Below are 57,671 nucleotides of genomic sequence, written 5' to 3' on the forward strand. Positions count from 1 at the left end.
CCCGACCCCGCGGTGCGCGAGGCCGCCCACGCCATCGAGCAGGCGCACCGGGCGTTGACCGCCGCCGCCGAACCGCCCACCTGGACGGCCGATGCCGAGCGCACCGGTCCGGTGACCGTCACCGAGGCCGGGACCGGGCCGATCCCCCGGGTCGGCTGGACACCGCCCGAGGCCGATCCGGCGTCGACGACCGCCCCGCACCGGGTGCCGCGCCCGGCACCGCCGCAGGCCGCCCCGCCGGTGCGGTCCGGTCCGCTGCCCCGGCAACCGGGGCCCGGCCCGCACCACGCCGCACCGCACCGGCCCGCCGCACCGCACCGCCCTGGCGCGCCGGACCGCTCTGGCGCGCCGCACCGGGCCGTGCCGCCGCGCGCACCGCTGCGCCCGCTGGCCATCCCGAGCTCACCGCAGGCCGGTGGTCGGCGCCCGCTGCGCAAGGGCGACCGCGACGCCGACGTCGTCGCGTTCGTGCTGCACCAGTTCCCGATCGGGTTCATGCCGGTCGCGGCGGGCAAGGCGAGCAGGCAGTTCGCCCCGCCCGCCGACGACCGCCCACCGCAGCACCACCCGAGCGCGGACCTGGTCCGCGACGGCGACGCGGTGGCCCGGACCCGCTCCGGCGAGGTCTACGCGGCGCGGCTGCGGCAGCGGGCCGAACCGGCCGAGACCGAGGAGCTGCCCGAGGAACTGGTCGCCGACCACACCCCGCTCGGCGGGCTCGACGAGCAGGAGTGGGAACTCCGGTACCGCCGGGACGAGGGGTGGTCGTGGCCGTCCGGGGAGGAAGCCGAACCGGTGGTGCTGGAACCCGACGAGGTCGTCGACCACCTCGGTGACGGAGCGGGCCGGATGCTGTTCGCCCCGGCGACGCCGTTCGCCCGCCGCGCGCTGCCCCCGGAGCACCGGCGGCTGCCGTACCGGCGGTACCGGGTGATGCGCCCGCTGCCGGTGTGGCGGGGAGAGGCCGAGCCCTGGTTCGGCCAACCCGGCGGCGGGGTGCGCTACCGCACCACCTACCCGCTGGTCGAGCTGGTCGCCATGGGATACCTGGTGGAGTTGACCGCGCAGCGCCGCAACGCCGAGGAGCGGACGCAGCGGATCGAGTCGGCACGAGCGCAGGAGGCAGGGACGTGAACACCGAGTCGGTGATCGGCTGGCTGGAGTCGATGGGCGTGCCCGCCGGACTCGTCTCGGTCGGCGCCGAGGTGGACGACGCCTGGTGCCTGCTGCGCGGCGAGGCCGACGGCGTGGCGGCCTGGGAGGTCTTCTGGCGCGAGCAGGGCAACCGCTACGACTGGGCGCGCTTCGACAGCGAGCAGGTCGCCTGCTTCTACCTGTTCGGACGGCTCACCTGGACGCAGGTGCTGCGGGGGGTGGTGGGGACAGTAGACGCAACAAACACCCCACCTCAGGGGAATCCTCGGGTGTGATCTTTCGGTGTCGGTCTTCTTTTGCGTGGCGGTGCGGGTGGCGGAACCTCAGCGGCCTTCTCGCTCCGGGCGCCCTTCCTCATGTACCAACCACGTACACAGCGTCAGGGCGTCCTCGCGAGAAGACCGCTGAGAACCCGCGGCGGTGCCAGTTGATCAGGTGGGGTAAGGCGGAAGCGGCTTTCGCCGCTTGCCTGACGGGGGTTGGGTGAGCGGGCGGGTTCGGCTGGAAGCGGCTTCGCCGCTTCAGGTGAGGTGGTGGAGGGCTTCGGCGTGGAGGTGGCCGTTGGAGGTGAGGGCGCTGCCGCCGTCGTAGCGGGGTGCGCCGGTGAGGTCGGTGAAGGTGCCGCCCGCTTCCTCGACGATGACCTGCACCGCCGCCACGTCCCAGGGGTTGACGACGGCTTCGGCGGCCAGGTCGATCGCTCCTTCGGCGACCAGGCAGTGCTGCCAGAAGTCGCCGAACGCCCGGTTCTCCCAGCAGGCGTCGACCAGCCGCAGGTAGGACTCCCGCGAGTGGTGCTCCACCCAGCTCCCCAGGTGCGTGGTCGACAGGTACGCGTCGCCCAGGTCGCGCACCCCGGACACCGAGATCCGCTCCGGCTCGCCCGCGCCGGTCCGGCACCACGCCCCGGCACCTGCCCCGGCCCACCACCGCTTGCCCAGCGCCGGTGCGCTGATCATCCCGAGGACCGGGCGCCCGCCGTCGACGAGCGCGAGCAGCGTCGCCCACGCGGGCACGCCGCGCAGGAAGTTCTTGGTGCCGTCGATCGGGTCGAGCACCCACGCCCGCCCGGTGCCGACCTCGCCGCCGCGCTCCTCGCCCGCCACCACGTCGTCCGGGCGGTGCTCGGCGAGCTCGGCGCGCACCGCGTCCTCGACCGCGAGGTCGGCGTCGGTCACCGGCGTCCGGTCCGGCTTGCGGTCGACGTGCAGGTCGCGGGCGCGGAACCGGGCGGTGGTGATCCGGTCGGCGACGTCGGCGAGCCGCTGGGCGAGTTCGAGATCGGTCGTCACGGCAGAGCACCTTAGTCGGCCTCGGGGACACCGCACCCGGCCGCCGCGCCCGCACCCCGGGCGGACCTGGGGTCGGGGACGGGGGCCGCTTCTCTAGGCTGGTGACGTGAGCGTGGTGCTGCTTGCCGAAGACGATCCGGCCATCGCCGTACCGCTGTCCCGCGCGCTGCAACGAGAGGGGTACTCGGTCCAGGTGATCGAGGACGGCCCGGCGACGTTGGCGGCCGCCGCGTCGGGCGGTGTCGACCTGCTGGTCCTCGACCTCGGGTTGCCGGAGATGGACGGCTTGGAGGTGTGCCGCAGACTGCGCGCCCAGGGCCGGGGCCTGCCGGTGCTGATGCTCACCGCCCGCACCGACGAGGTGGACTTCGTGGTCGGCCTCGACGCGGGCGCCGACGACTACGTGGCCAAACCGTTCCGGCTGGCCGAGCTGATGGCCCGCATCCGGGCGCTGCTGCGGCGCGGCGCCCCGGAGACGCTGGAGGCCAGCGGGGTGCGGCTGGACCTCACCGCGCGCCGGGTCCTCGTCGACCAGCACGAGGTGCAGCTGGCGAACAAGGAGTTCGAGCTGCTGCGGGTGCTGATGCAGCACACCGGGCAGGTGGTGACCCGCGAGGAGATCCTGGAGGAGGTCTGGCCGGAGTCCGACCGCAAGGGCAGCAAGACGCTGGACATGCACATCTCGTGGTTGCGCCGCAAGCTCGGCGACACCGGGGGCCGGCTCGACGAGACCCGGATCGCGACGGTGCGCGGCGTCGGCTTCCGGTTCAACGCGGACTGAGAGGTGCTCCCGATGGACGTGCCGGTGGAGCCCTGACGCGATGCGCCGACGGATCCTGCAGGCGACGCTGCTCGCGGTGGCGGTGACCGCGGTCGCGCTCGGGCTGCCGCTGGGCTTCAGCGCGCTCAAGCTGGTCGCGGACCTCACCACGGCCGACCTGTCCACCCGCGCGCAGCAGATCGCCACGCTGCTCGACGAGCAGGTCGCCGCCCAGCAGCCGATCGACCTCACCGCCGCCCGGATCGCGGTGCCCGACGGGGCCCGGCTGATCGTGCGCACCCGGCAGCACGACTACATCTACGGGCCCGACCCGGGGGAGAACCCGCTGGTGGAGAGCGTGCCGATGGTGCAGAGCGGCACGGTGACCATCGCCGCGCCCAGCGGCCCGGTGCGCACCCAGCAGGTGCAGGTGGGCTCGCTGGTGGTGCTGCTGGTGGTGCTGTCGGCGGGCACCGGGATGATCGTGGCGTCGGTCACCGCCCGGCGGCTGGCCGATCCGCTGCGGCACGTCGCGGCCCGGGCGGCCCGCCTCGGCGCCGGCGACTTCCGCCCCGACCCGCAGCGCCACGAGGTGCCCGAGCTGGACCGGGTGTCCGATGCGCTGGACGCCTCCGGGGCTGCGCTGGCCCAGCTCGTGCAGCGCGAGCGGGACCTCGTCGGGGACGTCTCGCACCAGCTGCGCAGCAGGCTCACCGCGATGCACCTGCGGCTCGACGCGCTGGCCGCGACCGACGATCCGGCGGTCGCCGAGGAGGCCACCGCCGCGCTGGAGCAGGCCGAACGGCTCTCCGCGGTGCTCGACGACCTGCTCGCCGCGGCGAGCGCGGCGCGCACCCGGGACGCCGAACCGCTGGACGTCTCCACCCTGCTCACCGAGGTCTCCGCGGAGTGGCGCGAGCCGCTGCGCGCCGAAGGGCGGACGTTGCGGCTGCGGGTGGAGGACGGCCTGCTGGCCCGGGCCACCACGGCGCGGCTGCGGGAGGTGCTGGGCGTGCTGCTGGACAACGCGCTGCGGCACGGCACCGGCACGGTGACCCTCACCGCCCGGCACGGCAGCGGCACCGCGGTCATCGAGGTCGGCGACGCCGGTCCGGGCGTGCCCGACGAACTGGTGCCCTACGTCTTCGAGCGCGGCTTCTCCGGGCGCGGCTCCACCGGGGTGGGGCTGGCGCTGGCCCGCGCGCTGGTGGAGGCCGACAGCGGTCGGCTGGAGCTGAGCAAGGCGCGCCCGGCGATGTTCGAGGTGTTCCTGCCGCTGGCCCGCGCCGACGACATCCTCGGCGTGCCGTGGAACATCGAGTCCACCCCGCGCTAGCGCCGGGACAGGACGGGGCTGGGCGCCGGGCCGGGGTCGGGCTGCGCCGGGAACACCCAGCGCCGGAACGCCCACCAGCGGAACGCCATCCCCAGCAGCACGCCGACGACCTGCCCGGCGGTGAAGTCCGCGATCTCCTCCACCAGCCTGGTGGTGTACGGGGTCTGCAGGTGCAGCAGGTAGCGGGAGACCCACAGCGGCGCCGAGTACAGGGCCACCCCGATGCCGCTGATCAGGAAGTACAGCGTCGCCTCGGAGCGCCGACCGCGCCCGCCCCGGCTCCGGAACGACCACTCCCGGTTGAGCACGTAGGACACCACCGTGGCGACCAGCACCGCGATGACCTTCGACGTGACCGGCTTGTGCTCCAGGACGGTGAGCTTGAGCGCGTAGAACAGCGCCGTGTCGATGACGAAGGTGGCCCCGCCGACGAGGCCGAACTTGAGCAGTTCGCGATACCGGACCGCGAGGCCGCGGCATCGCCGGGGCAGCAGCGCGAGAACCGACACGGCGGCGATTCTACGGAGTCGACCCAACCGGGTGGCCCGTACCGGGGTCGCCGCAGGTCAGCCGCCGGGTCGGCAGGCCGGCGCGCAGTCCGGGAGCAGGTCGATCACCGCCTCGTCGGTCGCCGACCCCAGCGTCGCCGTCACCGGCAGCAGGAGCCGCTCCGGCACCTGCGACCACCCCCCGTCGGAGTGGACCAGCAGCGCGCCGGTGAACGACTCGCCGGGGTCCAGCTCGGCGGCGCACCGGATCTCGTCGTCGGCGGGCAGCACCTGGCAGGCGGGGGAGACGCCGATCGCCTCGACGCCCTCGGGCAGCCGGGCGACCGCCTCGGCGAGGCCGCCGCCGGTCCCGGTGTTGGTGACCTCGACACCGACCCAGCCAGCGCCCCAGCCGTCCCAGTCGTCGTCGTGCCGGTGGTTCGGGTGCGGGTCGTCGAGGTCCCAGTCGTCGGGGTCCCAGCTCCATCGGGCCAGCTCGACCCGCACCCCGTCGACCGGTTCGACGACCACCGGCATCGCGGGCAGCCGCAGGTCGATCGCCGAGCCCGCGCTGACCCGGGCGGTGATCTCGCCGCCGGTCGCCGTCGGCGCGGCCCGGAGCGGGAACGCGAACTCCCGCGCCTCGCCGGGGCCGATGCCGCCGGTGGTGGTGCAGCTCACCTCGCCGGTGCCGCCGCGGCAGGTCATCCCGGCCGCGGACTGCGGGGTGGTCGCGGCCGGTCCGCCGCTGCGGGCCGACGGCAGCGCGGCCGACACGCCGTCCGGGAGCGCGAGCGAGGTGGTGACCGGGGCCGACGGCCCGGTCCCGGTGTTGCGCACGGTGATGGTCAGCTCGGCGGGCGGGCCGCCCGCGGGCAGCACGACCGGCTCGGCCGGTCCGGTGGCGCCCAGGTCGGGGATCCGCGGCGGTGGCGGTGCCGGTGGCGGCGGCGGTTCGGTCGGCGGTGCCGGTGCCGGGGTCGACGGCGCCGGTGGCGGTGGTGGCGCCGGCGGGTTCGGCGCGGGCGGGGGGACCTGGGTGACCGGCGGCGGCGGGGGCGGCACGGCGGCGACCGGGACGGGCTGCTCGGTGCCCGCGCCGATGCCCAGCGCGATGGCGGTGAGCAGCGCGGCCCCGGACGTCGTCGCGGTCAGCGTCTGCCGCGGTCCGGCGCTCAGCGCGCCGCCCGCCGACCCGGCCGCGGCGGCACCGCCGACCGCTCCGGCGCCCGAGGTGCTGAGGTAGCCGGTCGCGGCGGTGCCCAGCAGCAGCGGCGCCACGATGAGCCGCAGCCCGCTGTTGACCTCGGCGAGCTCCCCGGCCAGCGCCCGGCACCGGTCGCACCCGTCGAGGTGGGTGTTGACCTGCGCCGTCTCCCGCTTCGACAAACCGTCCCGGGTCCAGGCCCCGAGCCGGTCCACCACCGCGCGGCAGCGGTCCACGTCCGGGCCGAGCCGGGCCAGGTGGACCTGGAGGTAGGCCTGCCGCAGCCCTTCGCGGGCCCGGTAGGCCAGCGCGGACACCCCGTTGGGCGTCAGCCCGAGCAGCGGGGCCACCTCGGCGGGGCTCTGGCCCTCGACCTCCAGGTGCCACAGCGCGGTCTGCCACCGCTCCGGCAGCCGGGCGAACGCCTGCGCGGCCAGCGAGCGCTCCAGCCCGGCCACCGCCGTGTCGGTGAACGGCACCCCGACGTCGGCCACCTCGCCCACGTCGTCGGCCAGCCGCACCTTGCGGTCCCGGCGACCGCGGTCGTAGGCGGTGCGGCGCAGCGCGGTGAGCAGGTAGGCGCGGAACGCGGTGGTGGGGCCGCTGCCCGCGCGCAGCAGGTCGAGGACCTTGGCGAAGGACTCCGACACGAGGTCGTCGGCCTCCGCCGCCGAGCCGGCGACCTGCCGCGCCATCCGGTAGGCGGCGGCGACGTGCCGCTCGTAGAGCTGCGCGTAGGCCTCGGTGGAGCCGTCGCGGACCGCGTCGAGCAGTTCCGCGTCGCTGGGTTCCTGCGGTTCCGGCGGAGCTGTCGACACTGCACGCCCTTCCCTGGTCGCCTGTCCCGCGTTCGGTGCGCGGGCACTCCGTCGTGGGGCGCTCGGTGATCAGTCGCGCACCGAGCGTCACTCGGGGAGATCATATTGTCTGCGAGATCGACCCCACGACGCCACGGTCGGCACCGTCATGGGCGACCGGTCCGCACGTCTCCCAGGTGGACGGAGCAGTTCTCCCCGAGCGGGGAGGATCCCTCCCGCTCGGGCACGCGGGAGGGCGTGGAGGAGGCGACGGTGAGCGGTCGGGAATGGAGCGGCGCGGCGTTGCCCGCGGGGAGCGGAGCGCTGCGGTCCCGGTGGCGCGCCGCGAGCCTGGCCGCCGGGTGGCCCTTCCCCGGCGACTGGCCCGGGGGCGCGGTGGACGCGGTGTGCGCGGCGGTGGTGACGGGGGCCGACGGGCTGGTGCCGCTGCTGGCCGACCTGGGCGCGGCGCGGGCCGAGGCGGGCGTCGGGCTCGCCGGTGCGCTGGACGACCTCGCGGCCCTCCACGCCGCGTCGGCGCCGGGCGCTGCGGCGGGCCTCGACCCGGACGCGGTGCCGAACTGGATGGTGCGGGCGGTGGCGCTGGGCTGGGCGGAGGTCACCGCCCGGCACGCGATCGGCCGCGAGGTGCGCGACCCGCTGACCGGCCTGACCACCCCCGGCTACCTGCGCACCCGGCTGCACGAGGTGTACCGGTGGGCGCGGGCCGCGGGGCGCACCCCGGCCGACGAGCACGCCTTGATCACCGTCTCGCTGCGGGTGCCCGACCACGGCCACGGCTACCCGCGCTCGATGGGCATGGTGCTGGTCGCCGAGGTGCTGCGCGCGGTGTTCGACGCGGGCGAGACGGTGGCGCTGCTGCGGGCCTCGACGGCGGCCGTGCTGGCACCCCGGGACCGGACCCTGGGCGTGCGCTGCGCGCGCGTCCGCCACCTCGCCGAGCGCAAGCTGGCCGCCGACCCGGCGCTGCGCGTCCCGCGCCCCGACCCGGTCTCGGTGTCCCTGGAGGTCCTGCCCGCGGAACCGGACCAGGCCTGCGCCCTGCTCGCCGCCTTGACCTGAGGCCCGAGCGTGAGCTGGGTCGCGTTCGGAGGAGTCCCGGGGCGGTGGTCGGCGGCGCCCGAACTAGGCTGGTCGTGTGGACCAGCGCACCGGAACTCCCGTCGTCGGCATGGTCGGTGGTGGCCAGTTGGCCCGGATGACCCACCAGGCCGCGATCCCGCTCGGGCAGTCGCTCAAGGTGCTCGCCACCTCCGAGGACGACAGCGCCGCGCTGGTGGCCTCGGACGTGGAGCTGGGGCACCACACCGACCTGGACGCCCTGACCAAGTTCGCGCAGGGCTGCGACGTCCTCACCTTCGACCACGAGCACGTGCCGGGCGAGCACCTGCGCGCGCTGGCCGCCGCCGGGGTGTCGGTGCAGCCGGGTCCGGACGCGCTGCTGCACGCCCAGGACAAGCTGGTGATGCGCCGCGCGCTCGCCGGGCTGGGGTTGCCGGTCCCGCCGTTCGCCGAGATCGGCTCGGTGGACGACGTGCTCGCCTTCGGCGCCGAGCACGGCTGGCCGTGCGTGCTCAAGACCGCCCGGGGCGGCTACGACGGCCGCGGCGTGTGGCTGCTCGACGGTCCGGAGCAGGCCCGCGAGACCGTCGCCGAGCTGCTCGCCGGGGGCGCGGTCCTGCTCGCCGAGCAGCGGGTGGCGCTGCGCCGCGAGCTCGCCGCGCTGGTCGCCCGGTCGCCGTTCGGGCAGGGCGCGGTGTGGCCGCTGGTGGAGACGGTGCAGCAGGACGGCATCTGCGTGCAGGTGCTGGCGCCGGCGCCGGACGCCTCGCCGGAGCTGGTCGAGCAGGCGCAGGACCTGGCGCTGACCGTCGCCGAGTCGCTCGGCGTCACCGGCGTGCTGGCCGTGGAGCTGTTCGAGACCGACGACGGCCTGGTGGTCAACGAGCTGGCGATGCGCCCGCACAACTCCGGGCACTGGACCATCGAGGGCGCTCGCACCTCCCAGTTCGAGCAGCACCTGCGCGCGGTGCTGGACTACCCGCTGGGCAGCACCGACCTCACCGCGCCCGCCGTGGTGATGGCGAACCTGCTGGGCGCGCCGGAGGAGCCCGCGATGGGCGTCGACGAGCGCCTGCACCACCTGTTCGCCCGCTACCCGCACGCCAAGGTCCACCTCTACGGCAAGAGCGAGCGGCCCGGCCGCAAGCTCGGGCACGTGACGCTGCTCGGCGACGACCTCGACGAGGTCCGCGAGCAGGCCCGGCTGGCCGTCCACTGGTTGTCCCGGGGCGAGTGGGCCGACGGGCACCCGATCCACTGACTGAGGAGCGAGGCGTGGCGGAGGAGCGACCCCTGGTCGGCGTCATCATGGGCAGCGATTCGGACTGGCCGGTGATGCGCGCCGCGGGCGAGGCGCTGGCGGAGTTCGAGGTGCCCTTCGAGGTCGGCGTGCACTCGGCGCACCGGACCCCGCAGCGGATGCTGGACTACGCGCGGGAGGCCGCGGACCGGGGCCTGCGCGTGATCATCGCGGGCGCGGGCGGTGCCGCGCACCTGCCGGGCATGGTCGCCTCGGCGACGGTGCTGCCGGTGATCGGCGTGCCCGTGCCGCTCAAGCACCTGGACGGGATGGATTCGCTGCTGTCCATCGTGCAGATGCCCGCCGGGGTGCCGGTGGCGGCGGTCTCGGTCGGCGGGGCGCGCAACGCGGGCCTGCTCGCGGTGCGGACGCTGGCCGCCGACTCGGGTGAGCTGGGCGCCCGGCTGCGGGCCGCGATGGCCCGGTTCCAGTCCGGCCTGGAGGACATGGTGCTGACCAAGCACGACGCGCTGCGCGCCGAGGTCCACGGCGGCTGACCGCTTCTCGCCGACGACGTGCGCGGCGGAACCCAGCGGTGCTCTCGCCGCGCGATGATGTACCCACCCGCCCTCGCGGGGGACCGCTGAGCGCCCGCGGCGGTGCCGGTCGCGCGCCGCACCGCACCGCGGCGCTGCCCCGTTCGGGCCGGACGCCCGACCGCGCGCGGTACCCGTCGTACCTGCTCCGCCGCAGGTCGGACCGAGGTGCCGGGTGGCTTTCGCGGTTCTGCGGCGGCTTCCGGACGATGCCGGGCGGCAGCGCACGCCGCGTGTGAGCATCTTCGCACCGGCCACCCCGGACTACTTGAAGCTTCATGTATATGCTCGCCGGTGGTCTACCTGATGAGGGGCTCCCGCAGCGTGGCGGCGCCCGAGGTGCCACCCGAGCGCGACATCGCGCACTTCCTGAACCCTCCCGGAAAGGGGTCACCGATGCGGCAGACCTTGTCCGACCTCGCCCTCCTCCTGGCCCGCGTCGTCGTGGGCGTGACGTTCATCGCGCACGGTTACCAGAAGCTCGCGATCAACGGCATGGACGCCACCGCGAGCGGCTTCGCATCGATGGGCATCCCGCTGCCCACCGCGGCGGCGTGGTTCGCCGCGCTGGTCGAGCTGCTGGGCGGGATCGCCCTAGTGCTCGGCGTGCTGCTGCCGGTGGCGGGCGTGCTGCTGGCCGCCGTCATGCTCGGCGCCCTGCTCTTCGCGCACCTGGGCACCACGTTCTTCGTCACCGACGGCGGTTTCGAGTACGTGCTGCTGCTGGCGGCGGTGAGCCTCGCGCTCGGCTTCGGCGGTCGGCGCTACAGCGTCGACGCGGCGCTGCGCCGCCGCCAGCCCCAACAGGAGCCTGCCGGGGTCTGAGCACGCACCACCCGTTCGTGAACTGAGTGAGGGGCACCCTTGTCCCAGTAACTTGGACAAGGGTGCCCCTCACCCCGGGTCGTTACGGAATGCGGCGGAGCCGCATGCGGTGCGGCCGTCAACCGGCACCGCGGCCCGTGCTCGGACGTGACCGCTCAGCGGTCTTCTCGCGAGGACAGCGCCGACGCCGTGTACGTCGTGGGTACATCAGGAGGCGATCCCGCAGCGAGAAGACCGCTGAGGTTCCGCTACCCGCACCGCCACGCAGACCATTCTGAAAGCGGCCCTAACTTGGGCAAGGGTGCCCCTCACTCCGGGTTCGGTCGGGTCAGGCCAGGCGGGCCGTGGTGCGCTCGTCGGCCCGGCGCCGCTCCAGCAGGGCCGGGTCGGCGTGGGCGCAGTGCACCAGGGACGCCCCGGCGGCGAGCACGGCGAGCAGGCCGTCCAGCACCCCGCCGGGCAGCGTCCACTCCACGGTGGACAGCACCCGGTCCCCGGCGCTGAGGCCGAGCCCGGCCGCCCGCTCGCGGGCGGCGGCGACCAGCTCCCCGGCGGAGTGCCCCAGCAGCGCCGGGGTGTCGGCCGGGACCGGCAGCAGCGGGCTGAAGTCGTCGCCGTGCACGCGGATCTCGGTGGCGTAGTCGAGCACCCCGTCCGGCAGGTCGCGCACCGGCGCCCCCAGCGCGTCCAGGCCCACCGCGGCCACCGTCCGCGCACCCGCGCCGCGCGCCGGGTCCGAGGCCGCCACCACGGCGAGCTCCGCGCCGTCCGGATCACCGACGACGTGCGCGCCGCACCACCACGCGCCGAGCAGCACGCCGGCCGTCTGCCAGTGCGCGGGCAGGTCCACCGCGACCGGCGTGCCCGGTTCCACGTCGAGCTCGTCGACCAGCCAGTTCGCCGTCTTCGCGGCCCAGTTCGCCGTCGTGGCCCCGGACAGCTCCACCCGCGCACCGGTCGCGTCGTCGTAGTAGGTGATCAGCGGCTTCGCGGCGTTGCCCGCCAACACCGGGCCGAGCAGTTCCTGGGTGGCGCTCATGGCGACGAGGGTATCCCCCGGCCGCGGTTCCGGCGTGCGCCCGTCAGTTCACGCAGGGCACGCCGTCGGAGGTGATCGGCGGCGGCTGCGCGGTCGCGTCCAGCCGCAGCGGTGCCGCCGGGGCGAGCCCGGGCGGTGGCGGCGCGACCAGTCCCGCGAAGAAGTCCCGCACGGCGGGTGGGTCGACGGTGACGATGCTGCGGTCCCGGTCGTCGCGCAGGCCCACCCCGGTCAGCGGCAGCGTCACGAACGACACCCCGCCCGCGGCGAGCTCGCGCATCCGCTGCGCGAAGGCCATCACGTCCCAGTCCTGGTCGAGCACCACCGAGCGGCGCAGCGCGGCGATCAGCCCGTTCAGCCGCGCCGGATCGGTCAGCGTGCCGGAGGAGAACACCTCGCCGGCCAGCGAGGCCATGAAGACCTGCTGCCGGACGATCCGGTCCAGGTCGCCGCGCGGCAACCCGCCGCGCTGCCGGACGAACGCCAGCGCGTCGCCCCCGGCGATCCGCTGCGGACCGGCGGCGAAGTCGGCGCCGGAGTCGGGATCGCTGGTGGCCTGGCGCAGGCACACCCGCACCCCGCCGACGGCCTCGGTGATCTCGTAGAAGCCGAGCAGGTTGATCTCGGCGTAGCGGTCGATGCGCACCCCGGTCAGCCGCTGCACGGTGCGCACCAGCGCCCGCTGCCCGGCCAGCCGCGACCCGGCCTCGTCGGCGCCCTCCTCCCGGGCGGCCGCGGCCTTCGCGAGCCCGTAGACGGCGTTGATCTTCTCCGGGCGACCGCCGGGCACCTCGGTGTAGGTGTCGCGCGGGATGGACACGGCGGTCGGCGCCGCGCCGTCGTGCGGGACGCGGACCACCACCAGGGTGTCGGTGTTGAGCCCCGGGCTGCTCTCGGTGCGCAGCTCCCGCAGCACGCTCTCCGGCAGCGGGTTGCCGTGGGCGTCGGTGCGGCTGTCGCTGCCGACCAGCAGCAGGTCCAGCGCTCCGTCGTCGCGCGGCGGCGGGGGCTCGGCCTCGTCCGGCGCGGCGGGTTCGGCCAGCACCGTGGAGCTGCTGACGTCGTCGAGCCGGTCCAGCAGGAACCAGCCGGTCGCCGTCGTGCCGAGCACCACGGCGGAGAACAGCGCGATCAAGCCGCGGCCGGTGATCCGGGCGGCCGTGCGCCGCCCGGTGCGCGGCGCCTCCGGCGCGTCGTCCTGCGCTTCCGCCACCTGTGCCTCCCCGATCGAGCAACCGCACGGTGCGCGGTGCGGGCCGCCCAGACCCTAACCGGAGGTCCCCCGGGCGTGTCCGGAGAACCGCGCAACGGCCACCCGGTTGCCGCAGCCGCGCGGTTCTCCGGCGCCGCGGTCAGTTCACGCAGGGAACGCCGTTGGCGGTGATCGGTGGCTCGTCCGCGGTGTCCGGCGCCTGCGCCTGGACCGGGGCCTGGCGGAGACCGTCGAGCCGCACCGACTGCTGCCCGGCGAAGTCCGCGCCCGGACCGGCGTAGTCGTCGCCGAGGTAGACCTCCAGGTTGCCCGCCGACAGGTTCTGGCTCTCGGCGATCTCCACCCCGCCCAGCATCTCCGCGAGCTGCTGCGCGGCGGCCTGGTCGCCCGGCGCGTGGTAGATCAGCGAACTGGCCCGGGAGTCGGCGTTGGCGCTGCCGCCCGTGGTGAACCCGGCGGCGCCGACCTCCTCCAGCACCCGACCGGCCAGGCCGGTCTCGCCGGAGGCGTTGAAGACGCTGACCGTGGTGTCCTCGCGGGCCGCCGCCTGCTGCGCCTGCTGCTGCTCCTTGCGGGCGCGCTCCGCGGGCGGCAGCAGCAGGTTCGCCACGAACTGCCGCACCTCGGGCACCTGGATGGTGACGTCCTCCTCGCCGCTCTCGCCGACGAAGTGCACCGGCGCGGTGTGGAACTCGACGTCGCCCCCGGCGATGCCCTGCAACTGGGAGGCGAACCCGAGGATGTCGTTGGCCAGCTTGTCGTCCAGCACGACGGACCGCTCCACCGCGCCGACCAGATCGGTCAGCCGCGCCGGGTTGGCCAGCGTGCCCGCCGAGAGCACCTTGCCCACCAGGGCGGACATGAACACCTTCTGCCGGGTGACGCGGTCGAGCTCGTTGGTCAGGCCGTGCCGCTGCCGGACGAAGGCCAGCGCGTCAGCGCCCTGGATGGTCTGCGGTCCGGCGGGGAACACCGCGCCGGACCACTCGCTGTCGTCGACGGGCTCCTTCAGGCACACCTCGACGCCGCCGATGGCCTTGGTGACCTCGTAGAAGCCGAGCAGGTTCACCTCGGCGTAGTGGTCGATCCCGGCACCGCTGATGTCCTCGATCGTGCTGATCAAGAAGTTGCGCCCGGCCTCGCGGGCCTTCTTCTCGATCTCCTTGGGATCGGACAGGCCCTGCTCCTGCAGCTTCTCCGCCTCGGCGTTCTTGGCCCGGCTGAAAGCCTCGGTGAGCTTGTGCTTCCCGAACTCGCCCATGTCGACCAGGGTGTCGCGGGGGAAGGACACCGCGCTGGCCCGCTGCCCGCCGTTGGGGATCCGGACCAGGATCATGGTGTCGGTGAGGTCGCCGCTCTCGTAGGTGGTCCGCAGCTCGCGGAGCACCGACTCGGGCAGCGGGTTGCCCTCCTTGTCGTTGCGGCTGTCGTTGCCGATCAGCAGGAGGTCCACCGCGCCGTCCTCGGCGTACGGGCGCTCGGCCAGGTCCACGGCGCCCTCGCCGCCGCCGAACCGGTTCAGGCTCGCCCAGGCCAGGCCGGTGTAGCTGAGCACGATCACCGACAGCAGCGCGATGGCCGTGCGGCCGACCATCCGCCACGTCCGGCGGCCCCGGCGCTTGCCGGGCCGCGACCAGGTGTCGCCGGTCGGGGCTTCCCGGGAGCGCGACGGCGGGCGCCGGTGCTCACCGCTGCCCGCTCGGCCCGGGCCGGTGCCCACGCCCTCGGCGGGACGGGCGCGCCGTTCCGGTCGGCGGGAGCCCGGGAGGTCCCCCGAGCCGTTTCGTGGCCCGCGGGGCGGGACGGGTCGGCCAGGTTCCCCTGGCCACCTCGGCCGGTCCTCCACGCCTGATCCTCCTTGGCACGCCGGGCGTTACACCTTCGCGAGGTGATTTTGCTCGTGTTCGATGTGCAGGCTAGCGGTGATCCTTATGCCTCGGGTGAGGTCCCGGTAAGAGTGGTGAGATCATTCATAGGGTCTCGCACTCCGCGCGCCGGTTCGCGACCCGGGGGTGCGCGCGGACCGCACCCGGCCGTGTCAGACTTCGCACGCGGTCGCCCGGATGCGCGGTCGTGACGAGCTGGAATGGGGCGGAATGCGGATTCTGGTCACCGGCGGCGCCGGCTTCATCGGGTCGCACTACGTGCGGCAGCTCCTCGGCGGGGCGTACCCGGCGTTCGCCGGCGCCGAGGTCGTGGTGCTGGACAAGCTCACCTACGCGGGCAACGAGAAGAACCTGGATCCGGTCGCCGACGACCCGCGGTTGCGCTTCGTGCGCGGCGACATCTGCGACCGCGAGCTCACCCGCGAGCTGATGACCGGCACCGACGTGGTGGTGCACTTCGCGGCGGAGAGCCACGTGGACCGCTCCATCGACGGCGCGGACGCCTTCGTGGTGACCAACGTGCTGGGCACCAACACCCTGCTGAACTCCGCGCTGGAGACCGGCGTCGGCAAGTTCGTCCACGTCTCCACCGACGAGGTCTACGGGTCCATCGACACCGGCTCCTGGCCGGAGGAGCACGCTCTGGAGCCGAACTCGCCGTACTCGGCGGCCAAGGCGGGCTCGGACCTGCTGGCGCGGGCGTACTTCCGGACCCACGGGCTGCCGGTGTGCGTCACCCGCTGCTCCAACAACTACGGGCCGTACCAGTTCCCCGAGAAGATGCTGCCGCTGTTCGTCACCAACCTGATCGACGGGCTCGAGGTGCCGCTCTACGGCGACGGGCTCAACGTGCGCGACTGGCTGCACGTCACCGACCACTGCCGGGGCGTCCAGCTCGTCGCCGAATCCGGTCGTCCCGGTGAGGTCTACAACATCGGCGGCGGGACCGAGCTGACCAACCGGGAGCTGACCGGACGGCTGCTCGCCGCCACCGGCCGGGACTGGTCGCTGGTCCGCGAGGTCCCGGACCGCAAGGGCCACGACCGGCGCTACTCGGTGGACCACGGCAAGATCGCCGAGGAGCTCGGCTACCGGCCCGTCGTCGACTTCGAGACCGGCCTCGCCGAGACCGTCGAGTGGTACGCGACCCACCGCGACTGGTGGGAACCGCTGAAGGCGCAGGCGGTCGCCGGATGACCGGGCGGCTCGCGGTCCTGGTGCCCGGCGGTCGGGGGCAGTTGGGCGGGGAGCTGAAGCGGCTCGTCCAGCAGCGGTCCGGGTGGCTGGCGCACGCCCCGGGCTCGCGCGAGCTCGACGTGACCGACGAGGGCGCCGTGGCCGACGCGGTGGACTCCTTCGCCGAGACCGCCCGGGACGCGCGGCTGCGCCCGGTGGTGATCAACGCCGCCGCCTACACCGCGGTCGACGCGGCCGAGTCCGACGCCGGGGCCGCCGAGCGGATCAACGCGACCGGCCCGCGGTTGCTGGCTGCGGCCTGCGCGGGCAGCGGCGTGCCGCTGCTGCACGTGTCCACCGACTACGTCTTCGACGGGACGGCCACCGAGCCGTACGAGCCGGACGCGCCCACCGCGCCGCGCACCGCCTACGGTCGCACCAAGCTGGCCGGGGAACGCGCCGTGCTCGACTCCGCCGCGCCCGCCTGGGTCGTCCGCACCGCCTGGGTCTACGGCGGCGGCGGGGCCAACTTCGTGCGGAGCATGGTGCGGCTGGCCGCCGAACGCCCGGAGCTGTCCGTGGTGGACGACCAGATCGGTTCCCCGACGTGGGCCGCCGACCTGGCGGCCGGGCTGGTCGAACTCGCCGAGCGGGCGGCGCGGCGCGACGGCCCGCGGCAGCCGGTGCTGCACTGCACCAACACCGGTGCGGCGAGCTGGTGGGAGTTCGCGCGCGCCATCTTCGCCGAACTGGGCACCGACCCGGAGCGGGTCCGCCCGTGCGGCACCGCGGACTTCCCCCGCCCCGCCCCGCGCCCGGCCTACTCGGTGCTGTCCGACCGGGCGTGGCGCGACGCCGGGCTCACCCCGCTGCGCCCCTGGCGCGAAGCCCTCGCCGCGGCCTTCGAGCAGGACCCCAGGCTCACCACCTGACGCTCACCACCCGTTCGGGAACTGAGTGAGGGGCACCCTTGCCCAAGTTACTGGGACAAGGGTGCCCCTCACGCACGTCCCGAACGGGTGAGCGTCGTCCTGGGGCGTTCTGAGTGAGGGGCACCCTGTACCACGTCATGCGGTACAGGGTGCCCCTCACTCAGGTCGGGGGTCAGGTGCGGGCTGCGCGGTGGTAGGCGGCCCGGGTGGCTTCGGCGCAGGCGCGCCAGGTGAACCCGGCGGCGTGCGCGCGCCGCGCCGCGTCGGAGGCGGCGTCGCGGGGCCGGGCCGCGGCGGTGCGCAGGGCTTCGCGCAGCGCCCCGGGATCCCCGGGCGGGACCAGGTCCGCGTGCCCGCCGGTGACCTCGCGCAGCGCCGGGACGTCCGAGCACACCACCGGGACGCCGCAGGCCAGCGCTTCCAGGGCGGGCAGCCCGAACCCCTCGTCGCGGGACGGCAGCACCAGCGCGGCGGCCCCGGCGACCAGCCCGCGCAGCACGTCGTCGTCGAGGTAGCCGGTCCGCGTCACCGCGCCGTCCGGTGCGGTGAGCTGGCCCGCGGCGGCGGGGCCCGCGACGACCAGCGGCGGCAGGTCCGCCGACAGCGCCCGCAGCAGCACCGGCAGGCCCTTGCGCGGTCCCCCGGCCCCGACGAACAGCAGGTACTGGCCGGGAACGCCGAGCCGGGCGCGGGCCTCGGCGTCCAGCGGCGCGGCCGACGACCACGCCGGGTCCACGCCCAGCGGGGTGACCGCGATCCGCTCGGCGGGCACGTCGAGCCGGGTCCGCACCACCTCGGCGACCGCGGCGGTCGGGGTGCACACCACCGCGGCGCGCCGCGCCGAGCGCCGGACCAGCGCGGGCAGGTCCGGTTCGGCCAGCGCCGGATCGTCCAGGAAAGCCAGGTCGTGCACGGTGAGCACGCCGGGGGAGCGGGACGGCGGCAGCACGAAGTTCGTCCCGTGCACCACGTCGCCGACCGCTCCGAGCAGCTCGACCGGCGGGAACGGCAGCCGGCGCCAGCACGCGCGCAACGCCCGCGCCGGCACCGGCGGCCCGACCACCCGGGCGCCCGGCGGGACCAGCCCGGGCAGCGCGGCCCGGCCGCGCGCCGTGAACCCGATCACCCGCAGCGGCACCGCGCCCGCGAGCTCGGCCAGCAGGCACGCGGTGTAGCGGCCGATCCCGGTGCGCCGCCCGAGCAGCGGGGTGCCGTCGACGACGACCGCGGGCTCAGCCACGGCCGGGCAGCCGGTCGGCGGCCAGCCGCCGCAACCGGCCGGTGGCCCGCCGGGCGACCTCCAGCGGCCCGCCCGCGTCGAGGTACTCGCGCACCAGCGACAGGTCCCGCCGCACCCGCTCGCCGGGCAGCAGCGGGGCGCTGCGCACCAGCGGCGCGGTGGCCCGCAGCCGGTCGGCCGCCGGGCGCGGATCGCGGCAGAACGCGGTCAGCGGGGCGAGCACCGACTCCCAGGTGAACCGCTCCCGCACCGCCTCGATGCGGTCCCGGCAGCCCGCCGCGAACTCCTCGTCGTAGAGCACCTTCTCCAGCGCCTCGGCCAGCGCGGCCGGGTCCTCGGCGGGGACCACGACGCCGATCCGCTCCTGGCGCACCAGGTCGGCGAACGAGTCGCCGTCGGTGGTCACCACCGGCAGCCCGGCCCACAGGTAGTCCAGCACCCGGGTGCGGAACGCGAACGTGGTCTCCACGTGCTCGAAGTGCGTGGTGGCGCCGCAATCGGCGTCCAGCAGGAAGTTCTGCCGCTGCGCGTAGGGCACCCAGGTCTCGTTGAAGAACGCCGTCTTGCCCGTCATGCCGAGCTCCCGCGCCAGCGCCCGGGTCCGGTCGGCCATGCCCATCTCCGGCACGTCCGGGTTCGGGTGCTTCATGCCGAGGAAGAACAGCCGGACGTCGTTGTGGTCCTGGGCCAGCCGGTGCACCGCGCGCAGCAGCGTCAGCGGGTCGAACCAGCTGTAGACGCCGCCCGCCCACAGGACCACCTTGTCGTCGGCGTCGATGCCCGGCTGCGCCCCCTTGATCGCCGGACCGGTGCGGCGCGGCGCGACCGAGGGCAGCCCGAACGGCACCACCGACAGCAGCGAGCGCACCGTCGGGTCGTCGTCGTAGAGGCCCGGGGTCAGCCTGCCCAGCGACGCCAGGTGGCCGAGCCAGAAGTGCCGCTGCCGCTCCGAGGCGCACAGGAAGAAGTCCCCGCGCCGCAACTGGGTGTTGAGCACCTTGGTGACCCCGGCGAGGTCGGCCGCGCGCCGCTCGTCGTCGGTGTCCCGGCCCTGCTCCAGCAGTTCCAGGTGCATCGGGTCGTAGACGTCGCAGACCACGACGGTGGTGGAGTCGAGCTTCTTCAGCGCGGGCACCATCTCCAGCACGTGCCCCTGCAGGATCACCACGTCGGCCCACTCCACGTGGCCGGGCAGCTCGCGCTGCGTCGAGGCCACCACCGGGAACGCCGCGTCCGGCGCGTCGACCCTGGAGTTGACGCTGACCAGCCGCACCTCGTGCTCGGCGGCCAGCACCTCGGCCATGTGCCACGCGCGGATCGCCGGACCGGCCATCCGTTCGGTGACCGCGTCCCCGGTGATCACCGCGATCCGGCGCGGGCGGCCGAAGACCTCGTCGAGCTCGAACGCCTCGACCAGCGCGTCGTGCGCCGCGAGGTAGCGGGGCAGCGGGTAGGCCGGCTCCATCGCCTTGCGCATCAGCGGGATGAGGTCGGTGTCGCTGCGGACGCGGTCGCGCTGCTCCTGCTCCCGGGAGCGCTTCAGCGACGGCAGCAGCTCGACGAACTGGTCGATGGCCAGCATCCCGGCCAGCGCGCTGCGGTCCACCGGCACCGGGGAGGCGTCGTCCGGCCCGTCCGGGCGGCGGGTAATCTCCAGCTGCGTCGGGTCGACCTCGCCGCGCGCGGTGGCCCGCCGCACCGCCAGCGCCATCGCCGCGGGCAGCGCCTTGGCCAGCGTCTCGTCGGAGACGTTCTTGTAGAGGGTGGCCAGCGCGTTGCGCTCCAGCAGGTAGTGCTCGCGGGCGTCGCCGACTTCGGCCATCGAGGCGTGGTGCCGGTGGTAGGTCAGCGACCTCGGCTCGTAGCGCACCCGCCAGCCGCGCAGGTTCAGCCGCCAGCCGAGGTCGACGTCCTCGTAGAACATGAAGTAGCGGTCGTCGAAGCCGCCCAGGGCGGTGAACAGCTCCGCGCGCACGAACAGCGCCGAACCGGTGCCGAACAGCACGTCGCGGGCGGCGTCGTGGGAACCGTCGTCGAGCTCGCCCGCGTGCCGCTTGTAGCCCATGCCGAACCAGGTCAGCCCGCCGTCGACGAAGTCGATCCGCTGCCCGTCCCAGTCCAGCACCTTGCTGGCCACCGCGCCCACGGTCGGTTCGCCGCGCAGCACCGCGACCGCGGCGCGCACCCACGCGCGGTCGGGCCTGGCGTCGTTGTTGAGGAAGGCCAGCACCTGCCCGGTGGCCTGCTCCGCCGCGGTGTTGCAGCCGCCGGCGAACCCGGTGTTGGTGGCGGACTCGATCACCCGCACGTCCGGCGCGGCGGTCCGGATCCGGTCCGCGCTGCCGTCCCCGGAGGCGTTGTCGAGGCAGATCACCTCCAGCAGCTCCGCCGGGTAGTCGAGCTCGTCGCGCACCGCGCGCACGCAGGTGATGGTGTCGTCGGCGCCGCGGTGGTTGACCACGATCACGGACACGAGGGGGAGCTGCTCGGCCATGCCCCAAGCCTGCACCATCAGGTGATCGCGCGGGGCCGCGCCCTGAGGATCGGAGGGATGGTTCAGCGACCCGCCCAGTCGCGCCAGACCCGGGCCCGCGCCCGGGCGTCGCCCGCGGCGCGGCGGACGCGCAGCGCGGCGGGCAGCCCGCGCAGCACCTCCGCCAGCACCCGGAGCCGCAGCGGCACCCGGAAGTTCGCCGCGTCCGGCACCGCGCGGCGCAGCGGCAGCGCGGCGGTGATCGCGGCGAACCGGGCCAGCTCCCGCGCCGCCACCCGCCCGGGGGCGCAGCGCAGCAGGGTCAGCAGCCGGTTGCGCTCGTTCCAGCGGTGGAACGGGGCCGAACCCGGAGCGCTGCTCGCCCCGTGCAGGTGCACGGCGGTGGCCTCCGGGACCGCGACCACCGAGCGACCGGCCAGCCGGAACCGCCACGCGGTGTCGGTGTCCTCGTAGTAGCAGAAGTAGTGCGCGGGAACGCCGCCCGCGGCCCGCAGCACCTCGGTGCGCAGCAGCGCGGCCCCACCGCAGAAGCCGAACACCTCGGTCGCCCGCGGGACGTCGGCGCCGTGCCCGTCGGCGGTCAGCCGCACCCCCGACGACTGCACCCGCCCGTCCGGGGCGCGCAGCACCGACGAGGCCGCGGCGGCCGCCGGGTCCCGGTCCAGCGCCGCCTCCAGCGCGCCCAGCCAGCCCGGGTCGGGCGCCGCGTCGTCGTTGAGCCAGGCCATGAACGGCGTGCGCACCCGGTGCAGGGCGACCGCCATCGCCCCCGCGTAACCGGCGTTCACCGGCAGCCGGAGCACCTCCGGGGCGCTGGGGTGCGCCGCGAGCAGCTCGGCGGTGCCGTCGGTGGAGCCGTTGTCCACCACCAGCGCCCGGTGCGGGCTCCGCTGGGCGGCCAGCGCGTCCAGGCAGGCCGTCAGGTGCCGCGCCCCGCGCCAGGTCACCACCACCACGGTGCTGCGTGCCGTCGTCACGACCGACGACGGTAGCGGGCACCGGGCGTGGCAGGCTGGGCCGGTGCCCGAGCTCGTCGTGATCGCCGAGCAGCTGGTCGCCCCGGTCCCCGGTGGCACCGGCCGCTACACCCGCGAACTGCTGCGCGCGATGGCCCGCCTCGCCCCGCCGGGCTGGGAGCTGAGCAGCGTGGTCAGCCGCTCCGGTGATCCCGGCGCCGCCGAGGTGCCCGGGGTGCGGGGGCCCCGGGTGCTCCCGCTGCCGCGCCGCGGGCTGATCGCGGCCTGGGAGCGCGGCGTCCCGCTGTGGCCCGGCGGGGACGCGGTGCACGCCCCGACCCCGCTGGCCCCGCCCCGCCGCCGGGGGCGCCGCCTGGTGGTCACGGTGCACGACGCGGTCCCGTGGACCTGCCCGGGCACGCTGACCCGGCGCGGCGCCGGGTGGCACCGGCGGATGATCGGGCGGGCCGCGCGGCACGCCGACGCGCTGGTGGTGCCCACCCGCGCGGTGGCCGCCGAACTGGCCGCCCGGGTGTCCGGCGCACCGGTGCACGTCATCGGCGAAGGCGTCCCGCCGTCGCTGCTCGCCGAACCCGATCCCGGTCGGCTGCCGGACCTGCCGCCCCGCTACGTGCTCGCCGTCGGCACCGTGGAACCGCGCAAGGGCTACCAGCACCTGGTGCCCGCGATGGGCCTGCTGCCCGAGCGCGACCTGCCGCTGCTGATCGTCGGCTCGCCGGGCTGGGGCGGGCTCGACGTGCCCGCGCTGGCCGCCGAGCACGGCGCCGACGTGCGGCTGCTCGGCGCCGTCGACGACGCCGACCTCGCCGTCCTGCTGCGCCGCGCCACCGCGCTCGCGGTGCCCAGCCTCGACGAGGGGTTCGGGCTCCCGGCGCTGGAGGCGATGGCCCTGGGCGTCCCGGTCGTGCACTCCGACGCCCCGGCCCTGGTGGAGGTCGTCGGCGGCGCGGGCTTCGCCGTGCCGCGCGGTGATCCGGCGGCGCTGGCCGCCGCGCTGCGCCGGGCCACCGACCCCGACGTCCGCGCCGGGGCGGCCGAGCGGGGCCGCCGCCGCGCGGCCGACTTCGACTGGGAACGCACCGCCCGCGCCGTCTGGCACCTGCACACCGGCGACGTGCACCCTGCCGAGACCTGAGTGAGGTGCCCCGCACTCGGATCCGGGCCGGTGGGCGGCGACCGTTTTCACCGGAACGTGCCCGGCCGCTCCCGGTCGTTCCGTACCCTGCTCGGGTGCGCAGAGGTGATCCGCGAATCCTGATCGACGCCACCGCGGTCCCAGCGGACCGGGGCGGCGTCGGCCGGTACGTGGATTCCCTGCTGGCCGCGCTGGACGCCGACGGCGCCCGGATCGCGGTGGCCTGCCAGCCGCGCGACGCCGAGCTGTACCACGCGCTCGCCCCGCGCTCCCGGATCGTCCCGGCGGCCGAGGCGGTGGCGACCCGCACCGCCCGGCTCACCTGGGAGCAGACCACGCTGCCCCGCCTGGTCCGCCGCCTCGGCGTCGACGTGCTGCACTCGCCGCACTACACCACGCCGCTGGCCAACCCGGTCGCCTCCGTGGTGACGCTGCACGACGCGACGTTCTTCACCGACCCGGCGCTGCACTCCCCGGTCAAGGCGCGGTTCTTCCGGGCGTGGACCCGTGCGGCGCTGCGCCGGGCCACCCTGTGCGCGGTGCCGAGCCAGGCGACCGCCGCGGAACTCGCCCGCACCGCCGGGGCCGACCGGCGCGCGATGCACGTGATGTACCACGGGGTCGACCCGGACCGGTTCCACCCGCCCGCGCCGGAGGAGATCCGCGCCGTCCGCGAGCGGCTCCAGCTCCGCGACCAGCCCTACGTGGCGTTCCTCGGCGCGCTGGAACCGCGCAAGAACGTGCCCGCGCTGATCCGCGGCTTCACCCTCGCCTGCCTGGGCCGCCCCGACCCGCCGGCGCTGGTGCTGGCCGGGCAACCCGGCTGGGACACCCGGGTGGAGCGGGCGCTGGAAGCGGTGCCGCACCGCTTCCGGGTCATCCGCGCCGGGTACCTGCCCTTCGACCAGCTCGCCGGCTTCCTCGGCGGCGCCGACGTGGTCGCCTACCCGAGCATCGGCGAGGGCTTCGGCCTGCCGGTGCTGGAGGCGATGGCGTGCGGGGCGGCGGTGCTCACCACCCGCAGGCTGAGCCTGCCCGAGGTCGGCGGCGAGGCGGTCGCCTACGGCGGGGTCGACGAGGGCGCGATCGCCACCGCGCTCGCCGAGCTCCTCGACGACCCCGCCCGGCGCGCCGCGCTGGCCGAGGCGGCGCAGCGGCGGGCCAAGGAGTTCACCTGGGCGGCGTGCGCCGTGCGGCACCGCGCCGCCTACGAGCGCGCCCACGACCTGCACGGCCGCACCCGCTGAGCGCCCGACCGGAACCGGCGCGGACCTCCGTCCGGGCGGGCACCCGCCGGACGGCAGAATCGACCGGGTGACCGACGTGCGCACCTATGGCGATGAGCTCGCCGTCGTGACCGTGACCTACTCGCCGGGCGAGACGCTGGAACGCTTCCTCGACACCCTGGCCACCGCCACCGAGCGGTCGGTGCGGGTGGTCCTCGCCGACAACGGATCGACCGACCAGGCGCCGCAGCAGGCCGCCGCAGCCCACGACCACGTCGAATTCGTGCCCACCGGCGGCAACCTCGGCTACGGCGCCGGTGCCAACCGGGGCGTCGCGGCGCTCGGCCCGGAATGCGGCTGGGTGGTGGTGGCCAACCCCGACCTGGAGTGGGGCGAGGGCTCGCTGGACGAGCTGCTCGCGGCGGCGGGCCGGTGGCCGCGCGGCGGTGCCTTCGGGCCGCTGATCACCGAACCCGACGGCGCGGTCTACCCGTCCGCCCGGCTGCTGCCCTCGCTCGGCCGCGGCGCCGGGCACGCGCTGCTGGGCAAGGTCTGGCCGGCCAACCCGTGGACCCGGGAGTACCGGCAGTCCGAGGCCGAGATCACCGAGCGCGCGGCGGGCTGGCTGTCCGGGTCCTGCCTGCTGCTGCGCCGCGAGGCGTTCGACTCGGTCGACGGGTTCGACCCGCGCTACTTCATGTACTTCGAGGACGTCGACCTCGGCGACCGGCTCGCCCGCGCCGGGTGGCGGAACGTGTACGTGCCCAGCGCCCGGGTGATGCACATCGGCGGCGCCTCCACCAGCAGCGCCTCCGGGCGGATGCTCGCCGAGCACCACCGCAGCGCCTACCGCTACCTCGCCGACCGCCACCCCGGACCGGTCAACGCCCCGCTGCGCCTCGCGCTGCGCGGTGCCCTGTCGGCGCGCGCCAAGCTGGAGACCCGCTCGGCGAAGACCTGATGGGGTGAACTCACCCGGGAGAACACCGAGTGAGGGGCACCCTTGTCCGAGTTACTTGGGCAAGGGTGCCCCTCACTCATTTCTCGAACGGGTGAGGCCGGGCGTGAGGGGCCTTTCGGAATGCGGCGGAGCCGCATGCGGTGAGGCACGCAGCCGGCACCGCCGCGGGTTCTCAGCGGTCTTCTCGCGAGGACGCCCTGACGCTGTGTACGTGGTTGGTACATGAGGAAGGGCGCCCGGAGCGAGAAGGCCGCTGAGGTTCCGCTACCCGCACCGCCACGCAGGCCATCGGCGAAAACGGTCCTCGCTGGTCAGTACTGGGGGTAGTGCTGGGGTGCGGAGCCGAGGGGGCCGAACTCGTCCGGGCCGCGCTGGGCGTGGTACGGGTTCGGCGGGAGCTGCCCGTAGTCCTGGGACGGCCAGCCGGTCTGCTGCTGCGGCGGTGCCTGCGGGGCCTGCGGCTGCTGGACCTGCTGGGGCGGCGCGGAGTTCGGCAGCACCTGCGTGGTGTCCGGGTGCTGCGCCTCCTCGGCGGCGCCGACCACGGAGCGCGGTATGCGGACGGTGTTCGCGGCATCCATCGGGGAGGTGGCGTTGTCGGGGGTGACGACGAACGCGCTGCGTGCCCGCGCGCGAGCAAGTGCTTCGTCGGCTCGATGGCGCGGGTCCATAAGGAAGCCCTCTCAGTCGCCGGGTCGGTGTCCGCAAGGTCTGGGCATCGGGTCGGGCGTTCGGCCCCCACGAGGTGGCCCCGCCGTCCATTATGACGTGGCCCCTGCCAGAGTATTCCCCCCAATGGGTTTTCGTCATGGTAAGCGCGAGGAGGAGCCGTCCCGATGTCCACCGATGCCGAAGCGGTCGTGCTGGTCGGCGGCAAGGGGGTGCGGCTGCGCCCGCTGACCCTGTCGGCGCCGAAACCGATGCTGCCCACCGCCGGGGTGCCGTTCCTGAGCCACCTGCTGTCCCGGCTGCGCGCGATCGGCGTCCGGCACGTGGTGCTGGGCACCTCCTACAAGGCGGAGGTGTTCGCCGAGCACTTCGGTGACGGATCGGAGCTGGGCCTGGACCTGGAGTACGTGGTCGAGGAGGAGCCGCTGGACACCGCCGGGGCGATCCGCAACGTCGCCGACCGGCTCAGCGCCCCCGACGTGCTCGTGTTCAACGGCGACATCCTCTCCGGCGTCGACCTCGGCGCGCTGCTCGCGGCGCACCGGGCCGATGCGGCCGACGTCACCCTGCACCTGGTGCGGGTGGACGACCCCCGGCGCTTCGGCTGCGTGCCGACCGACGCCGACGGCCGGGTCACCGCGTTCCTGGAGAAGACCGACGACCCGCCGGTGGACCAGATCAACGCCGGTTGCTACGTGTTCCGCCGCGAGGTGATCGACGCCATCCCCGCCGGGCGGCCGGTGTCGGTGGAGCGCGAGACCTTCCCCGGCCTGCTGGCCGGCGGCTCCCGGGTGGCGGGCTTCGTGGACTCCTCGTACTGGCTGGACATGGGCACGCCCGCGGCGTTCGTGCGCGGCTCGGCCGACCTGGTGCGCGGCGTGGTGCCCTCCGCGGCGCTGCCGGGCGAGCCGGGTGAGGCGCTGCTGCTGCCCGGGGCCGAGGTGGCGGCGGACGCGGTGGCGCGCGGTGGGAGCACCGTCGGCGCGGGTTGTACGGTCGAAGCGGGGGCCCACGTCGACGGGTCGACCCTGTTCGACGGCGCGCGCGTGGGCGCGGACGCCGTGGTGGAGCGCAGCGTGCTCGGTGCCGGGGCCGTGGTGGGCCCGGGCGCGGTGCTGCGCGACGTGGTGGTCGGCGACGGCGCGACGATCGGCGCCGGCTGCGAACTGCTCGACGGGCTGCGCGTGTGGCCGGGCGTGGAACTGCCCCCCGGCGGCGTGCGGTTCTCGGCGGACTGATCAGGAGCCTCTCCCGGCCGGCGAGCGGCTCCGGCGCGGAGAGGACCCGATGGACGCTGAACGGACGTGGCTGCCGCCGTACCCGCTCGACCTGGAGCGGGTGCTGGCGCCGCTGCGCCGGGGCAGCGGCGACCCGACCTTCCTGGCCGGGCCGGACGGCCTCTGGTGGGGCACCACCACGACCGCCGGTCCGGCGACGCTGCGCCTGCGCGAGGCCGCCGGCGGCGAGGTCGTCGCGACCGCTTGGGGGCCCGGTGCGGCCCGGGTCCTCGACGGGGTTCCCGACCTGCTCGGCGCCGCCGATGACGACACCGGGTTCGAGCCGGTGCACGACGTGGTCGCCCGGGGCAGGCACCTGTCCCGGGGGATGCGGCTGGGTGCGACCGGCCGGGTGTGGGACGTGCTGCTGGCCGCGGTGCTGGAGCAGAAGGTCACCGGCCGCGAGGCGTGGCGGTCCTGGCGGGAGCTGGCCCGCCGCTTCGGCGCCGCGGCGCCCGGTCCCGCCCCCGACCGGCTGCGGGTGCCGCCGGACGCGCAGCGGGTGCGGGCCGTCCGCGACTGGGAGTGGCACCGCGCCGGGGTCGACGGCGCCCGCCGCCGCACCCTGCTCGCGGCGGCCTCGGTGGCCGGAAGCCTGGAGCGGGCCGCCGAGCTGCGCGGCACCGCCGGGCGCGAGCTGCTGCGGAAGGTGCCGGGCATCGGACCGTGGACCGCGGCCGAGATCGCCCAGCGCGCCTGGGGCGACCCGGACGCCGTCAGCGTCGGCGACTACCACCTGCCCACCATCGTGGGGCTGGCGCTCACCGGCCGTCCCGCCGACGACGAGGGGATGCTGGCCGCCCTGGAGCCCTACGCGGGCCACCGGCACCGGGCCGTCCGCTGCCTGACCGCGGCCGGGGCCGGGCGGCCGCGGTACGGCCCCAGGATGCCCGCCCGCGACTACCGGGCGATGTGATTCCCGTACCTCGCCGAGCGGTTCCCGGAGCGAGGAGGCCGCTGACCCGTACCGGAAGCGGTTCCGAGAACCGCCCGGACGCCGCTCAGCCGTCCCGCTGCGCGGTGAGCCGGGCGCGGGCGGCCGCGACCATCGGTTCGAGGCCGGACTCCGGCGGGAGGGCGTCCACCGGCCACCAGCGCAGGTCCAGGGACTCGTCGCTGCGCCGGGGTTCGGCCCCCGCCGGGGCGCGGACCGCGAAGCGGACGTCGAAGTGCCGGGTGGGCACGCCCAGCGAGCAGGTGATCGGGTGGACCTCCAGGTGCACCGGGTCCGGGTCCACGACCAGCCCGTCGATCCCCGACTCCTCGGTGGCCTCGCGCAGCGCGGCCCCGGCCAGCGACAGGTCCTCCGGCTCGCAGTGCCCGCCGAGCTGCAACCACAGCCCGACCCTGGGGTGCAGGGTGAGCAGCACGTGCTCGCCCGCCGCGTCGAACAGCACCGCCGAGGCGGTCAGGTGCCCGGGCTCGCAGGCGCGCAGGCACGCGTCGTCCGGGCGGGCCGCCAGCAGCCCGAGGTAGGCGTGCCGCAGCGAGCTCTGCTCGGGGGCCTCCGGCGCCCAGTCCCGCAGCACCGCGCGGGCGTCCGCGCTCAGCGCGCCGGTCACAGCTCCACCCACCCCTCGTCGAGGTCCCGGGGCGGCCGGGGTCCGGCGGCGGGTTCGGCCGGGTGCCCGATCGCGACGGCGCCCAGCGGCTCCCAGGAGTCCGGCAGGTCGAGCTGGCCGCGGACCACGTCGGGGCAGAACAGCGTCGAGGACACCCAGCAGGAGCCCAGCTCCTCGGCGGCCAGCGCCACCAGCAGGCCCTGCACCGCCGCGCCGCCGGCCACGGTGAACATCCGCTCCTCGGCCGCGGACCGCCGCTGGTCGGGGTAGTCGTGCGCGCCCTCGCGCACCAGGAACGGCAGCACCACCTCGGGGGCGTCGTAGAGCAGCCCGCCGCGAGCGGTGCGGCGCCGGGCGGCGTGCTCGTCCATCCCATCGCCGTGCAGGTCGTCCAGCCAGGCGGTGCGCATCGCGTCCAGCAGCTTCGTCCGCAGTGGACGGTTGCGGAGCCGCACGAAGCGCACCGGCCGGGTGTGGTGCGGTGCGGGTGCGGTCAGCGCGGCGCCGACCGCCCGCCGCAGCGCCTCCGTATCCACCGGTTCGTCGCTGAACGAGCGGATCGAGCGGCGCACCAGCACCGCCTCCCGGCGGCCCTGCTCGAGGGCCTCCCGGGTGCCCATCCGGAACAGGTCCTCCGCGGCCGGGCGGACCAGGTCCCGCGCGGTGGAGCCGTCGTCCTCGGCGGTGAACCCGCGCAGCACCGCCACCGGAACTCCGCCGAGCTTGCCCTTGACCAGGTCGGCGGCCCCGGCGATCTCGTCGGCGACGGCGACCGAGGTGACCGCGAGCTCGTTGCCCTGCGCGTCGGTGCTGCCCGCGTAGCGGTGCAGCACCCGCAGCCCGGCGGAACCGATCGCCACGTCGGTCTGGCCGTTGCGCCAGGCGCGGCCCATGGTGTCGGTGATGACCACCCCGACCCGCACGCCCAGCCGCGCGGCCAGCCCGTCGACCAGCCGCCGCGCGGACGCGTCGGGGTCCTCGGGCAGCAGCGCGATGCGGTCCCGCGGCACGTTCGAGGCGTCGACGCCGGAGGCGGCCTGCACGATGCCGAGCCGGTTCTCGGTGATCAGGGTCCGCCGGTACCGGGCGAGCACCGAGGTGGACTCGGCGAGCACCAGTTCGCGCCGCACCCGGTCGCGCTCCTCCGGGTCGGGCGGGGCGGGGACCATCCGGTCCTCGACCTTGGACACCACCTTGCTGGTGACCACCACGACGTCGCCGTCGTCGAGCCACGGCGCGGCGGCGGCGATGGCGGCGGCCAGGTCGTCGCCCGCCCCGAACTCGGGCAGCCCGGTGACCGCGTGCAGCTCCAGCCCGGCGGCGGCGTGATCCTTCATCGGTCCCCTCCCGGCAGCCCGGCCAGCTCGAAGGCGGCCCGCGCCATCTCGGCCGTGGCGTCCACATCGGACATCAGCAGCGGCACCGCGCGGACCGCCACGCCCGGGACCTCGGCGGTGTCGCCGGTGTGCACCAGCCAGCCGTCCAGGATGCCGTCCGCGCTCCGCGCGCCGTAGTGCGCGGCGACCGCCTCGGCGGTGCTGTCCACGCCGATCGCGCGCAGGCAGGCGTCGGCCATCCCGCGCAGCGGTCGGCCGCCGACGATCGGGGACAGCCCCACCACGGGAGCGGGCCCGGACCGCAGCGCCTCCCGGAAACCGGGGACCGCGAGCAGCGTGCCGATGCTGACCACCGGGTTCGACGGCGCCACCAGCACCACGTCGGCCTCGGCCAGCGCGGCGAGCACCGCCGGGCTCGGTGCGGCCTCGTCGGCGCCCACCGGCACGATCGCGCCCGCCTCCGGCTCGGCCCGGTAGCGCACCCACCACTCCTGGAAGTGCACCGCGCGCGGCTCGCCGCTGGCCGGGTCCTCGATCGCGACGTGGGTCTCCACCCGGTCGTCGGTGACCGGCAGCAGCGCCGCGCCGGGCCGCCACCGGTCGCACAGCGCCTCGGTCACCGCCGACAGCGAGTACCCGGCGCGCAGCATCCGGGTCCGCACCAGGTGGGTGGCGATGTCCCGGTCGCCCAGGCCGAACCAGCTCGGCTCGGCGCCGTAGGCGGCCAGCTCGTCCTTGACCGACCAGGTCTCGTCGAGCCGTCCCCAGCCCTTCGCCGAGTCGATCCCGTCGCCCAGGGTGTACATGCAGGTGTCGAGGTCCGGGCAGATCCGCAACCCGTGCATCCAGGCGTCGTCACCGACGTTGACCACGGCGGTGATCTCGTGCTCCGAGGGCTGCTCGGGCTCGCCCACCGGGGGCAGGCCCAGCGCCGCCTTCACGCCGAGGAGGAAGCGGGCGCCGCCGACGCCGCCGACCAGAACTACGACCTTCACGGCTCCGATCCTCGCACGCGCGCGAGTCCGCGCGGCGGCATCCCACCGGCCGGGACCCCGGTCGGTCCCAGAACCGGCGGTCAGTCCCAGAACCGGAACAGGCCTTGGCCCTGGAGCGACAGCCACGCGTCCCCGCCGACCACGTCGAAGACGAAGTAGGCCAGGCCGAAGAACGCCGGTGCCACCCCGGGAACGCCCAGGATCACCATGAACAGCACCAGCGGCGCCCACGGGCGGGCGCGCTCGCCGAACTGCCGCGCCGGACCGGACAGCCACGGTTCCAGCGCGCCGTACCCGTCCAGGCCCGGCACCGGGAGGATGTTGAGCACGAACGCGATCACCTGCAGGAAGGCCAGGTAGGACAAGCCCGCCGCGAGCCCGGGCGGCATCGGCAGCAGCGCCACCGCGGTGGCCAGCAGCAGGCCCAGCACCAGGTTCGTCGCCGGTCCGGCCAGCGACACCATCGATTCGGTGCGCCGCCCGCGCAGCGCGTGGTGGTTGATCCACACCGCGCCGCCCGGCAGCGGGATGCCGCCGATCGCCACGAACAGCAGCGGCAGCACGATGCTCAGCACGGGATCGGTGTAGCGGCGCGGATCCAGCGTCAGGTAGCCCTTCAGGGCCACTTCGCGGTCGCCGCCCCGGAACGCGGTGATGGCGTGCCCGAACTCGTGCAGGCACAGCGAAACCGCCCAGCCGCCGAGGACGATCAGCACCACCCCGGCGATCCGCAGCGGGGTGGCGTCGAAACCGGCGAGCACGCAGCCCAGGGCGGTCACGCCGAGCAGGGCGAGGAAGACGGGGCTGACCCGTGTCGCGGAGTGTGTCACACCACCAGTGTCCACAACCGCTCACCGGGCGAGGTCGTCCGCGGGGTGGTATCCATGATCACGGACACCGGCGGGGCCGGAAGGACCACAGGTCGTTGCGCTGAACGAGCCCTTCCGAGCGCCGTCCGGGGAGATCCCCGCGGTGTCCCCCTACGGAAGGTTTCCGCTTGACCGCAAGGAGCTACACGGGTGTAATCACAGCAGTGTTATTCGCTGACGTGAACCGCTGCCGCCCTGGTCGGTGCGGTGATCGTGCGGCGCCCGACCGGCGCGGGAGGCCAGGTCGGGATACGGGTCGATCGAGGTCCGGCGACCGCTGAGGAGCCGGGACCCGTCGGCGACGGTGGCGAGGACGCCGTCGAAGGTGCGGCACGCCGCGAAGAGGAGCGGTGGCAGGCCCACCGCAGCCTGGAGTGCGTCCCTGTTCCGGCCCTGGGGAGGGCCGGTGGGATCGGGAGAGACCGGGGGCTTGAGCCATGTGGGAATCAGGAGAGGGCCGGCTGATGGAGCGTGGGGACGCTCGGATCGCGGAACTCGACATGCTGTCCGACCTGTTCGAACTCGACGAGGAAGAGCAGGAGTGGCAAGAACGCGCGCTGTGCGCGCAGACCGACCCGGAGGCGTTCTTCCCGGAGAAGGGCGGATCCACCCGGGAGGCCAAGCGGATCTGCGCCGGCTGCGAGGTCCGCGCCGAATGCCTCGAATACGCGCTGGCGCACGACGAGCGCTTCGGGATCTGGGGCGGACTGTCCGAACGGGAGCGTCGCAAGCTCAAGCGCCGCGCCGTGTGAGGCGGCCTCCGGACCGGCGGGGAAATCCGCCGGTCCGGAGCTGTCCCGATTCCCCCGGTGGTGCACTACCGTTGCGCGGTGGGTGGACCAGCCGTGGGGAGGTTCAGTGGCCGCGACCGCGCCGGTGCTGGCGATCGTGCTGTGCCGGGACGAGTCCCCGGTGGACGCGCTGGAAGTCTTGCGGCACCAGGAGATCCGTCCCCGCCGGGTGATCGCGGTGGGCCGGGGCGAGGAGCTCGCCGCGGCCCGCGCCGACGGCCTGGTCGACGAGGTGCTCGACGCCGGGACCGGCACCGCCGCCGTGCGGCGGGCCGCTGAGCGCGCGACCGGCGAGGAGTGGCTGTGGCTGCTCCCGGCGGGCACCGCGCCCGAACCCGGTTGCCTGGCCGCGCTGCTCGCCGTCGCCGCGCGGGATCCGGACGCCGCGGCGATCGGCCCGCTGGTGCTCGACCGCGACGATCCCCGGCTGGTCGTCGCCGCCGGTCTGTCCACCGACAGCAGCGGGAACCGGCGATCCGGCGGCGATCTGTCCGAAGTGGACCCGGCGTTGCTGGGCGCCGCACCCGGGATCACCGAGGTGCTCGCCGTCCCGGCCGCCGGAGCGCTGCTGCGCCGCGAGGTCGTCGAACGGCTCGGTGGGCTCGACCCGGAGCTGCCGCTGCGCGGTGCCGACCTCGACCTCGGCTGGCGGCTCAACCTCGCCGGGCACGCGGTGGTGTGCGCGAGCACCGCGCGGGTGCGGGCGCCGCGCCCGGAACCCGCGTCCGCCGACCGCGCTGCCGGGGTGCGCACCTTCCTGGTCGGCACCGCGCGGTGGTCCGCCCTGCTCGGGGCGCCCCGGCTGGCGTGGCTGGCGCTGCTCCGGCTCGTCGGGTTCGCGCTGCTGCGCCGCTGGACCGAAGCCCGCACCGAGGCGTCGGTGCTCACCGCGCTGCTGCGCGGACGGCTCGGGATCACCGCCGCCCGGGCCCGCCGCGCCGAAGTCCTCCCGAGCCGCCACGACGTGCGCGGGCTGCGCACCGGACGGCCCGAACGGCTGCGCACCGCCCTCCGCCGCCGGGTGGCGGCGCTGGTGCGCGCCCGCGTCGCGCAGGACCCGGCGTGGGGCGATCCGGTGCCCGTCCCCGACGAGCCGCCCGGCGGGGGCGGCGCCGAACCGGTGCGGCGCCGGGGTCGCCGCGGCGGCGGTCCGGTCGTGGTGACCGCCGGGATCGGGGACGTCCCCTCCCCGGTGCAGCGCCGCCCCGAGCTGCTGGCGGTGCCGGTCGACGGCCGCCGGCTGCTGCGCGCCCTCGTGCTGACCCCACCGCTGCTGCTCACCGCCGCGCTGCTGGTGTTCGCCGTCGTCGCGGGCGGGGTGCTGGCCGAGGCGGGCAGGTTCAGCACCGAGCTGCACGGCGGCCGCCTCTTACCGGTCGCCGACCTGGGCACCACCTGGGGCGACTACCTCGCCGCCTGGCACCCGGCCGCCGGGGGCACCGCCGCCCCGGCGAGCCCGTCGCTGCTGGTGCTGGCCCTGTTCGGGTCGGTCCTCGGCGGTCCGGCGGTGGTGGTCGCCGGGCTGTTCGGCCTCGGCGTCGTGCTGGCCGGGCTCACCGCCTACGCGGCGACCCGGGCGCTGCCGGTGTCGCGCACCCGGCGCGCGCTGGTGGCGGCGGCCTACGCGCTGCTGCCCGCGGTGGCGCTGTCGGCGGTCCAGGGACGGCTCGACGTGCTCGTGGTGCACGTGCTGGTGCCGCCGGTGCTGGCCGGGATCGCCGCGGCGGCCGGGCCGTCGCCGGACCGGAGCTGGCTGGCCACCGCCTGCCTGACCGCGCTGGGCCTGGCCGGGATCGGCGCCTTCGTCCCCCTGCTGCACCTGGTGCTGGTGGCCCTCGCGGTGCTCGGTTTCGTCGCGGTGCCCGCCGCCCCCGGCCACGCCCGCCGCCGCGCCGCCGGCCTGGCCGCGCTCGTGCTGCTCCCGGTGGCCTGCCTGCTGCCGTGGCCGCTCCAGTGGGTGCGCCACCCGGAACTCCTGCTGCACGGCACCGGCGCCCCGCTGCCCGCCGCGCCCGCCGGGCCGTGGCTGCTGGCGCTGAGCCCGGACGGCACCCCGCTCGCGCTGGCGGGCGTCCTGCTGGTGGTCGGCGCGCTGGGGGCGCTGCTGCTCGCGCCGAGCAGGCGGATGCTGCCCGGCGTCGTGGTGCTCGTCGCGGGCTGGGCGGCGGCGGTGCTGGTCGGCACCTGGACCGCCGCGCCGATCGGGGGCGGGCCGAGCGGACCCGGCTGGGCGGGGGCGCCGCTGGTGCTGGCCGCCGCCGGGTGCTGCTGGATGCTGCTGGGCACCGGCCGGCTCAGGTCCGGCCTGTTCAGCGCCCGGGTCGGGCGTCGCGCGCTGCCCGTCGCCGCCTGCCTCACCGCCGCCGGGCTGCTGGGGCTCGCCGCCTCGGGAGCGCTGGTGGGGGTGGACGGCCCGCTGCGCGCCCGCTCCACCCCGGTCGATCCGGCGCTGGCCGCTGAACTGCGGGAACCCGGTCGGCTGCTGGACCTGGGCGAACCCGCCCGGCTGCCCGGCGGTGCCCGGCCGCGCTTCGGCGACGCCGACCTGGCTCCGGTGCCCTCGGCCGCCCGCTGGCGGGACCGGGTGCGCGCCGACCTGCGCTCCGGCGACCCGGAACGGGTGCGCGGGGCGCTGGCCTCGGCCGCCGCGCGCGGGGTCTCGCACGTGGCCACCGACGATCCGCGGCTGGTGTCGGCGGCGGGCAGCCTCGCCACCGAGCGCGGCCGACTGCCGGACGGGCGGGTGGTGCTGCGCCTGCTGTTCCCGAGCAGCCCGGTCTCGCTGCTCGGGCCCGACCTGGCCCGGCAGGCGCGCACCGAACCGGCCCCGGCGCCGCGGGCCCGGCCGCTGCCGGTGGACGCCGCGCCGCCCGCGGTCGCGGTGCGGGTGACCCCGGGCGGGGTGGGCCGGACGCTGGTGCTGGGCGTCCCGCAGGAGCCCGGGTGGTGGGCCACCGTCGACGGGCGGGCCGCGCCGCTGGCGACCGCCTGGGGCGACCAGGTCGCGGTCCCGCTGCCGGAGCGGGCCGCCGAGGTGCGGGTCGGCTACACCGAGGCGCCGCGCACCGCGCTGCTGATCGCGCAGGCCGCGGCGATCCTGTTCACCGCGGTCGCCGCGCTGCCCGGGCGGGTCACTGCTCGTCGATGACGTCCGGGTCCAGGCCCAGGTAGGCGGCCACCTGCTCGACCAGCACGTCGTGCAGCAGGTCGGCCATGTCCGTGCCGTCGCGCGCGCGGGCCTCCAGCGGGCGCCGGTAGAGCACGATGCGGGCCCGCGTGGGCAACCCCCTGCGGTCCACGCCCGCCGGGACGAGCCTGGCCAGCGGCACGTTGGCGTCCACCACCACGTCGTCGTCCCAGACCAGCTTCTCCGGGACGGTGGTCTCGATCTCGGGCACCTCGTCGACGGCGACGTCGAGCTGGGTCAGCTCGGCGTGCCAGCGCTGCTCGATCGGCTCCAGCGCCTCCAGCACCAGCGCGTCGAAGCGCTGCGAGCGGCTGCGCGAGACCGGCACCGACGACGGGTACAGCGGTCCGCGCAGGCCGCGGCCGCGCCGGTCCCGCTGAAGCCGGCCGCGCCGCCGAGATCCACGTGCGGTCACCACGCGCAGAGGGTACGCCTCCCACCCGGTCGCGGAGGAAGCGCTCCGCGCCGCGGCGTCGGCTTTTCGCACGGCAGGTGCGGCGGGAGCACCCGTTGTGATCCGTTCCGCCCGAGCCGTTCCCGCGTGCCTGCGGCGCGGGCCGGGCCCGGGGCGCTATCGTGCGTGTCGTGCGGAGCGTGAGGCGGTGCTCGCGGACGGGATGTACCAACCCGGCCGTCGCCACGCTCACGTATGCCTACGCCGACTCGACCGCGGTCGTCGGCCCGCTGGCCACCTCGGCCGAGCCGCACAGCTACGACCTGTGCGAGGCGCACGCGCTGCGGCTGACCGCGCCGAAGGGGTGGGAGGTCGTCCGGTACGAGGGCGAGTTCGCGATGCCCGAGCCCTCGGACGACGACCTCACGGCGTTAGCCGAGGCGGTGCGGGAGGCCGGACGCTCCGACCGCCCGGTGCCGCCTGACCTGGGCACCACCGGCATCCGCCGCGGGCACCTCCGGGCGCTGCCCGATCCGGTGGACGAATAAGGCCGGTGGACGAATAAGGCCGGTGGACGAATAAGGCCGGTGGACGGGAGCCGATCGAGGAGCGGACGCGGCGGTGTCGCGGATCGAACGGCCCGGTGAACACCGTGATGAACGGCTCGCGGGCGCCGAGCGACCCCCAGCGGGACGGTGCTCGCCGGTAGGCTTCGGTCCACACCGAGGCCGTATCTGGGAGGGCAAGCGTGCGGGACCTGTCCGGGATCGTCAAGGCGTACGACATCCGCGGGGTGGTGGGGGAGCAGCTCGACGAGGACCTCGTCCGCGAGTTCGGCGCCGCCTTCACCCGCCTGGTCGGCGGACCGGCGATCGTCGTCGGCCACGACATGCGGGAATCGTCGCCGGGTCTGGCCGCGGCCTTCGCCGAGGGCATCGCCGGCCAGGGCATCGACGTGATCAACATCGGGCTGGCCAGCACCGACATGCTGTACTTCGCCTCCGGCCGGCTGGAGCTGCCGGGCGCCATGTTCACCGCCAGCCACAACCCGGCGCAGTACAACGGCATCAAGCTGTGCCGGGCGGGCGCGGCCCCGGTGGGCCAGGACAGCGGGCTGTCCGAGATCCAGGAGCTCGTCACCCACGGGGTGCCGGAGTTCCTCGGCGCCCAGGGCGGCATCTCGGAGCGGACCATGCTCGGCGACTACGCCGAGTTCCTGCGCGGGCTCGTCGACCTCCGGTCGATCCGGCCGCTGAAGATCGTGGTCGACGCGGGCAACGGCATGGGCGGGCACACCGTGCCGACCGTGTTCGAGGGGCTGCCGATCGAGGTGGTGCCGATGTACTTCGAGCTCGACGGCACCTTCCCGAACCACGAGGCCAACCCGCTGGACCCGGCCAACCTGGTCGACCTGCAGGCCAAGGTGCGCGAGGTCGGCGCCGACGCGGGCCTGGCCTTCGACGGCGACGCCGACCGCTGCTTCGTGGTCGACGAGAACGCCGACCCCGTTCCGCCGAGCGCCATCACCGCGCTGGTCGCGGTGCGCGAGCTGGCCAAGGAGCCCGGCGGGACGGTCATCCACAACCTGATCACCTCGAAGTCGGTGCCGGAGATCGTCGCCGAGCACGGCGGGCAGCCGGTCCGCACCCGCGTCGGCCACTCCTTCATCAAGCAGACGATGGCGGAGACCGGTGCGATCTTCGGCGGCGAGCACTCCGCGCACTACTACTTCCGCGAGTTCTGGCGCGCCGATTCGGGGATGCTGGCGGCGCTGCACGTGCTCGCCGCGCTCGGCGGGCAGGACCGGCCGCTGTCGGAGCTGATGGCCGAGTACACCCGGTACGCGGCCTCGGGGGAGATCAACTCGACGGTCGACGACCAGGCCGAGCGGATGCGCGCGGTCGCCGACGCGTTCCGGGAACGCAACGGTGCTCGTGTCGACGACCTCGACGGGCTTACCGTGGAGCTCGGCAACGGATCGTGGTTCAACCTGCGTCCCTCCAACACCGAGCCGCTGCTCCGGCTCAACGTGGAGGCGGGGGACGCCGACACCGTGGCCGCGCTGCGCGACGAGGTGCTGGCGGTAGTCCGCGGCTGAAGACGTCGTCTACCCGACGGCCGGAGTGCGAGCCCGGGGCGATCCGGGCGACCTTGGGAGGAAATATGGCCGCCGCGCTGGAACCCCAGTTGCTGGAGATCCTGGCCTGCCCGTGCGAGCAGCACGCACCGCTGCAGCCGGGACTCGCCGACGATCCGGAAGCCGACTACCTGACCTGCACCTCGTGCGGTCGCGGCTTCCCGATCCGGGACGGCATCCCGGTCCTGCTGCTGGAGGAGGCCGTCGGCGGCCCCTCCGGAGGCAGGTGAGGGCGATGCTCGACGACACCCTCTTCGACGACCCCGCCCGGCTGGTCGAGGCCGACGGGCGGGGGCTGCTGCGGCAGGCGGCCCTGTCCGGGGCGCAGGTGCGGGCGGCCGTCGAGACGGCCGCCGAGAAGGGCCTCGACGACCTCGCCGAACTGCGCCCGCGCGCCCTGGTGCTGCTGGCCCGGCCCGGGGTCGGTGACGGGGTGTGCCGGGTGCTGGCGGCGCTGCTCGGCCCGGCGTGCCCGGTGCCGGTGGTGATCGCCGACAGCGCCCCGTCCTGGATCGGTGCGCTGGACGTGGTGTTCGCGCACACCGACGACGGCAACGACCAGGTGCTCGCCGAGTCGCTGTCGCGGGCCTCCCGGCGCGGCGCGACGGTCGTGGTGGCCGTGCCGCAGGACGGTCCGGTGGCCGCCGCGGGCGCCGGACGCGCCACGGTGCTGCCGCCCCGGTTGCCGGTGCCGCCGGAGCTGTCGTTCGGCCACGCCTTCGCCTCCGGGCTGGCGGTGCTCGGCGCGCTCGGGTTGCTGCGCACCGACACCGAGGCGCTGGCCGACGCGCTGGACCGGGAGTCCGAGCGGGCCCACCCGGACAACGACGTGCTGGTCAACCCGGCCAAGTCGCTGGCGCTGCGGGTCGCCGAGCACACCCCGCTGCTGTGGGGGATCGAGCCGGTGGGCGCCGCGGTCGCCGCGCACGGCGCGTTCGCCTTCGGCTGCCTCGCCGGGGTGGCCTGCGACGTCGCCGACTACCACCAGGCGGTCACCCGGACCGCGCTGCTGCGCGCGGCGAGCTCGGTCGGCTCGGAGGCCGACCTGTTCGCCGACCCGGACGAGCGCGGTGCCGGGGCGCTGCGGGTCTTCCTGGTCCGGGCCCGGCAGGACGACCGGACCGAGGCCGTCGAGCGGGCGGCGGTCCGGGACCTGCCCGGCGCGGACCTGCTGAGCCCGGACGGGTCGGAGCAGGAGGACGCCGCGGTGCGCGCCGGGGTCTTCGCCGCTCGCTTCGACCTCGCCGCCGTCTACCTCGGGCTGGCCTCCGGCACCGTCAACGGCCCGGGTTGGCCGGCCCTGGCGGCGCACTGAGGGGAAAGGTCAGGGCCACCCCCGATGCGGGCGCGGCCACCGGACCGGTGTGCTGTCCCCGGTAGGTGGTCCGCCGAGCGCCCGGGCACCGGGCACGACGAGGAAGCGAGACGACTGTGGAGTTACTGCGAAACGCGGTGCGCCCCTACGCGTGGGGTTCGCGCACCGCGATCGCGGACCTGCTCGGCCGACCCGTTCCCACGCCCCATCCGGAGGCCGAGCTGTGGATGGGGGCGCATCCCGGCGATCCCTCGCGGGTGGTCCGCGGCGACGGGTCCGAGGTCACCCTGCTGTCCCTGCTCGACGACGAGCCGGACCGCCACCTCGGCCCGGACTGCCTGGACCGCTGGGGCGGGCGGCTGCCGTTCCTGCTCAAGGTGCTGGCGGCCGACGAGCCGCTGAGCCTGCAGGCGCACCCGTCGGCGGAGCAGGCGGCGGAGGGGTTCGCCCGGGAGGAGGCGACCGGGATCCCGCGCAGCGCCTCGAACCGCAACTACCCCGACCCGACCGCGAAGCCGGAGCTGATCTGCGCGCTGACCGAGTTCCACGCGCTGGCCGGGTTCCGCGACGCGCAGCGCACCGTCCGGCTGCTCGACGACCTCGACGTGCCGCGGCTGCGCCCGCACCGGGACCTGCTCGCCGGCCAGCCGGACGCCGACGGCCTGCGCGCCCTGTTCACCACCTGGATCACGCTGCCCGAGCACTACCTGCGCGAGCTGATGCCGGAGCTGCTCGACGCCTGCGTCCGGCACGTCCGGGAACGCGGCGAGTTCGCGCTGGAGTGCCGCACCGCGCTGGAGCTCGGCGAGGCGTACCCGAACGACGCGGGCGTGCTGGCGAGCCTGCTGCTCAACCGGCTGGTGCTGCAGCCGGGCGAGGCGATCTTCCTGCCCGCCGGGAACCTGCACGCCTACCTGCACGGCACCGGCATCGAGATCCTGGCCAACTCGGACAACATCCTGCGCTGCGGGCTGACGCCCAAGCACGTGGACGTCCCGGAGCTGCTGCGGGTGCTGGACTTCGCGTGCGGCGACATGCGCGTGCTCAAGGGCGAGTCGCTGGACGCCAACCTGACCGTCTACCCCACGCCCGCGGAGGAGTTCGAGCTGTCCCGGTTGGACTGGTCGCCCGCCGAGCGGCGGCCGGTGCACCTGGACTCCGGCGGTCCGCAGATACTGCTGTGCACCAAGGGCAGCGTCCGGCTGACCGGCGGTGGTGCGGTCCCGCGCGAGCTGGACCTGGTGCGGGGCCAGTCGGTGTGGCTGGCCGCGCACGACCCGGCGGTCGAGCTGCGCCCCCTGGAACTCGACGCCGACGGGGCCGCGCAGGTCTTCCGGGCGGCTCCCGGGCCGACCGATTCCCACGTGCTGGAACGGTGAGACCAAGAACGCTCGACCGCGCCCGCCCGAAGGCGTTCGCGCAGTTCAGCGCGGGTTCGCACCGGAGCGTTCGCGGGCGGGTGGCGCGGCGCACCGCCCTCGCGGGCTGCGCGCGGTGATCGCGGCGGTGCGGTTCGTCGACCTCGGCACCCGGTGCGGCGCCCCGGTGCGCGGACCCGGCCGGTGACCGGCGCGGTCGGCCAGTACCTTGGGCGCGACGTCAGAGCCGATCTCCGCCGCCTGTTCGCGGCGGCGGTCGGGGTGCGCGCGGCCGTGCCTGCTGCGAGGCTTCTCGCACGCCGGTGCGGTGCGGGCGGTGCTGCTGGGCGGAGCGGTGTTCGCTGAATCACAAGCCGTTAACGAATCGCGTGCTTGCTTCAGGTTCACTCGTTCCGGTTGCGAGACTGCGGCGCTAAGGTGCGACCCACCACATGGGATGGAAGAGGGAGGCGACAGTGCCAGGTAATGGGCTGTGGCGAACCAAGTCGGTTGAGCAATCGATCTTGGAGACCGACGAACCGGGCAGCAAGCTGAGGAAGAACCTCGGTACCTGGGACCTCATCGTCTTCGGCGTGTCGGTCGTGATCGGCGCGGGGATCTTCACCCTCGCCGCGCGGACGGCGGGCGACGTCACCGGACCGTCGGTCTCGCTGGCCTTCGTCATCGCGGCGATCGCCTGCGGTCTGGCGGCGGTCTGCTACGCCGAGTTCGCCTCCACCGTCCCGGTCGCGGGCAGCGCGTACACCTACTCGTACGCCACCTTCGGCGAGTTCATCGCGTGGATCATCGGCTGGGACCTGATCCTGGAGTTCGCCGTCGCCGCCGCGGCGGTCAGCAAGGGCTGGTCGGCCTACCTGCAGCAGGTGCTGGAGATCTTCGGCCTCGGCCTGCCCACCTCGGTCGCCCTCGGGCCGCTCGAATTCGACTGGGGCGCGGTGCTGCTGGTCGCCGTGCTGACCACGCTGCTGGCGCTGGGCACCAAGCTCTCCGCCCGGTTCAGCCTGGTGATCACCACGCTCAAGGTCGCCGTGGTGCTGCTGGTGATCGTGGTCGGCGCCTTCTTCATCAAGGCCGCCAACTACACCCCGTTCATCCCGCCGGCCCAGCCGTCCCAGGAGGGCGGCGCGGCCATCGACCAGTCGCTGCTCTCGCTCCTGCTCGGCGGTGAGACCAGCAACTTCGGCGTGTTCGGCCTGCTGGCCGGTGCCTCGCTGGTCTTCTTCGCGTTCATCGGTTTCGACGTGGTGGCCACCACCGCCGAGGAGACCCGCAACCCGCAGCGCGACGCGCCGCGCGGCATCCTCGGCTCGCTGGTCATCGTCACCGTGCTGTACGTGGCGGTCGCGCTGGTGCTGACCGGCATGTCGCACTACACCGACCTCGCCACCACCGAGGACGGCACCCAGGCCACGCTGGCCACCGCCTTCCAGCTCAACGGCATCACCTGGGCGGCGACGATCATCGCCATCGGCGCGCTGCTCGGCCTGACCACGGTGGTCATGGTCATGCTGCTCGGCCAGATCCGGGTGCTGTTCGCGATGTCCCGCGACGGGCTCATCCCGCGCGGGCTGGCCAAGACCAGCGACAAGCACGGCACGCCGGTGCGCGCCACCGTGCTGGTCGGCGTGGTCGTCTTCCTGGCCGCCGGTTTCTTCCCGGCCGAGCGGCTGGAGGAGATGGTCAACGTCGGGACGCTGTTCGCGTTCGTGCTGGTCTCGGCCGGGGTGATCGTGCTCCGCAAGACCCGGCCGGACCTGCCGCGCGGCTTCCGGGCGCCGCTGGTGCCGCTGGTGCCGATCCTGGCGATCATCGCCTGCATCTGGCTGATGCTGAACCTGACCGCCCTGACCTGGGTCCGGTTCCTGGTCTGGATGGCCGCCGGTGTGGTCATCTACTTCCTCTACGGGCGCAGCCACTCGCGGCTGGGCCGGGGCGAGTTCGACCTGCCGCCCTCGTCCTCGCCGAAGGACCAGGGCTGACCGTCTGACCGCGCGTCGGAGGGCGCCGTCCCGCTGGGGCGGCGCCCTCCGACGTTTCCGGAGCCCGGACGTGGATTCGAACTGATGTTCACACCGTCGAGCGATGACTTCCCGCCGGGAACGGCGGAACATCGAGGATGTGCGACGACGAGCAGTGCGAATCCCGTTCCCCGCCCCGGTTCCTGGTGTCCGCCCTATGCCGGTGCGCGCCGCGGTGGCGGCTCCTCCACCCGGAGCCCGGGCCGGTGCCGGTCCGGGCGGGTGCCTCGGTGCGGAGGTGGTGGTCCGGCCACCGGTCCCGCGCGCGGTGCCGTGGTGGTCGGTGCCGTGGTGGTCGGTGGCGCGGCGGATGCGGTGCCGACCCGGCACCGGTGGTGATCCGCCGCGGGCGTCCCCACCTCCGGGGCGGCTGCCGTCCCGGAGGTGGGGACGCCGGGGAGTTCCGGACGTGTCGGGCGATCAGCGGCCGCTCCGAGCGTCCGGGGTGCGACCGCCGTGGCCGCGCTCCGCCCCGCGCCGGTCCGGCGGGGTGCGGTCAGCGCTCGGAGGGCCGCAGCGACAGGCCGCGCTCCCACGGGGCGGTGCGCGCCCGGGGTTCGGTGATCTCGGGCAGGACCGCCGGTTCCGGTCGTTCGGGCGGTCCGTCGGGCTCGCGCGCGGTCTCCTCCTCGGGGACGGCGTCGACCTCGTCCAGCGGGATCGCACCGTTCCCGGCCACCCGGTCGGTGACCACCTCGGCACCGTCGCGGGACGCCGCGCCCACGGGCGTCGGCGGTTCGTCGTCCCCGGCGCTCACCGGGGCTCCAGCGGAGTCCGCCGCCGGAGCCACGCCCCGGCCACCGGGCTGGTGCTGGAGCGGCAGCGACGCGCCGCGCGCCGGGCTCTCCAACCCGGCGGCCATCGCGACCGCGCGGTCCCACTCGGGGTCGCCGGTGTAGTCGCTGTGCCCCAGCACGCCCGGCACCCAGCGGCGGCAGGCGAACGGCCCGCGCTGCGGGTCCGGGAGCCAGTGGTCGCCGCCGAGGACCAGCGCACCGGTCGGTCCCCGGGTGGCGGGCGGCAGCGGTCCTTCGGAACCCTCGCGGAAGCCCACGCCGATCAGCGTGCCGCCGTAGACCTGCCGGTTCCAGGTGCTGACCGCGCCGCCGATGGGATCGGTGCCCCGGCACAGCGCGCGCCAGCGACCTTCCAGCGATCCGGCGAGGTCGCGCAGCGCGTAGTGCGGCACCACGCCGGGGAACGCCCGGGGGTAGGCCCACTGCAACTGCGACCCCGCGGTGACCAGCCCGACCCGCTCGCGGTCCTGCTCCGGCAGGGTCTCCAGCAGCCGGGCGGTGGTCACGGCGGCGAGCAGGCTGCCCTGGCTGTGGCCGACGAGCACCACCCGCGTGTTCGGGTCGGCCAGGTGCTCGGTGGCGCGGGCCGCGAGCTCCGGGATCACCTTCATCGCGTAGCACGGCGGCACCACGGGGTGCGCTTCGCGCGGCCAGAACAGCACCAGGTCGCAGAGCACGCCCAGGTACCGCCCCGCGTCCGGCTTGACCGCGGCCAGGTACACCATCCGCAGCAGCCCGACGGCCAGCGCCGCCAGCGCGAGGACGCCCAGGCCCACCAGCCAGTCGGCGAACGGCCAGCGGGGCAGCCCGAAGGTCTTGGCCGCCAGCGTCACCGCGGTGCTGCCGACCAGCACCCCGCTGATCACCAGCAGCACCCGGTGCAGGTTCCGGCGTTGCAGACCGGCCCACTTCCACGCGCTCGCGGCGGACCGCTGGTCCTCCTTGCGGCCCGCGTGCAGCAGCGCGACCTCCTCCGGGATCTCCTCCGGACCGGCCCGCCACCGGCGGATCAGCAGCCACGGCCCGCCGAGCGCGGCGGCGAGCACCGCCAGCACCGCGCCGGTCCCCCAGAACAGCGTCACGTCGTCGTAGGTCGCGGGCAGCACCAGCGCCGGGTCGAGCGCCTGCCGGACGGTGAACGCCAGGCCCGCGCCGAAACCGTTGCCCAGCAGGCACGCGATCATCAGCACCGGGGCGCCCATCCAGCCGCCCGCCCACGGGCGCAGGTCGGCGGGCAGGTCCTGCCAGGTCGGTCGCGCCAACGCGGCCGCGGGCAGCAGCAGGACCGCGATCGCCACGCAGCTCAGCACCATCGCGGCGGTGATCGACCCGGTGACGGCGCCGGAACCGGGCAGCGGACCGGACAGCGGCCCGGGCAGCACCGCCACCGACAGCACCAGCACGGCACCGGTGGTCAGCAGCACGCGGCGCGGCACCCGGCTCAGCGCGGTGCGCAGCGCCCGCCCGCCGCTCTCGGTCATCCCGGTGGGGTCGTCCAGGGCGCCGCAGCCCACCGCGCACCCGACCAGCAGCAGGACGGCGACCAGCCAGCGCGGGTCCGCGCTCGGGGCGAACGGTCCGCCGAGGGCCACCAGCGCCATCGCGGCCAGCGCCGCGGTGGTGTGCAGGACCCGCAGCGCGGCGGTGTCCGGGTCGGTGACGACGTTGGCGCCCGGCAGCATCGGCGCCCGGGCGGAGTGCTGCGCGGTCCCGCCGCGTCCCGTGGTGACCCGCCACGAGGTCCGGGACAGCCGGTGCATGAGCAGCACCACCAGGCCCACCGGCAGCAGGCCGAGGAACGCGCGCAGCTGGTCGACCTCGCGGAACGCGTCCGGCACCCAGCTCTGGCAGGTCCCGCCGGGGCGCAGGCACTGCGCCGCGACCAGGTCCAGCAGCACCACGGTGAGCTGGCTGACGAACAGCGTGGTCAGCAGCAGCGCGGAGAGCCGGAACAACGCCCGCAGGACGGCGCTGAGCAGCCCGCTCACCCGGTGACCGGGTCGGGCGGGCGGCAGCATCCAGTGCGCGACGTTGGCCAGGGCGAAGGGGAACAGCAGCGCCCAGGACGCCTTCGACAGGCCGCCGGAGGTCATGCCGCCCCAGACGTAGCCCTCGACGATCCGGGGGACGGAGCGGTCGCCGGCCGAGAGCATCGGGCCGGGGACCGGGCGCAGCAGCCGGTCGGCGGGGCGCACGATCCGGCCGACCCCGTCACCGGCCACGTCCACCGAGGCGACCGACTCGGTCAGCTCGTCGGGCGTGGTGCCGAGGATGCCGTGCACCCGCAGCTCGACCACTCGGGTGTCGGGCCCGGGTAGTGGCACTGGTCCTCCAGGGTCGCGGTGGGCGGGTCGTCGGCGGGCTCGCCGGTCGACGCGGCGCCGGACGGCCGTGTCGATCTTGCAATTGTCCTCCGACGTCCCGGGCGAAGCGAGTGCTCCCCTCCGATTGTGATCGTCCGACGACCCGCTGTCCGGGATTTCGGCGGAGTCGCCCTCGGCCGCGTCATCGCACCGCGAAGGCGAACGGTCACTCCCGGTAGTATCCGGTGCGGCCCGCGCCCCCACCACCAGCCGTCCCCCGTCCGTCCTTCCCGAGGCTGCGAGGAGTCCCCAGATGAGTTCCGATCGACCGAGCGGCGGTGGCGGTTTCGCCATCGCCGATCCGGAGCTGGCCGACGAAGGCCGCCACCAGATCCGGCTCGCCGAGCAGGAGATGCCGGGCCTGATGACGCTGCGGCGCGAGTACGCCGAGGTGTTCCCGCTGCGCGGAGCGCGGATCACGGGCTCGCTGCACATGACGGTGCAGACCGCCGTGCTGATCGAGACGCTGGTCGCGCTGGGCGCCGAGGTCCGCTGGGCCTCCTGCAACATCTTCTCCACCGACGACGCGGCCGCCGCCGCGGCCGTGGTCGGCCCGCACGGCACGCCGGACGCGCCGCGCGGTGTCCCGGTCTTCGCCTGGAAGGGCGAGACGCTGGAGGAGTACTGGTGGTGCACCGAGCAGGCGCTGACCTGGCCGGAGCAGCCGGGGCCGACGATGATCCTCGACGACGGCGGCGACGCCACCCTGCTGGTCCACAAGGGAGTCCAGTACGAGCGCGCCGGGGTCGTGCCCCACCCGGCGGACGACGATCCGGACGAGTTCAAGGTGGTGCTGGCGACCTTGCGCGCCTCGCTGGCCGCCGACCCGGCGAAGTGGACCCGGGCCGCGGAGAGCGTCCTCGGCGTGTCCGAGGAGACCACCACCGGCGTGAACCGGCTCTACCAGCTCGCCGCGCAGGGCGAACTGCTGTTCCCCGCGATCAACGTCAACGACTCGGTGACCAAGTCCAAGTTCGACAACAAGTACGGCATCCGGCATTCGCTGGTGGACGGCATCAACCGGGCCACCGACGTGCTCATCGGCGGCAAGGTGGCCGTGATCTGCGGCTACGGCGACGTCGGCAAGGGCTCGGCCGAGGCGCTGCGCGGCCAGGGCGCGCGGGTGGTCATCACCGAGATCGACCCGATCTGCGCGCTGCAGGCCCAGCTCGACGGCTACCAGGTCGCCAGGCTCGACAGCGTCCTCGGCCAGGCCGACATCGTGATCACCACGACCGGCAACCGGGACATCATCACCCTCGACCACATGCGCCGGATGAAGCACCGGGCGATCGTCGGCAACGTGGGCCACTTCGACAACGAGATCGAGATGGCCGCGCTGCAGCGGATGCCCGACGTCCAGCGGGTGCGGATCAAACCGCAGGTCGACGAGTGGGTGTTCCCGGACGGCAAGTCCGTCATCGTGCTCTCCGAGGGCCGGCTGCTGAACCTGGGCAACGCCACCGGGCACCCGAGCTTCGTGATGTCGAGCTCCTTCGCCAACCAGACCATCGCCCAGGTCGAGCTGTTCACCAAGCACCAGGAGTACGACAACGAGGTCTACCGGCTGCCGAAGGTGCTCGACGAGAAGGTCGCCCGCATCCACGTCGAAGCCCTCGGCGGGGAGCTGACCAAGCTCTCCAAGGACCAGGCCGAGTACATCGACGTCGACGTGGAGGGGCCCTTCAAGCCGGAGCACTACCGGTACTGACCCCGGTCAGCCGACGCGGACCTCCGGCTCGTGGCGCACCGGGAAGTTCACCGAGTTCGCGATGAAGCACTTGCGGTGCGCCTGCTCGTGCAGCTCCTCGGCGCGCGGCACCATCGCGGCCTCGGCGACCACGACCCGGGGCCGGAGCACGACCTCGGTGAACCGCCCGCCGCCGTCGCGCTGCTCGGCCATCGTGCCGACCGGCTCGTCCCGGTAGGCGGTGACCACCACGCCGGAGGCCGCGCAGAGCCCGAGGTACCACAGCAGGTGGCATTCGGAGAGCGCGGCGAGCAGGAACTCCTCCGGGTTGTGCAGCCCGGGGTCGCCCCGGAACGCCGGGTCGGCCGAGGCGGTGAGCGGGGGCTTGCCCGCGACGTCGACGACGTGCTCCCGGCTGTAGGCGGTGTAGGAGGACGTCCCGGTCCCGGTGTTGCCGGTCCAGGTCACGGACGCCCGGTAGGTGTGGGTCTGCGCGCTCATGCGGACCTCGTCTCGGGTAGCGGCGGTGGCGGGCTCCCGGCGGAGCCGTCGAGCTGATGTCTAGCGGACCGGCCCGGTCCGGCGGAAGCCGTTTCCGGCCGCGCGCCGCGCCGCCACCGCGCTCGGCTACCGTCGTCGCCGTGGGCCGACTCATCGTGATCGAGGGACTGGACGGCGCGGGCAAGCGGACGCTCGCCGACGGCATCCTCGCCGAGCTGCGCCGCCGCGGCCGCTCGGCGACCCGCACCGCGTTCCCGCGCTACGCCGAGGACGTGCACGCCGAACTCGTCGCCGAGGCGTTGCGCGGCGGCCACGGCGACCTCGGCTCCTCGGTGCACGGCATGGCGGTGCTCTACGCCCTCGACCGGCGCGGTGCGGCCGACGAGCTGCGCGCCGCGCTCGACGCCCACGACGTCGTGCTGCTCGACCGCTACGTGGCCTCCAACGCCGCCTACGGCGCCGCCCGCCTGCACCAGGACGCGACCGGGCGGTTCGTGCGGTGGGTGGCGGAGCTGGAGATCGAACGCTTCGGGCTGCCCCGGCCGGACCGGCAGCTCCTGCTGCGGGTGCCGACCGAGGTCGCCGCCGAACGCGCCCGGCACCGGGAGCGGACCGAAGCCGACCGGGCGCGGGACAGCTTCGAGTCCGACGACGGGCTCCAGCGCCGGTGCGGCGAGGTCTACGCGCAGCTCGCCGCGGCGGACTGGTGGTCGCCGTGGACGGTCGTGGACGGCGTCGCCGACGTCGACTTCGGCGCCCTGGTGGACCTGCTGGACTCCGACCGCGACGCACCTCACGTCGGCTGAAGCCGCCGGTCACCGATCCGGTGCCGGACCCCTGCTCCGTTCAGCGGTATGCAGGGCGCGGGACCGGTGCCCGCGCGGCGACCAGGGACGACCAGCAGCGGGTGGATGTTCGCGGAGTCGGTGACAAGTGCAACCATGGTGGACATGAAGGCGCGCGTGCTCGTGGTGGACGACGATCCGGCCCTGGCCGAAATGCTGACCATCGTGCTCCGGGGCGAGGGCTTCGAGACCGCTGTCGTCAGCGACGGCACCAAGGCGATGCCCGCGCTGCGGGAGCTCAAGCCGGACCTGGTCCTGCTGGACCTGATGCTGCCCGGGATGAACGGCATCGACGTCTGCAAGGCCATCCGCACCGAGTCCGTCGTGCCGATCGTGATGCTGACGGCCAAGAGCGACACCGTCGACGTGGTGCTCGGGCTCGAATCCGGTGCCGACGACTACATCGTCAAGCCGTTCAAGCCGAAGGAGCTGGTGGCCCGGCTGCGCGCCCGGCTGCGCCGCACCGACGCCGAGCCCGCCGAGGTCCTCGCGATCGGTGACGTCACCATCGACGTGCCCGGCCACGAGGTCACCCGCGAGGGCCAGCCGATCGCGCTGACCCCGCTGGAGTTCGACCTGCTGGTCGCGCTGGCGCGCAAGCCCCGCCAGGTGTTCACCCGCGAGGTGCTGCTGGAACAGGTCTGGGGCTACCGGCACGCCGCGGACACCCGCCTGGTCAACGTCCACGTGCAGCGGCTGCGCTCGAAGGTCGAGCGCGACCCGGAGAGCCCCGAGGTGGTGCTGACCGTCCGCGGCGTGGGGTACAAGGCAGGCCCACCGTGATGAGCCGTCGCCCCGCGGCGTGCTCGGCGGGGCGGCGGCGATGAGCGCCTGGGGGTACCGCGGGGGCCGGGTGCGCTGGTCGCTGCGCCGCGGTCGCGAGGAGATCCGGAACCGGTGGCACCGGTTCGAGTCGATCTGGCGCCGCTCCATGCAGCTGCGCGTGGTGGTCAGCACCCTGGCGCTGTCGACGGCCGTGGTTCTGGTGCTGGGCATGGTGCTGCAGACCGAGATCACCACGCAGCTCCTGTCCGCCAAGGAGCAGGCCGCGGTCACCCAGGTCGAGGTCAGCAAGCAGACCCTGGAGCAGGAGCTCACCGCGGTCGACCCGAACGCCGAGGGCGTCTCCGACCAGCTCGAAGCCGCCCTCAACCGGTTGACCACGTCGACGTCGGAGGACAGCGCCGACGCCGCCGCCGGGGCGTTCCACCCGGTGCTGGTCGACGGGGAGGCCCCCGGGGACCCGCGGTTCGAGCCCTCCGCCGGTCCGATCGGGTACGTGCCCGGGGACCTGCGCGCGTTCGTGGAGCGCGGACAGCTCGCCACCAAGATCCACACCGTCCAGATGGACGCCGAGCCGGTCACGATGCTGACCGTCGGCATGCCGGTGAGCACCGCCACCCGGCCGTTGCAGGTCTACCTGCTGTTCCCGCTCACCGCCGAGCAGAAGACCCTCGCCGTGGTCCAGCAGACCCTGCTCGTCGTGGGCGGCGTGCTGCTGGTGCTGCTCGGCGCGATCACCAACCTGGTCACCCGGCAGGTGGTGCGCCCGGTCCGGCAGGCCGCGCAGATCGCCGAGGAACTCGCCGAGGGCGAACTCGACAAGCGGATGCGGGTGATCGGCGAGGACGACGTGGCCCGGCTCGCCGAGTCGTTCAACGAGATGGCCGACAGCCTCAAGCAGCAGATCACCCAGCTCGAGGAGTTCGGCCAGCTCCAGCGGCGCTTCACCTCCGACGTCTCGCACGAGCTGCGCACCCCGCTGACCACCGTGCGGATGGCCGCCGACGTGCTGCACGCGTCCCGCGAGCAGTTCCCGCCCGGGCTGTCCCGGTCCAGCGAACTCCTCGTCGACGAGCTCGACCGCTTCGAGCTGCTGCTCGCCGACCTGCTGGAGATCTCCCGGCTGGACGCCGGGGTGGCCGACCTCGCCGCCGAACCGCTCGACCTGTGCGAGGTGGTCCGCGACACGGTGCGGTCGTTGCGGGCCATCGCCGAATCCAGCGGTGTCGAGCTGCGCTTGGACCTGCCCGAGAAGGCGCAGACCATCCACGCCGACCACCGGCGCATCGAGCGCGTCCTGCGCAACCTCGTGGGCAACGCCATCGACCACGCCGAAGGCGGACCGGTCGAGATCCGCATCGGCGTCAACGACAAGGCCGTGGCGGTGACCGTCCGCGACTACGGGGTGGGGCTGCGGCCCGGCGAGGCCGAGCTGGTGTTCACCCGGTTCTGGCGCGCCGACCCGTCCCGCAACCGGCGCACCGGCGGGACCGGGCTCGGGCTGTCCATCAGCCTGGAGGACGCCCGCCTGCACGGCGGTGGGCTCGACGCCTGGGGCGAACCCGGCGAGGGCTCCTGCTTCCGCCTGACCCTGCCGCGCCGGCCCGGCGAGCCGTTCGACGCCAGCCCGCTGCCGATGCCCGAGACCCGGCGCATCGCCGCGCCGGGTGCCCTGCTCGCCGCGCCCGACCCCGTCCAGGAAGGCGAGCCCGGGGAGGTCCGGGACACCGGGCCCGCGCGGCTCACCGAGCAGAGCTGGGAGGACGACCGATGAGCCGACCCGTCCGGAGGGCGGCGGCGGCCGTGGCCCTGCTGCTGGTGCCGGTCACGGCGTGCGCGTCGATCCCGGAGAGCTCCGAGCCCAGGGCCGTGCGCTCGATCGACGAGGGCAACGCCACCCAGGAGCTCAAGCCGCTGCCCAAGGGCATCGACGCCCTGTCGCTGGTCCGCAGCTTCGTCGACGACAGCGCGAAACCGGCCAGCGACCACGAGGCCGCGCGTCGGCACCTCACCCCGCAGGCCGCGCAGGAGTGGTCGCCCACGCCCGGGCTGCTCATCGTCGAGGACGTCGACACCATCCCGGTGCCGCAGGACATGCCGCTGCCCGAGGGCGTGCAGCTCGTCAGCGTGCAGGGCGACAAGGTCGGCAGGCTCCAACCGGACCAGTCCTTCGTCCCCGAGTCCGGGCCGTACCGGATCGAGGTGCGGGTGGAGCGGCAGCCCGACGGCGAGTGGCGCATCGCCGAACCACCGCCGGGCCTGGTCGCCGGCCGCGCCGCCTTCGCCGAGACCTACCGCCAGCTGCCGATCTACTTCCTCAACCACGAGGGCACCGGGGTGGTCCCCGACCTGCGCTACGTCCCCGCGCTGCCGTCGAGCACCCTGCCCCGGCGGGTGATCGACCTGCTGGTCACCGGGCCGTCCGAGGCGTTCCGCGATTCCCTGCGCAGCGCGATCCCGCCCGGGGTGGTGCCCAAGACCAACACCAGCGAGTCCCCCGACGGCGCCCTGGAGGTCAACCTCAGCGACCTCGGCGACCTCACCGCCGAGCAGCGCCAGCAGATCGCCGCGCAGACCGTGTTCTCGCTGCAGAGCGTCAGCAGCGCCCGGGTGCGGCTCAAGGAGGAAGGACGACCGCTGCTCGACGAGGCGGGAGACCTGCGGCCCAGCGACGTGGCCTCCTTCGAGACCGAGCACCAGGTGCGCGCCGACCTGCCCGGGATGGCGGTCGTCAACGAGAGCCTGGTGCTCATCGACGACAGCGCGACCCCCGTGCCCGGCGCGGTCGGATCCGGTGAGTACCGCGTGCTGCAGGCCGGCCGCTCGCTCGACGGCGAATACCTCGCGGCGGTCACCCGCCGACCCGGCGGCGTGGCGCTGCGGGTCGGCGAGTACGGCGCCCAGCAGCTCGCCGAACTCGACGTCGCCGGCTCCTTCATGACCAAGCCGACCTGGCGCACCGAATCCGAGGTGTGGACCGTGGTCGACGGCAGCACCGTGGTCCGGGCCCGCAAGGACGGCGACCGCTGGGTGACCGAGCGGGTCGAGGCGCCCGAGCTCGTCGGCGCGGGCCAGATCGAGGACCTGCGGATCGCCCCGGGCGGCACCCGGCTGGCCGCGGTCGTCGACGGGCGGATCCTGGTCGCGGGCATCGGGGAGCGCGACGACCAGCTCGTCGTGCAGCACCCGACCCCGCTCGTCCCACCGGAGAACGTGGAGATCACCGGGCTGGAGTGGCGCGGCAACGACGCGCTGGTGGCCATCACCGGCAGCAGCTCCTCGCCGGTCTACGACGTCTCCGTCGACGGCTTCGAGTGGACCCGCTACACGGCCCTGAACCTGGGGCAGCGCCTCACCGGCGTGACCGTCGCCCAGGACGGGCGCGTGATCGTCGCCGACAGCGTCGGCCTGTGGCAGACCGAGGAACCCGACAACGTCTGGGCCGTGGTGCGCGTCCCCATCGGCGGCGGCTCGATCCCCTTCTTCCCCGGCTGACACACCCCAGCGCCGGTGGCAGCAGGGGAGCTTTTCCGTCACGGGTGACAGCAGGGGAACTTTGCTGTCAGCGGTGACAGGAGGGGAACCTTTCTGTCACCGGTGACAGCGGGGGAGCTTTTCTGCCACCTGTGGCAGCAGGGGAACTCTTCTGTCACCGACGACAGCAGGGGAAGCTTTCTGTCACCGATGGCAGCAGGGGAGCTTTTCTGCCACCTGTGGCAGCAGGGGAGCTTTTCTGCCACCTGTGGCAGCAGGGGAACCTTCCTGTCACCGATGACAGCAGGGGAACCTTCCTGTCAGAAGTGGGTGGTGGTACCCGCTCGGCACCGCTCGCCGGAGGCGAGGAAGTTCCTGCTCGGCAGGGAGCCGAACGATCAGAGCCCGAACGCGGGACCAGGAACGCCCGCGGCGCCGGTCGAGTCGGAGGCGCCCCGCTGGCCGGTCGCGGCGGGGCCCTGCGCGCTCCCGGTCGGGAACGTGGGCGCTCCACTGCTCGGGCAGGGTTGCCGACACGCGCGCGGTGAGTCCGACGCGGCATCGGCGCATCCTGCGGAGATGCGTGCTGATCTGCTCCGCGACGCCGCCACCGGCCTGCTCGACCTCGTGTTCCCGCTGCGCTGCGCGGGGTGCCGCCGCGGGGGCACGGCGTGGTGCCGCACGTGCGCCGGTGAGCTGGGCGGACTCCGCCGCGTCGATCGTCCGCTGTTCACCGGGGAGGTACCGGTCTACGCGTTGGGACGCTACCGGCGCGCGGCGCGCCGGGCCGTGCTCGCGTTCAAGGAGTCAGGCCAGCGACACCTGGCCGAGCCGTTGGGGCAGCAGCTCGGAACCGGCCTGCGGGCGCTCGCCGACCAGGTGGGCCTGGAGGGGCGTTGCTGCCTGGTGCCCGCACCGTCGAAGGCCATCGCGGCGCGGCGGCGTGGTGGCCCGCACGTGCTCCGACTGGCCGACCGGACGGCATCCGCCCTGGTGGTGCGGGGTTGGCAGGTGGAGGTCGCGGACTGCTTGGTGACCGATCGCTCCGCTGCGGACTCCACCGACCTCGATGCACCCGAAAGGGTGAAAAACCTGGCCGGTCGAGTGCTGGTCCGTTCGGGTCGGCTCCCGGCTTCGGGGTGGCCGGTGGTGCTGCTGGACGATGTCGTCACCACCGGCGCGACGGTGGCCGAATGCTTGCGCGTGCTCCTGGCCTCGGGGTTCGACGTCCGCGCGGCGCTGTCGTTGACCTCGACGTCCGGGTGAGATGTGCGAACGGGAACGCCGATGCGGAACTCCCGGCGGTCGGTGTTCGTTGTCCGGGTGTGCGCAGTTGAGTCGCAGCTGGATCTCCCGCTCCGCGAGCGGGAGGAGCGACATGCGCGGCGAGTGACGCCCGAACGAGTGGATTCGACCTCGATCGGACCGCACCCGTTCCGCGCTGACCGACTGCGTCCAACAGTGGCACGCGATCACTCTCCGTGGTTGCTTGACTTTTCCCCGGGCCGGGGGATGTCACGAATCGGTAAAGAGGTCTACCGTGCCACTCACTCAGCCAGCCCGGCCGAGGGAAGGAGCTTCGCACCATGTTCCTGGCGCCGGAAAGAAGCTGATCAGGCCTGGCAGACCGGCGCCGCCGTACACACCTCGCTCACGGAGCACGCAGGAACGGAGGTCGTGAATGGACATCGTCGTCAAGGGCCGCAACGTCGACGTGCCGGACCACTACAGGGAGCACGTCAACGAGAAGCTGAACCGGCTCGAGCGGTACAACAAGAAGGCCATTCGCGCAGAGGTGGAGCTGTTCCACGAGCGCAACCCGCGCCAGGCCAAGAACTGCCAGCGGGTGGAGATCACCCTGGTCGGCAAGGGTTCACCCGTGCGGGCAGAGGCGTCCGCCGGCGACTTCTACGGAGCCCTGGACGCCGCCACCAACAAGCTGGAGAACCGGCTGCGGCGGATGCACGACCGGAGGAAGGTGCACTACGGGCAGCGCAACCCCACCTCGGTCGCCCAGGCGACGGCCGAGCTGGCGGACCGGCCCGTGGTGATGGGCAACACCGCGGCGGAGGGCCGCACCGCGTTGCTCGAAGCGCCCCAGGAGGTCGAGTACGAGCTTCCGGAGCAGCGCGCGTGGGCTGATGACCAGGACTACGAGCCCGGCAGGATCGTCCGGGAGAAGGACCACTCGTCGGAACCGATGACGGTCGAACAGGCGCTCTACGAGATGGAGCTGGTCGGCCACGACTTCTACCTCTTCGCGGATGCCGAGTCGGGCCAGCCGAGCGTCGTCTACCGCAGGAAGGGGTTCGACTACGGGGTAATCCGGCTGGCCGACTCGCACTGACGGCGAGTCTGAGCCAAGTCGGACGGCACCCGTTGTCCCCCGCGTACCGTGGTGCGCGGGGGACAACCGTGCGCGGGGCCCGCACCCGTCACGGACGGTCCCGCGACCAGCTCTAATACGATGACCAGAAAGCGTCCGTGACGGGCGCGTCACGATCAGCTAGTGAGGTCGACCGGATGGTCCTGTCCCGACTGCTCCGCGCCGGCGAGGGCAAGTTGCTCAAGCGCCTGCGCGGCATCGCAGCGCACATCAATGAGCTCGAAGCAGACATCGTCGAGCTGTCCGACGACGAGCTGCGGGGCAAGACCGACGAGTTCAAGCGTCGCCACCAGGACGGCGAGGCCCTCAACAGCCTCCTGCCCGAAGCCTTCGGGGTCGCCCGGGAAGCGGCCAAGCGCACCCTCGGCCAGCGCCACTTCGACGTGCAGCTCATGGGCGGCGCCGCCCTGCACCTCGGCAACATCGCCGAGATGCGCACGGGTGAGGGCAAGACGCTCACCTGCGTGCTGCCCGCCTACCTCAACGCGATCAGCGGCAAGGGCGTGCACGTCATCACCGTGAACGACTACCTGGCCAAGCGCGATGCCGAGTGGATGGGCCGGATCCACCGGTTCCTCGGGCTCGAGGTCGGCGCGATCCTCGCGGATCTGACCCCGGAGCAGCGGCGGCAGGCGTACGCGGCGGACATCACCTACGGCACCAACAACGAGTTCGGGTTCGACTACCTGCGCGACAACATGGCGTGGAGCCTGTCCGACTGCGTGCAGCGCGGCCACAACTTCGCGGTCGTCGACGAGGTCGACTCGATCCTCATCGACGAGGCCCGGACGCCGCTGATCATCTCCGGTCCGGCCGACCAGTCCTCGCGCTGGTACCAGGAGTTCGCCCGGCTCGCCCCGATGCTCAAGCGCGAGGAGCACTACGAGGTCGACGAGCGGAAGCGGACCGTCGGCGTCACCGAGGACGGCGTCACGATCATCGAGGACCAGCTCGGCATCGACAACCTCTACGAGGCCGCGAACACGCCGCTGGTCGGTTTCCTCAACAACGCGCTGAAGGCCAAGGAGCTCTACAAGCGCGACAAGGACTACATCGTCCGCGACGGCGAAGTGCTGATCGTCGACGAGTTCACCGGCCGCATCCTGGCGGGGCGCCGCTACAACGAGGGGATGCACCAGGCGATCGAGGCCAAGGAAGGCGTCGAGATCAAGGCCGAGAACCAGACGCTGGCCACGATCACGCTGCAGAACTACTTCCGGCTCTACGACAAGCTCTCGGGCATGACCGGTACCGCCGAGACCGAGGCGGCCGAGTTCCAGGGCACCTACAAGCTCGGTGTGGTGCCGATCCCGACCAACGAGCCGATGGCCCGCGTCGACCAGCCCGACCTGGTCTACAAGGGCGAGCCGGCCAAGTTCGAGGCCGTCGCCGAGGACATCGAGGAGCGCCACCACAAGGGGCAGCCCGTGCTGGTGGGCACCACCAGCGTGGAGCGCTCCGAGTACTTGTCGAAGCTGCTGACCAAGCGCGGCATCCCGCACAACGTGCTCAACGCGAAGAACCACCAGCGCGAGGCGGCGATCATCGCCGAGGCGGGCCGCAAGGGCGCGGTGACGGTGGCCACCAACATGGCGGGCCGCGGTACCGACATCGTCCTCGGCGGCAACATCGACCACCTCGCCGATGCCGAGCTGCGCAGCCGCGGGCTCGACCCGGTGCGCAACGGCGAGCAGTACGAGGCCGAGTGGCCGGGCGTGGTCGAGAAGCTCAAGTCGCAGGTCGAGACCGAAGCCGAGCAGGTTCGCGAGGTCGGCGGCCTCTACGTGCTGGGTACCGAGCGCCACGAGTCGCGGCGCATCGACAACCAGCTCCGCGGTCGGTCC

49 protein-coding genes (1 of these 49 cut by a window edge) are annotated in these 57,671 nt (G+C 74.4%); 31 read left to right on the forward strand and 18 right to left on the reverse strand.

Going from position 1 to position 57,671, the window contains the following annotated elements; all coding sequences use genetic code 11:
- Positions 1–495: 495 nt before the first annotated feature.
- On the forward strand, positions 496–1,134 hold the full coding sequence (locus tag ABD976_RS29595) for a TNT domain-containing protein (RefSeq protein WP_425570072.1): 639 nt from the start codon (positions 496–498) through the stop codon (positions 1,132–1,134).
- Positions 1,131–1,430, forward strand: coding sequence for a hypothetical protein (locus ABD976_RS06275; protein ID WP_345358527.1), 300 nt, complete (start codon positions 1,131–1,133; stop codon positions 1,428–1,430). Before ABD976_RS29595 ends, ABD976_RS06275 begins: the two co-directional genes overlap by 4 nt.
- Before the next feature lie 246 nt (positions 1,431–1,676).
- On the opposite strand, the gene hisN is transcribed toward ABD976_RS06275, so the two are convergent.
- The gene (hisN, locus tag ABD976_RS06280; protein ID WP_345358530.1) at positions 1,677–2,447 is read right to left on the reverse strand and encodes a histidinol-phosphatase; all 771 of its coding nucleotides are present in this window, start codon (positions 2,445–2,447) and stop codon (positions 1,677–1,679) included.
- Positions 2,448–2,553: 106 nt separating this feature from the next.
- Between hisN and ABD976_RS06285 the strand changes: the two genes are divergently transcribed.
- Both ABD976_RS06285 and ABD976_RS06290 read left to right on the forward strand, forming a co-directional pair.
- Positions 2,554–3,228 (forward strand): response regulator transcription factor, encoded by a 675-nt coding sequence (locus tag ABD976_RS06285; protein WP_345358533.1) that lies wholly within the window; start codon positions 2,554–2,556, stop codon positions 3,226–3,228.
- Between the two features lie 40 nt (positions 3,229–3,268).
- On the forward strand, positions 3,269–4,543 hold the full coding sequence (locus ABD976_RS06290) for an ATP-binding protein (RefSeq protein WP_345358536.1): 1,275 nt from the start codon (positions 3,269–3,271) through the stop codon (positions 4,541–4,543).
- On the opposite strand, the gene ABD976_RS06295 is transcribed toward ABD976_RS06290, so the two are convergent.
- Positions 4,540–5,061 (reverse strand): GtrA family protein, encoded by a 522-nt coding sequence (locus tag ABD976_RS06295; RefSeq protein WP_345358754.1) that lies wholly within the window; start codon positions 5,059–5,061, stop codon positions 4,540–4,542. The two genes, ABD976_RS06290 and ABD976_RS06295, sit on opposite strands and share 4 nt — an antisense overlap.
- 48 nt (positions 5,062–5,109) lie before the next feature.
- On the reverse strand, positions 5,110–7,056 hold the full coding sequence (locus ABD976_RS06300) for a sigma-70 family RNA polymerase sigma factor (RefSeq protein WP_345358539.1): 1,947 nt from the start codon (positions 7,054–7,056) through the stop codon (positions 5,110–5,112).
- A 252-nt stretch (positions 7,057–7,308) separates the two neighbouring features.
- Between ABD976_RS06300 and ABD976_RS06305 the strand changes: the two genes are divergently transcribed.
- From ABD976_RS06305 to ABD976_RS06320, 4 genes are all read left to right on the forward strand, one after another.
- On the forward strand, positions 7,309–8,118 hold the full coding sequence (locus tag ABD976_RS06305) for a hypothetical protein (RefSeq protein ID WP_345358542.1): 810 nt from the start codon (positions 7,309–7,311) through the stop codon (positions 8,116–8,118).
- Positions 8,119–8,194: 76 nt separating this feature from the next.
- Entirely contained in the window at positions 8,195–9,379 is a 1,185-nt protein-coding gene (locus ABD976_RS06310) for a 5-(carboxyamino)imidazole ribonucleotide synthase (RefSeq protein WP_345358545.1), read from the forward strand.
- A gap of 47 nt (positions 9,380–9,426) precedes the next feature.
- On the forward strand, positions 9,427–9,915 hold the full coding sequence (gene purE / locus ABD976_RS06315; protein WP_345358758.1) for a 5-(carboxyamino)imidazole ribonucleotide mutase: 489 nt from the start codon (positions 9,427–9,429) through the stop codon (positions 9,913–9,915).
- A gap of 435 nt (positions 9,916–10,350) precedes the next feature.
- Entirely contained in the window at positions 10,351–10,779 is a 429-nt protein-coding gene (locus ABD976_RS06320) for a DoxX family protein (protein WP_345358548.1), read from the forward strand.
- Between the two features lie 328 nt (positions 10,780–11,107).
- On the opposite strand, the gene ABD976_RS06325 is transcribed toward ABD976_RS06320, so the two are convergent.
- The 3 genes from ABD976_RS06325 to ABD976_RS06335 all read right to left on the reverse strand — a co-directional run bounded on the left by ABD976_RS06325 (position 11,108) and on the right by ABD976_RS06335 (position 14,751).
- Positions 11,108–11,818, reverse strand: coding sequence for a TIGR03089 family protein (locus ABD976_RS06325; RefSeq protein WP_345358551.1), 711 nt, complete (start codon positions 11,816–11,818; stop codon positions 11,108–11,110).
- 43 nt (positions 11,819–11,861) lie between these two features.
- Entirely contained in the window at positions 11,862–13,031 is a 1,170-nt protein-coding gene (locus tag ABD976_RS06330) for an LCP family protein (protein ID WP_345358554.1), read from the reverse strand.
- Between the two features lie 139 nt (positions 13,032–13,170).
- Complete coding sequence (locus tag ABD976_RS06335; RefSeq protein ID WP_345358557.1) at positions 13,171–14,751, reverse strand: LCP family protein; 1,581 nt, start codon at positions 14,749–14,751, stop codon at positions 13,171–13,173.
- A gap of 376 nt (positions 14,752–15,127) precedes the next feature.
- On the opposite strand from ABD976_RS06335, the gene rfbB reads away from it, so the two are divergent.
- Both rfbB and rfbD read left to right on the forward strand, forming a co-directional pair.
- Positions 15,128–16,114, forward strand: coding sequence for a dTDP-glucose 4,6-dehydratase (gene rfbB, locus ABD976_RS06340; protein ID WP_345358560.1), 987 nt, complete (start codon positions 15,128–15,130; stop codon positions 16,112–16,114).
- Complete coding sequence (gene rfbD, locus ABD976_RS06345) at positions 16,111–17,025, forward strand: dTDP-4-dehydrorhamnose reductase (RefSeq protein WP_345358562.1); 915 nt, start codon at positions 16,111–16,113, stop codon at positions 17,023–17,025. The genes rfbB and rfbD overlap by 4 nt, the downstream gene beginning before the upstream one ends.
- A 172-nt stretch (positions 17,026–17,197) precedes the next feature.
- Here rfbD and ABD976_RS06350 read toward each other — a convergent pair whose 3' ends face one another.
- From ABD976_RS06350 to ABD976_RS06360, 3 genes are read right to left on the reverse strand one after another with little or no spacing between them, the layout of a single operon-like run.
- Positions 17,198–18,265 carry a glycosyltransferase family 4 protein gene (locus tag ABD976_RS06350; RefSeq protein ID WP_345358565.1) on the reverse strand — a complete coding sequence of 356 codons (1,068 nt, stop codon included), beginning with the start codon at positions 18,263–18,265 and terminating at the stop codon, positions 17,198–17,200.
- Positions 18,258–20,777 (reverse strand): glycosyltransferase, encoded by a 2,520-nt coding sequence (locus ABD976_RS06355; RefSeq protein ID WP_345358568.1) that lies wholly within the window; start codon positions 20,775–20,777, stop codon positions 18,258–18,260. The genes ABD976_RS06350 and ABD976_RS06355 overlap by 8 nt, the downstream gene beginning before the upstream one ends.
- A gap of 44 nt (positions 20,778–20,821) precedes the next feature.
- Entirely contained in the window at positions 20,822–21,736 is a 915-nt protein-coding gene (locus tag ABD976_RS06360; RefSeq protein WP_345358570.1) for a glycosyltransferase family 2 protein, read from the reverse strand.
- Positions 21,737–21,779: 43 nt separating this feature from the next.
- On the opposite strand from ABD976_RS06360, the gene ABD976_RS06365 reads away from it, so the two are divergent.
- The 3 genes from ABD976_RS06365 to ABD976_RS06375 all read left to right on the forward strand — a co-directional run bounded on the left by ABD976_RS06365 (position 21,780) and on the right by ABD976_RS06375 (position 25,058).
- Positions 21,780–22,871 (forward strand): glycosyltransferase family 4 protein, encoded by a 1,092-nt coding sequence (locus ABD976_RS06365; RefSeq protein WP_345358573.1) that lies wholly within the window; start codon positions 21,780–21,782, stop codon positions 22,869–22,871.
- Between the two features lie 116 nt (positions 22,872–22,987).
- Complete coding sequence (locus tag ABD976_RS06370; protein ID WP_345358761.1) at positions 22,988–24,118, forward strand: glycosyltransferase family 4 protein; 1,131 nt, start codon at positions 22,988–22,990, stop codon at positions 24,116–24,118.
- Between the two features lie 67 nt (positions 24,119–24,185).
- On the forward strand, positions 24,186–25,058 hold the full coding sequence (locus ABD976_RS06375) for a glycosyltransferase (RefSeq protein ID WP_345358576.1): 873 nt from the start codon (positions 24,186–24,188) through the stop codon (positions 25,056–25,058).
- Between the two features lie 311 nt (positions 25,059–25,369).
- Here ABD976_RS06375 and ABD976_RS06380 read toward each other — a convergent pair whose 3' ends face one another.
- Positions 25,370–25,639, reverse strand: a complete 270-nt coding sequence (locus ABD976_RS06380) for a hypothetical protein (protein ID WP_345358579.1) — start codon at positions 25,637–25,639, stop codon at positions 25,370–25,372.
- 255 nt (positions 25,640–25,894) lie between these two features.
- On the opposite strand from ABD976_RS06380, the gene manB reads away from it, so the two are divergent.
- Together manB and ABD976_RS06390 are read left to right on the forward strand one after the other, a co-directional pair.
- On the forward strand, positions 25,895–26,965 hold the full coding sequence (gene manB, locus ABD976_RS06385; RefSeq protein ID WP_345358582.1) for a mannose-1-phosphate guanylyltransferase: 1,071 nt from the start codon (positions 25,895–25,897) through the stop codon (positions 26,963–26,965).
- A gap of 49 nt (positions 26,966–27,014) precedes the next feature.
- The gene (locus ABD976_RS06390; RefSeq protein WP_345358585.1) at positions 27,015–27,920 is read left to right on the forward strand and encodes a DNA-3-methyladenine glycosylase family protein; all 906 of its coding nucleotides are present in this window, start codon (positions 27,015–27,017) and stop codon (positions 27,918–27,920) included.
- Between the two features lie 85 nt (positions 27,921–28,005).
- Here ABD976_RS06390 and ABD976_RS06395 read toward each other — a convergent pair whose 3' ends face one another.
- From ABD976_RS06395 to ABD976_RS06415, 5 genes are all read right to left on the reverse strand, one after another.
- Positions 28,006–28,566, reverse strand: a complete 561-nt coding sequence (locus ABD976_RS06395) for an NUDIX hydrolase (protein WP_369775252.1) — start codon at positions 28,564–28,566, stop codon at positions 28,006–28,008.
- Positions 28,563–29,903 (reverse strand): coenzyme F420-0:L-glutamate ligase, encoded by a 1,341-nt coding sequence (locus ABD976_RS06400; RefSeq protein ID WP_345358588.1) that lies wholly within the window; start codon positions 29,901–29,903, stop codon positions 28,563–28,565. The genes ABD976_RS06395 and ABD976_RS06400 overlap by 4 nt, the downstream gene beginning before the upstream one ends.
- Positions 29,900–30,898, reverse strand: a complete 999-nt coding sequence (cofD, locus tag ABD976_RS06405; RefSeq protein ID WP_345358591.1) for a 2-phospho-L-lactate transferase — start codon at positions 30,896–30,898, stop codon at positions 29,900–29,902. Before cofD ends, ABD976_RS06400 begins: the two co-directional genes overlap by 4 nt.
- An 80-nt stretch (positions 30,899–30,978) precedes the next feature.
- Positions 30,979–31,728 carry a site-2 protease family protein gene (locus ABD976_RS06410; RefSeq protein ID WP_345358594.1) on the reverse strand — a complete coding sequence of 250 codons (750 nt, stop codon included), beginning with the start codon at positions 31,726–31,728 and terminating at the stop codon, positions 30,979–30,981.
- A gap of 195 nt (positions 31,729–31,923) precedes the next feature.
- Positions 31,924–32,130, reverse strand: a complete 207-nt coding sequence (locus ABD976_RS06415; RefSeq protein WP_345358597.1) for a hypothetical protein — start codon at positions 32,128–32,130, stop codon at positions 31,924–31,926.
- A 137-nt stretch (positions 32,131–32,267) separates the two neighbouring features.
- Between ABD976_RS06415 and ABD976_RS06420 the strand changes: the two genes are divergently transcribed.
- The gene (locus ABD976_RS06420; RefSeq protein ID WP_345358766.1) at positions 32,268–32,519 is read left to right on the forward strand and encodes a WhiB family transcriptional regulator; all 252 of its coding nucleotides are present in this window, start codon (positions 32,268–32,270) and stop codon (positions 32,517–32,519) included.
- A gap of 106 nt (positions 32,520–32,625) precedes the next feature.
- Entirely contained in the window at positions 32,626–35,706 is a 3,081-nt protein-coding gene (locus tag ABD976_RS06425) for a glycosyltransferase (protein ID WP_345358600.1), read from the forward strand.
- Here the strand turns inward: ABD976_RS06425 and ABD976_RS06430 are convergent.
- On the reverse strand, positions 35,690–36,163 hold the full coding sequence (locus ABD976_RS06430; protein WP_345358603.1) for a metallopeptidase family protein: 474 nt from the start codon (positions 36,161–36,163) through the stop codon (positions 35,690–35,692). The two genes, ABD976_RS06425 and ABD976_RS06430, sit on opposite strands and share 17 nt — an antisense overlap.
- A gap of 167 nt (positions 36,164–36,330) precedes the next feature.
- Here ABD976_RS06430 and ABD976_RS06435 point away from each other — a divergent pair, with 167 nt between their 5' ends.
- The 6 genes from ABD976_RS06435 to ABD976_RS06460 all read left to right on the forward strand — a co-directional run bounded on the left by ABD976_RS06435 (position 36,331) and on the right by ABD976_RS06460 (position 42,949).
- Positions 36,331–36,687 (forward strand): DUF3499 domain-containing protein, encoded by a 357-nt coding sequence (locus ABD976_RS06435; RefSeq protein WP_345358606.1) that lies wholly within the window; start codon positions 36,331–36,333, stop codon positions 36,685–36,687.
- Between the two features lie 200 nt (positions 36,688–36,887).
- The gene (locus ABD976_RS06440; RefSeq protein ID WP_345358609.1) at positions 36,888–38,237 is read left to right on the forward strand and encodes a phosphomannomutase/phosphoglucomutase; all 1,350 of its coding nucleotides are present in this window, start codon (positions 36,888–36,890) and stop codon (positions 38,235–38,237) included.
- 65 nt (positions 38,238–38,302) lie between these two features.
- Positions 38,303–38,506, forward strand: a complete 204-nt coding sequence (locus tag ABD976_RS06445) for a Trm112 family protein (RefSeq protein WP_345358612.1) — start codon at positions 38,303–38,305, stop codon at positions 38,504–38,506.
- Between the two features lie 5 nt (positions 38,507–38,511).
- On the forward strand, positions 38,512–39,591 hold the full coding sequence (locus ABD976_RS06450; RefSeq protein ID WP_345358615.1) for a hypothetical protein: 1,080 nt from the start codon (positions 38,512–38,514) through the stop codon (positions 39,589–39,591).
- A 116-nt stretch (positions 39,592–39,707) separates the two neighbouring features.
- Positions 39,708–40,970 (forward strand): mannose-6-phosphate isomerase, class I, encoded by a 1,263-nt coding sequence (manA, locus tag ABD976_RS06455; protein WP_345358618.1) that lies wholly within the window; start codon positions 39,708–39,710, stop codon positions 40,968–40,970.
- A 455-nt stretch (positions 40,971–41,425) separates the two neighbouring features.
- Entirely contained in the window at positions 41,426–42,949 is a 1,524-nt protein-coding gene (locus ABD976_RS06460) for an amino acid permease (RefSeq protein ID WP_345358621.1), read from the forward strand.
- Positions 42,950–43,484: 535 nt separating this feature from the next.
- Here ABD976_RS06460 and ABD976_RS06465 read toward each other — a convergent pair.
- Entirely contained in the window at positions 43,485–46,109 is a 2,625-nt protein-coding gene (locus ABD976_RS06465) for a hypothetical protein (RefSeq protein ID WP_345358624.1), read from the reverse strand.
- 292 nt (positions 46,110–46,401) lie between these two features.
- On the opposite strand from ABD976_RS06465, the gene ahcY reads away from it, so the two are divergent.
- Positions 46,402–47,859: an adenosylhomocysteinase gene (gene ahcY, locus ABD976_RS06470; RefSeq protein WP_345358627.1), complete on the forward strand. Its 1,458-nt coding sequence runs from the start codon at positions 46,402–46,404 to the stop codon at positions 47,857–47,859.
- Positions 47,860–47,865: 6 nt separating this feature from the next.
- On the opposite strand, the gene ABD976_RS06475 is transcribed toward ahcY, so the two are convergent.
- Positions 47,866–48,339, reverse strand: a complete 474-nt coding sequence (locus ABD976_RS06475) for an OsmC family protein (RefSeq protein WP_345358635.1) — start codon at positions 48,337–48,339, stop codon at positions 47,866–47,868.
- A 140-nt stretch (positions 48,340–48,479) separates the two neighbouring features.
- Between ABD976_RS06475 and ABD976_RS06480 the strand changes: the two genes are divergently transcribed.
- From ABD976_RS06480 to secA, 7 genes are all read left to right on the forward strand, one after another.
- A complete protein-coding gene (locus tag ABD976_RS06480) occupies positions 48,480–49,145 on the forward strand; it encodes a dTMP kinase (protein ID WP_345358639.1) in 666 nt (221 codons plus the stop codon).
- A gap of 144 nt (positions 49,146–49,289) precedes the next feature.
- Entirely contained in the window at positions 49,290–49,967 is a 678-nt protein-coding gene (gene mtrA / locus ABD976_RS06485; protein WP_345358642.1) for an MtrAB system response regulator MtrA, read from the forward strand.
- Positions 49,968–50,007: 40 nt separating this feature from the next.
- A complete protein-coding gene (gene mtrB / locus ABD976_RS06490; protein WP_345358645.1) occupies positions 50,008–51,741 on the forward strand; it encodes an MtrAB system histidine kinase MtrB in 1,734 nt (577 codons plus the stop codon).
- Positions 51,738–53,462, forward strand: coding sequence for an LpqB family beta-propeller domain-containing protein (locus tag ABD976_RS06495; RefSeq protein ID WP_345358648.1), 1,725 nt, complete (start codon positions 51,738–51,740; stop codon positions 53,460–53,462). The genes mtrB and ABD976_RS06495 overlap by 4 nt, the downstream gene beginning before the upstream one ends.
- A gap of 558 nt (positions 53,463–54,020) precedes the next feature.
- Complete coding sequence (locus tag ABD976_RS06500; RefSeq protein WP_345358650.1) at positions 54,021–54,707, forward strand: ComF family protein; 687 nt, start codon at positions 54,021–54,023, stop codon at positions 54,705–54,707.
- Positions 54,708–55,122: 415 nt separating this feature from the next.
- On the forward strand, positions 55,123–55,788 hold the full coding sequence (hpf, locus tag ABD976_RS06505; protein WP_345358652.1) for a ribosome hibernation-promoting factor, HPF/YfiA family: 666 nt from the start codon (positions 55,123–55,125) through the stop codon (positions 55,786–55,788).
- Between the two features lie 176 nt (positions 55,789–55,964).
- Positions 55,965–57,671: the 5' portion of a preprotein translocase subunit SecA gene (gene secA / locus ABD976_RS06510; protein WP_345358655.1), read on the forward strand. 1,233 nt of this gene lie beyond the right edge of the window; 1,707 of the gene's 2,940 nt are visible here — the first part of the coding sequence; the start codon lies at positions 55,965–55,967; its stop codon lies beyond the right edge, outside the window.

Origin of the sequence: Saccharopolyspora cebuensis (assembly GCF_039542665.1) — a bacterium.
Taxonomy (GTDB): domain Bacteria; phylum Actinomycetota; class Actinomycetes; order Mycobacteriales; family Pseudonocardiaceae; genus Saccharopolyspora; species Saccharopolyspora cebuensis.

What these genes read in the sequence shown, in the direction of transcription:
- purE (WP_345358758.1), top strand. Translation starts at nt 9,427, where the DNA reads ATGGGCAGCGATTCGGACTGGCCGGTGATGCGCGCCGCGGGCGAGGCG.
- mtrB (WP_345358645.1), top strand. Translation starts at nt 50,008, where the DNA reads ATGAGCGCCTGGGGGTACCGCGGGGGCCGGGTGCGCTGGTCGCTGCGC.
- manB (WP_345358582.1), top strand. Translation starts at nt 25,895, where the DNA reads ATGTCCACCGATGCCGAAGCGGTCGTGCTGGTCGGCGGCAAGGGGGTG.
- ABD976_RS06450 (WP_345358615.1), top strand. Translation starts at nt 38,512, where the DNA reads ATGCTCGACGACACCCTCTTCGACGACCCCGCCCGGCTGGTCGAGGCC.
- ABD976_RS06500 (WP_345358650.1), top strand. Translation starts at nt 54,021, where the DNA reads ATGCGTGCTGATCTGCTCCGCGACGCCGCCACCGGCCTGCTCGACCTC.
- ABD976_RS06475 (WP_345358635.1), bottom strand. Translation starts at nt 48,339, where the DNA reads ATGAGCGCGCAGACCCACACCTACCGGGCGTCCGTGACCTGGACCGGC.
- ABD976_RS06325 (WP_345358551.1), bottom strand. Translation starts at nt 11,818, where the DNA reads ATGAGCGCCACCCAGGAACTGCTCGGCCCGGTGTTGGCGGGCAACGCC.
- ABD976_RS06355 (WP_345358568.1), bottom strand. Translation starts at nt 20,777, where the DNA reads ATGGTGCAGGCTTGGGGCATGGCCGAGCAGCTCCCCCTCGTGTCCGTG.
- ABD976_RS06320 (WP_345358548.1), top strand. Translation starts at nt 10,351, where the DNA reads ATGCGGCAGACCTTGTCCGACCTCGCCCTCCTCCTGGCCCGCGTCGTC.
- mtrA (WP_345358642.1), top strand. Translation starts at nt 49,290, where the DNA reads ATGAAGGCGCGCGTGCTCGTGGTGGACGACGATCCGGCCCTGGCCGAA.
- ahcY (WP_345358627.1), top strand. Translation starts at nt 46,402, where the DNA reads ATGAGTTCCGATCGACCGAGCGGCGGTGGCGGTTTCGCCATCGCCGAT.
- ABD976_RS06420 (WP_345358766.1), top strand. Translation starts at nt 32,268, where the DNA reads ATGCTGTCCGACCTGTTCGAACTCGACGAGGAAGAGCAGGAGTGGCAA.
- ABD976_RS06445 (WP_345358612.1), top strand. Translation starts at nt 38,303, where the DNA reads ATGGCCGCCGCGCTGGAACCCCAGTTGCTGGAGATCCTGGCCTGCCCG.
- hpf (WP_345358652.1), top strand. Translation starts at nt 55,123, where the DNA reads ATGGACATCGTCGTCAAGGGCCGCAACGTCGACGTGCCGGACCACTAC.
- ABD976_RS06380 (WP_345358579.1), bottom strand. Translation starts at nt 25,639, where the DNA reads ATGGATGCCGCGAACACCGTCCGCATACCGCGCTCCGTGGTCGGCGCC.
- ABD976_RS06290 (WP_345358536.1), top strand. Translation starts at nt 3,269, where the DNA reads ATGCGCCGACGGATCCTGCAGGCGACGCTGCTCGCGGTGGCGGTGACC.
- rfbB (WP_345358560.1), top strand. Translation starts at nt 15,128, where the DNA reads ATGCGGATTCTGGTCACCGGCGGCGCCGGCTTCATCGGGTCGCACTAC.
- ABD976_RS06495 (WP_345358648.1), top strand. Translation starts at nt 51,738, where the DNA reads ATGAGCCGACCCGTCCGGAGGGCGGCGGCGGCCGTGGCCCTGCTGCTG.
- ABD976_RS06390 (WP_345358585.1), top strand. Translation starts at nt 27,015, where the DNA reads ATGGACGCTGAACGGACGTGGCTGCCGCCGTACCCGCTCGACCTGGAG.
- ABD976_RS29595 (WP_425570072.1), top strand. Translation starts at nt 496, where the DNA reads ATGCCGGTCGCGGCGGGCAAGGCGAGCAGGCAGTTCGCCCCGCCCGCC.
- ABD976_RS06400 (WP_345358588.1), bottom strand. Translation starts at nt 29,903, where the DNA reads ATGAAGGATCACGCCGCCGCCGGGCTGGAGCTGCACGCGGTCACCGGG.
- rfbD (WP_345358562.1), top strand. Translation starts at nt 16,111, where the DNA reads ATGACCGGGCGGCTCGCGGTCCTGGTGCCCGGCGGTCGGGGGCAGTTG.